Source organism: Spiribacter pallidus (assembly GCF_040838495.1).
GTDB classification, from domain to species: domain Bacteria; phylum Pseudomonadota; class Gammaproteobacteria; order Nitrococcales; family Nitrococcaceae; genus Spiribacter; species Spiribacter pallidus.
In genome coordinates this window covers 1-57,671 of sequence record NZ_JBAKFM010000001.1, presented here as the reverse complement: position 1 = coordinate 57,671, position 57,671 = coordinate 1, and the positions used below count along the sequence as shown (strand labels likewise).

The 57,671-nt window shown below is 60.7% G+C and carries 52 protein-coding genes, 3 tRNA genes and 1 pseudogene (1 of these 56 running past the window's edge); 38 read left to right on the top strand and 18 right to left on the bottom strand.

The features are described 5' to 3' along the window. The 4 genes from V6X73_RS00280 to V6X73_RS00265 all read right to left on the bottom strand — a co-directional run. Positions 1-358, bottom strand: partial view of a DUF2237 family protein gene (locus tag V6X73_RS00280; RefSeq protein ID WP_367958323.1) — the 5' portion only. The gene continues 26 nt to the left of window position 1, outside the view; 358 of the gene's 384 nt are visible here — the first part of the coding sequence; the start codon lies at positions 356-358; the stop codon falls past the left edge of the window. Positions 359-391: 33 nt separating this feature from the next. Beyond that, positions 392-1,117 carry a histidine phosphatase family protein gene (locus V6X73_RS00275; RefSeq protein WP_367958324.1) on the bottom strand — a complete coding sequence of 242 codons (726 nt, stop codon included), beginning with the start codon at positions 1,115-1,117 and terminating at the stop codon, positions 392-394. 43 nt (positions 1,118-1,160) lie between these two features. Next, positions 1,161-1,235 (bottom strand) — tRNA-Asn (locus V6X73_RS00270). Positions 1,236-1,310: 75 nt separating this feature from the next. Beyond that, positions 1,311-2,501, bottom strand: a complete 1,191-nt coding sequence (locus V6X73_RS00265; RefSeq protein WP_367958325.1) for a pyridoxal phosphate-dependent aminotransferase — start codon at positions 2,499-2,501, stop codon at positions 1,311-1,313. A 70-nt stretch (positions 2,502-2,571) separates the two neighbouring features. On the opposite strand from V6X73_RS00265, the gene uvrB reads away from it, so the two are divergent. Next, positions 2,572-4,605, top strand: a complete 2,034-nt coding sequence (gene uvrB / locus V6X73_RS00260; RefSeq protein WP_367958326.1) for an excinuclease ABC subunit UvrB — start codon at positions 2,572-2,574, stop codon at positions 4,603-4,605. On the opposite strand, the gene V6X73_RS00255 is transcribed toward uvrB, so the two are convergent. The 6 genes from V6X73_RS00255 to cuyA all read right to left on the bottom strand — a co-directional run bounded on the left by V6X73_RS00255 (position 4,602) and on the right by cuyA (position 11,654). Further along, positions 4,602-5,372 (bottom strand): SDR family NAD(P)-dependent oxidoreductase, encoded by a 771-nt coding sequence (locus V6X73_RS00255; RefSeq protein ID WP_367958327.1) that lies wholly within the window; start codon positions 5,370-5,372, stop codon positions 4,602-4,604. The genes uvrB and V6X73_RS00255 overlap by 4 nt on opposite strands. Before the next feature lie 31 nt (positions 5,373-5,403). Further along, on the bottom strand, positions 5,404-6,522 hold the full coding sequence (locus V6X73_RS00250) for an HlyD family secretion protein (RefSeq protein ID WP_367958328.1): 1,119 nt from the start codon (positions 6,520-6,522) through the stop codon (positions 5,404-5,406). Beyond that, a complete protein-coding gene (locus tag V6X73_RS00245) occupies positions 6,519-7,856 on the bottom strand; it encodes a TolC family protein (protein WP_367991033.1) in 1,338 nt (445 codons plus the stop codon). The genes V6X73_RS00250 and V6X73_RS00245 overlap by 4 nt, the downstream gene beginning before the upstream one ends. After that, positions 7,856-9,157, bottom strand: coding sequence for a glycosyltransferase family 2 protein (locus V6X73_RS00240; RefSeq protein WP_367958330.1), 1,302 nt, complete (start codon positions 9,155-9,157; stop codon positions 7,856-7,858). The genes V6X73_RS00245 and V6X73_RS00240 overlap by 1 nt, the downstream gene beginning before the upstream one ends. Continuing rightward, positions 9,150-10,511, bottom strand: a complete 1,362-nt coding sequence (locus V6X73_RS00235) for a TackOD1 domain-containing metal-binding protein (RefSeq protein WP_367958331.1) — start codon at positions 10,509-10,511, stop codon at positions 9,150-9,152. The genes V6X73_RS00240 and V6X73_RS00235 overlap by 8 nt, the downstream gene beginning before the upstream one ends. A 132-nt stretch (positions 10,512-10,643) precedes the next feature. Then, a complete protein-coding gene (cuyA, locus tag V6X73_RS00230; protein ID WP_367958332.1) occupies positions 10,644-11,654 on the bottom strand; it encodes a D-cysteate sulfo-lyase in 1,011 nt (336 codons plus the stop codon). 150 nt (positions 11,655-11,804) lie between these two features. Here cuyA and V6X73_RS00225 point away from each other — a divergent pair, with 150 nt between their 5' ends. The 6 genes from V6X73_RS00225 (at position 11,805) to V6X73_RS00200 (ending at position 18,276) form a co-directional block, all read left to right on the top strand. After that, positions 11,805-12,722, top strand: coding sequence for a LysR family transcriptional regulator (locus V6X73_RS00225; protein ID WP_367958333.1), 918 nt, complete (start codon positions 11,805-11,807; stop codon positions 12,720-12,722). Positions 12,723-12,940: 218 nt separating this feature from the next. Then, positions 12,941-13,948, top strand: coding sequence for a TRAP transporter substrate-binding protein (locus V6X73_RS00220; RefSeq protein ID WP_367958334.1), 1,008 nt, complete (start codon positions 12,941-12,943; stop codon positions 13,946-13,948). A gap of 77 nt (positions 13,949-14,025) precedes the next feature. Next, positions 14,026-14,532 carry a TRAP transporter small permease gene (locus V6X73_RS00215; protein ID WP_367958335.1) on the top strand — a complete coding sequence of 169 codons (507 nt, stop codon included), beginning with the start codon at positions 14,026-14,028 and terminating at the stop codon, positions 14,530-14,532. Next, positions 14,533-15,807, top strand: coding sequence for a TRAP transporter large permease (locus V6X73_RS00210; protein ID WP_367958336.1), 1,275 nt, complete (start codon positions 14,533-14,535; stop codon positions 15,805-15,807). 23 nt (positions 15,808-15,830) lie between these two features. Beyond that, positions 15,831-17,189 (top strand): amidase, encoded by a 1,359-nt coding sequence (locus V6X73_RS00205; protein WP_367958337.1) that lies wholly within the window; start codon positions 15,831-15,833, stop codon positions 17,187-17,189. 34 nt (positions 17,190-17,223) lie between these two features. Next, positions 17,224-18,276, top strand: coding sequence for a YeiH family protein (locus V6X73_RS00200; protein WP_367973361.1), 1,053 nt, complete (start codon positions 17,224-17,226; stop codon positions 18,274-18,276). Positions 18,277-18,365: 89 nt separating this feature from the next. Here the strand turns inward: V6X73_RS00200 and V6X73_RS00195 are convergent, their stop codons facing one another. Further along, the gene (locus V6X73_RS00195; RefSeq protein WP_367958339.1) at positions 18,366-19,535 is read right to left on the bottom strand and encodes a UxaA family hydrolase; all 1,170 of its coding nucleotides are present in this window, start codon (positions 19,533-19,535) and stop codon (positions 18,366-18,368) included. A 2-nt stretch (positions 19,536-19,537) separates the two neighbouring features. Continuing rightward, positions 19,538-19,828, bottom strand: a complete 291-nt coding sequence (locus tag V6X73_RS00190) for a UxaA family hydrolase (RefSeq protein WP_367958340.1) — start codon at positions 19,826-19,828, stop codon at positions 19,538-19,540. Positions 19,829-20,037: 209 nt separating this feature from the next. Here V6X73_RS00190 and V6X73_RS00185 point away from each other — a divergent pair, with 209 nt between their 5' ends. The 3 genes from V6X73_RS00185 (at position 20,038) to V6X73_RS00175 (ending at position 23,058) form a co-directional block, all read left to right on the top strand. Next, positions 20,038-20,994, top strand: a complete 957-nt coding sequence (locus tag V6X73_RS00185) for a tripartite tricarboxylate transporter substrate binding protein (protein WP_367958341.1) — start codon at positions 20,038-20,040, stop codon at positions 20,992-20,994. Positions 20,995-21,062: 68 nt separating this feature from the next. Continuing rightward, positions 21,063-22,577, top strand: coding sequence for a tripartite tricarboxylate transporter permease (locus V6X73_RS00180; RefSeq protein WP_367958342.1), 1,515 nt, complete (start codon positions 21,063-21,065; stop codon positions 22,575-22,577). After that, positions 22,570-23,058: a tripartite tricarboxylate transporter TctB family protein gene (locus V6X73_RS00175; protein WP_367958343.1), complete on the top strand. Its 489-nt coding sequence runs from the start codon at positions 22,570-22,572 to the stop codon at positions 23,056-23,058. The genes V6X73_RS00180 and V6X73_RS00175 overlap by 8 nt, the downstream gene beginning before the upstream one ends. 28 nt (positions 23,059-23,086) lie before the next feature. Here the strand turns inward: V6X73_RS00175 and V6X73_RS00170 are convergent, their stop codons facing one another. Continuing rightward, a complete protein-coding gene (locus V6X73_RS00170; RefSeq protein WP_367958344.1) occupies positions 23,087-23,815 on the bottom strand; it encodes a GntR family transcriptional regulator in 729 nt (242 codons plus the stop codon). 121 nt (positions 23,816-23,936) lie between these two features. On the opposite strand from V6X73_RS00170, the gene V6X73_RS00165 reads away from it, so the two are divergent. Both V6X73_RS00165 and V6X73_RS00160 read left to right on the top strand, forming a co-directional pair. Next, positions 23,937-24,884 (top strand): hydroxyacid dehydrogenase, encoded by a 948-nt coding sequence (locus tag V6X73_RS00165; RefSeq protein ID WP_367958345.1) that lies wholly within the window; start codon positions 23,937-23,939, stop codon positions 24,882-24,884. Beyond that, positions 24,868-25,875 (top strand): Ldh family oxidoreductase, encoded by a 1,008-nt coding sequence (locus V6X73_RS00160; RefSeq protein ID WP_367958346.1) that lies wholly within the window; start codon positions 24,868-24,870, stop codon positions 25,873-25,875. Before V6X73_RS00165 ends, V6X73_RS00160 begins: the two co-directional genes overlap by 17 nt. Positions 25,876-25,899: 24 nt before the next feature. Here the strand turns inward: V6X73_RS00160 and V6X73_RS00155 are convergent, their stop codons facing one another. Continuing rightward, a complete protein-coding gene (locus V6X73_RS00155; RefSeq protein WP_367958347.1) occupies positions 25,900-26,328 on the bottom strand; it encodes a SufE family protein in 429 nt (142 codons plus the stop codon). A gap of 182 nt (positions 26,329-26,510) precedes the next feature. On the opposite strand from V6X73_RS00155, the gene V6X73_RS00150 reads away from it, so the two are divergent. The 11 genes from V6X73_RS00150 to V6X73_RS00100 all read left to right on the top strand — a co-directional run bounded on the left by V6X73_RS00150 (position 26,511) and on the right by V6X73_RS00100 (position 35,561). Further along, a tRNA-Val gene (locus V6X73_RS00150) sits at positions 26,511-26,587 on the top strand. Positions 26,588-26,647: 60 nt separating this feature from the next. Then, entirely contained in the window at positions 26,648-28,573 is a 1,926-nt protein-coding gene (gene thrS, locus V6X73_RS00145; RefSeq protein ID WP_367958348.1) for a threonine--tRNA ligase, read from the top strand. A 3-nt stretch (positions 28,574-28,576) separates the two neighbouring features. Further along, the gene (infC, locus tag V6X73_RS00140; RefSeq protein WP_456154558.1) at positions 28,577-29,137 is read left to right on the top strand and encodes a translation initiation factor IF-3; all 561 of its coding nucleotides are present in this window, start codon (positions 28,577-28,579) and stop codon (positions 29,135-29,137) included. A gap of 74 nt (positions 29,138-29,211) precedes the next feature. Further along, complete coding sequence (gene rpmI / locus V6X73_RS00135; RefSeq protein WP_367958349.1) at positions 29,212-29,409, top strand: 50S ribosomal protein L35; 198 nt, start codon at positions 29,212-29,214, stop codon at positions 29,407-29,409. 29 nt (positions 29,410-29,438) lie between these two features. Next, positions 29,439-29,795 carry a 50S ribosomal protein L20 gene (gene rplT, locus V6X73_RS00130; RefSeq protein WP_367958350.1) on the top strand — a complete coding sequence of 119 codons (357 nt, stop codon included), beginning with the start codon at positions 29,439-29,441 and terminating at the stop codon, positions 29,793-29,795. A gap of 76 nt (positions 29,796-29,871) precedes the next feature. After that, on the top strand, positions 29,872-30,891 hold the full coding sequence (pheS, locus tag V6X73_RS00125; RefSeq protein WP_367958351.1) for a phenylalanine--tRNA ligase subunit alpha: 1,020 nt from the start codon (positions 29,872-29,874) through the stop codon (positions 30,889-30,891). Between the two features lie 9 nt (positions 30,892-30,900). Then, positions 30,901-33,279: a phenylalanine--tRNA ligase subunit beta gene (gene pheT / locus V6X73_RS00120; RefSeq protein ID WP_367958352.1), complete on the top strand. Its 2,379-nt coding sequence runs from the start codon at positions 30,901-30,903 to the stop codon at positions 33,277-33,279. Between the two features lie 7 nt (positions 33,280-33,286). Continuing rightward, positions 33,287-33,586, top strand: a complete 300-nt coding sequence (ihfA, locus tag V6X73_RS00115) for an integration host factor subunit alpha (RefSeq protein WP_367958353.1) — start codon at positions 33,287-33,289, stop codon at positions 33,584-33,586. Next, complete coding sequence (locus V6X73_RS00110; RefSeq protein WP_367958354.1) at positions 33,567-33,923, top strand: MerR family transcriptional regulator; 357 nt, start codon at positions 33,567-33,569, stop codon at positions 33,921-33,923. Before ihfA ends, V6X73_RS00110 begins: the two co-directional genes overlap by 20 nt. 73 nt (positions 33,924-33,996) lie before the next feature. Next, positions 33,997-34,073 (top strand) — tRNA-Pro (locus V6X73_RS00105). A 331-nt stretch (positions 34,074-34,404) separates the two neighbouring features. Then, positions 34,405-35,561, top strand: a protein-coding gene (locus V6X73_RS00100) for an IS3 family transposase (RefSeq protein WP_367958355.1) whose coding sequence is annotated in 2 segments (ribosomal slippage) — positions 34,405-34,648 and positions 34,648-35,561 — 1,158 coding nt in all. Because the reading frame shifts where the segments join, the coding sequence is not laid out codon by codon here. Positions 35,562-35,966: 405 nt separating this feature from the next. On the opposite strand, the gene V6X73_RS00095 is transcribed toward V6X73_RS00100, so the two are convergent. Then, positions 35,967-36,770, bottom strand: coding sequence for a hypothetical protein (locus V6X73_RS00095; protein ID WP_367958356.1), 804 nt, complete (start codon positions 36,768-36,770; stop codon positions 35,967-35,969). A 75-nt stretch (positions 36,771-36,845) separates the two neighbouring features. Between V6X73_RS00095 and V6X73_RS00090 the strand changes: the two genes are divergently transcribed. The 11 genes from V6X73_RS00090 to V6X73_RS00040 all read left to right on the top strand — a co-directional run bounded on the left by V6X73_RS00090 (position 36,846) and on the right by V6X73_RS00040 (position 51,064). Beyond that, positions 36,846-37,829 carry a 5'-nucleotidase gene (locus V6X73_RS00090; RefSeq protein WP_367958357.1) on the top strand — a complete coding sequence of 328 codons (984 nt, stop codon included), beginning with the start codon at positions 36,846-36,848 and terminating at the stop codon, positions 37,827-37,829. A gap of 43 nt (positions 37,830-37,872) precedes the next feature. Next, positions 37,873-39,921: a DUF2779 domain-containing protein gene (locus tag V6X73_RS00085; protein WP_367958358.1), complete on the top strand. Its 2,049-nt coding sequence runs from the start codon at positions 37,873-37,875 to the stop codon at positions 39,919-39,921. Positions 39,922-40,317: 396 nt separating this feature from the next. Further along, the gene (locus tag V6X73_RS00080) at positions 40,318-40,479 is read left to right on the top strand and encodes a hypothetical protein (protein ID WP_367958359.1); all 162 of its coding nucleotides are present in this window, start codon (positions 40,318-40,320) and stop codon (positions 40,477-40,479) included. Next, positions 40,479-40,850, top strand: coding sequence for a DUF2493 domain-containing protein (locus V6X73_RS00075; protein WP_367958360.1), 372 nt, complete (start codon positions 40,479-40,481; stop codon positions 40,848-40,850). The genes V6X73_RS00080 and V6X73_RS00075 overlap by 1 nt, the downstream gene beginning before the upstream one ends. Then, entirely contained in the window at positions 40,850-41,272 is a 423-nt protein-coding gene (locus V6X73_RS00070; protein ID WP_367958361.1) for a hypothetical protein, read from the top strand. The genes V6X73_RS00075 and V6X73_RS00070 overlap by 1 nt, the downstream gene beginning before the upstream one ends. A gap of 3 nt (positions 41,273-41,275) precedes the next feature. Further along, a complete protein-coding gene (locus V6X73_RS00065; RefSeq protein WP_367991031.1) occupies positions 41,276-41,785 on the top strand; it encodes a DUF1643 domain-containing protein in 510 nt (169 codons plus the stop codon). A gap of 701 nt (positions 41,786-42,486) precedes the next feature. Next, entirely contained in the window at positions 42,487-43,410 is a 924-nt protein-coding gene (locus tag V6X73_RS00060) for a metallophosphoesterase (RefSeq protein WP_367958362.1), read from the top strand. 175 nt (positions 43,411-43,585) lie between these two features. After that, the gene (locus tag V6X73_RS00055; protein ID WP_367958363.1) at positions 43,586-44,812 is read left to right on the top strand and encodes a DUF6361 family protein; all 1,227 of its coding nucleotides are present in this window, start codon (positions 43,586-43,588) and stop codon (positions 44,810-44,812) included. Next, positions 44,812-46,614: a phospholipase D family protein gene (locus tag V6X73_RS00050; RefSeq protein ID WP_367958364.1), complete on the top strand. Its 1,803-nt coding sequence runs from the start codon at positions 44,812-44,814 to the stop codon at positions 46,612-46,614. The genes V6X73_RS00055 and V6X73_RS00050 overlap by 1 nt, the downstream gene beginning before the upstream one ends. Continuing rightward, positions 46,611-49,757, top strand: a complete 3,147-nt coding sequence (locus tag V6X73_RS00045; protein WP_367958365.1) for a helicase-related protein — start codon at positions 46,611-46,613, stop codon at positions 49,755-49,757. Before V6X73_RS00050 ends, V6X73_RS00045 begins: the two co-directional genes overlap by 4 nt. 185 nt (positions 49,758-49,942) lie before the next feature. After that, on the top strand, positions 49,943-51,064 hold the full coding sequence (locus tag V6X73_RS00040) for an ion transporter (protein WP_367958366.1): 1,122 nt from the start codon (positions 49,943-49,945) through the stop codon (positions 51,062-51,064). Between the two features lie 162 nt (positions 51,065-51,226). Here the strand turns inward: V6X73_RS00040 and V6X73_RS00035 are convergent, their stop codons facing one another. From V6X73_RS00035 to V6X73_RS00025, 3 genes are all read right to left on the bottom strand, one after another. Further along, entirely contained in the window at positions 51,227-51,586 is a 360-nt protein-coding gene (locus V6X73_RS00035) for a hypothetical protein (protein WP_367958367.1), read from the bottom strand. A gap of 85 nt (positions 51,587-51,671) precedes the next feature. Then, complete coding sequence (locus V6X73_RS00030; RefSeq protein ID WP_367958368.1) at positions 51,672-51,971, bottom strand: hypothetical protein; 300 nt, start codon at positions 51,969-51,971, stop codon at positions 51,672-51,674. A gap of 141 nt (positions 51,972-52,112) precedes the next feature. Continuing rightward, entirely contained in the window at positions 52,113-52,604 is a 492-nt protein-coding gene (locus V6X73_RS00025) for a hypothetical protein (protein ID WP_367958369.1), read from the bottom strand. A gap of 266 nt (positions 52,605-52,870) precedes the next feature. On the opposite strand from V6X73_RS00025, the pseudogene V6X73_RS00020 reads away from it, so the two are divergent. The 4 genes and pseudogenes from V6X73_RS00020 to V6X73_RS00005 form a co-directional block, all read left to right on the top strand. After that, positions 52,871-53,823: pseudogene (locus tag V6X73_RS00020) on the top strand (IS481 family transposase). Positions 53,824-54,167: 344 nt separating this feature from the next. Further along, on the top strand, positions 54,168-54,791 hold the full coding sequence (locus V6X73_RS00015) for a DUF4402 domain-containing protein (protein WP_367958370.1): 624 nt from the start codon (positions 54,168-54,170) through the stop codon (positions 54,789-54,791). Between the two features lie 204 nt (positions 54,792-54,995). Then, positions 54,996-56,594: a ShlB/FhaC/HecB family hemolysin secretion/activation protein gene (locus V6X73_RS00010; protein ID WP_367958371.1), complete on the top strand. Its 1,599-nt coding sequence runs from the start codon at positions 54,996-54,998 to the stop codon at positions 56,592-56,594. After that, the coding region (locus V6X73_RS00005) for a two-partner secretion domain-containing protein (RefSeq protein ID WP_367958372.1) at positions 56,591-57,671 on the top strand (1,081 nt) is incomplete at its 3' end. The genes V6X73_RS00010 and V6X73_RS00005, both read left to right, overlap by 4 nt.

Below are 57,671 nucleotides of genomic sequence, written 5' to 3'. Positions count from 1 at the left end.
ACGCCCAGAGTGTCTCAAGATCGATCACGGCCAGCGTCTCTTCGTGAGTGGCGGCCAGATCGACGGGCGGTGCAACCCCCGCTCGATGGGCCTCCAGCCAGCGGCCGGCGCACAGGCACCAACGATCGCCGGGCTTGAGTCCGGGGAAGTCCGTAAACGGGATGGGAGCAGTCAGATCGTTGCCACGGCTGCGCGAGAAACTCAAAAAAGCCTCGGTGACAATGGCGCAGACGGTATGCATGCCGCCATCGGCATGGCCGGTGTTACAGCAACCATCCCGATAGAACCCCGTCATCGGATCCATCCCGCAGGCCGCGAGCGGTTGGCCTAATACATTCGTGCCGACGAATTGTTCCATAGTGGCACCGTAACCGGTCGCGGGGGTTCGCGGCTAGTCGATGCCGCGATGGGTGCCGTGTGCATCGGCGTTGAGATGCGTGGTGTCGTTAAAGCGCTGAATCCGGCAATGGTAGGAGTTGAGCGCACCGGCCGATGCCGTCTGGCGGTGATAGGCCTTGCGATTGATGTGGAATTCAAAGATCGCGGTATTCCCCGGTCGGATGCCCCAGACGCGCGGCGTGCCAAGCAGCGCGGCGATGAGATATTGCAGAAAGCCGCCATGGGTGATGCCCACGACGGTCTGTTGATCATCGTGGTTGTTGATGAGCTGATCGATTGCCGATCGTGCCCGGTTTGATCGTTGTTGCAGTGGTTCGGCGTCGGGCACGGCATCCCAGTCGCGGTGTTGGGCAAAGTGGCGGGCTACATCCGGGTGCCGGGCTTCGAGTTCTGCCCAGGTACGGCCCGAGAAAACACCGACATCGTATTCGCGCAGCGGCTCCAGCGTCTCAACGGGCTGTCCAACGGCCGCGGCGAGCGGTTGGGCGGTCGCCTGGGCCCGCCCAAGCGGTGAGCTGTAGACCACGACTGGTTTGGCCGATGGATGCGTCGAGTGCGGTGGTTGGCCGATCTCGGCGCCGAGGTATCCGGCGACCGCCTCGGCCAACCGCGCCGTCTGGGCATGGCCAAGCGCGCTGAGCGGGAAATCACTGTGCCCTTGCCAGCGTCCTTCGTGGTTGGCCGTGGTCTGGGCGTGGCGGATGAGTAGGAGTTTCATGGATGGTGCATGGGTCAGGCGCGATCGGGCACCAACGCCGGATTGGCTCCCCGGGACGGATTCGAACCGCCGACCCAGTGATTAACAGTCACTCGCTCTACCGCTGAGCTACCGGGGAAATGCCTGTCAAGAAGACCGTTAGTGTAGCGATTCGGGCCGCGTCGTCAACCGCCACGGCCCATGCGACAGCGGCCTACGCCTTGCCAAAAACCGCTTCAAGACGGTCCATGGCCTTTTCCAGATTGTCCATGCTGGTGGCATATGAAATCCGCACATGGCCGGGTAGACCGAAGGCGGTTCCGGGGACCAGAGCGACGTTGGCTTCGTCGATGAGGTACTCGGCCAGCGCGGTGTCATCCGCGACTGCCTCGAGGGCATCGATCGCGCCGGCGACGTTGGGGTAGGCATAGAAGGTGCCATCGCCATGGATGCAGCTGACGCCCTTCATGGCATTCAGCCGGCCGACCACGTAATCGTGTCGGTCCCGGAACGCTTTGATCATCGGCGGGATGACGCTTTGATCGCCGTCGAGGGCCGCCACCGAGGCGGCCTGCGAGATCGAGCTGGCGTTGGAGGTGCTCTGGGACTGGATCTTTTTCATCGCGCCGATGACCTTGGCCGGCCCGGCGGCGTACCCAATCCGCCAGCCGGTCATGGCATAGCCCTTTGAGACGCCGTTGACCACCACGGTGCGATCGAAAAGATCGGGACAGGCCATGACGATGTTGCAGAACGGCGCCTCGGTCCAGAGGATGTGCTCGTAGATATCGTCACTGGCAATCAACACATCGGGATGGCGCCGCAGGACCTCACCCAGGGCCTCGAACTCGGCGCGGCTGTAGGCGCTGCCGGTGGGGTTGGAGGGGCTATTGAGCACCACGATGCGGGTGTGGTCGGTAATGGCGGCTTCCAGCTGCTCGGGGGTGATCTTGAAACGCTGTTCCTGGCCTGCCTCGATCACGACCGGCGTGGCGTCGGCGAGCAGCGCCATGTCCGGGTAGGACACCCAGTAGGGCGCGGGGATCACCACCTCATCACCGGGGTTGAGCACCGCCGAGAAGAGGTTGTAGAGGCTTTGTTTGGCCCCGGACGAGACCAGGATCTGATTGGCCTCGTAGGCCAGGGCGTTGTCGCGCTGCAGCTTGCGAATGATCGCGCTTTTCAGCGCCGGCGTGCCATCCACCGCCGTGTAGCGGGTCTGGCCCTGACGGATCGCCTCGATGGCGGCCTCGCTGATATGCTCCGGGGTATCAAAATCGGGTTCGCCGGCCCCGAGGCCGATGATGTCATGGCCGGCGGCGCGCATCTCCGCCGCGCGGGCGGTCACTGCCATGGTGGGCGAGGGCTTGACCCGGTTGACGCGCTCAGCAAGTTGAATATCCAAGGATCGCCTCCGTCGTTTTGTTGTCCAGTCGACGCGATGATACGCCAAACCTGCACAGGGCTGCATTGACATGAGTGAACCAAGAAAGCCTTTTCGGCTCGAGAGCGAGTTCGCGCCCGCCGGCGACCAACCCTCGGCGATTGCCGCGCTCGCCGACAGCCTGCAGCGTGGGCATGATCATCAAACCCTGCTGGGCGTGACCGGCTCGGGCAAGACCTTCACCATGGCCAGCCTGATCGCACAGGAGCAGCGCCCGGCGGTGATCCTGGCCCCCAACAAGACCCTGGCCGCCCAACTTTATGGCGAGATGAAGGCGTTTTTTCCGGACAACGCCGTCGAATATTTCGTCTCCTATTACGATTACTATCAGCCCGAAGCCTACGTCCCCGCCTCTGATACCTTTATCGAGAAGGACGCTTCGGTGAACCAGCACATCGAGCAGATGCGGCTTTCGGCGACCAAAGCGATCATCGAGCGGCGCGATACGGTGATCGTCGCCTCGGTGTCATCGATCTACGGGTTGGGTGACCCCTCGGCCTACCTGGAGATGGTGCTCCATCTGCAGGTCGGCGATGAGGTCGATCAGCGCAAGATCCTGCGCCGGCTTGCCCAGCTTCAGTATGCGCGAAACGATCATGACTTCTCGCGGGGCACCTACCGCGCCCGGGGCGATGTCATTGATATCTTCCCGGCCGAATCCGAGGATCAAGCGGTGCGGGTCGAGCTATTCGATGACGAAATCGAAAGCCTTGCCTGGTTCGATCCGCTCACCGGTGAAGTGCTCGAGCGGGTGCCACGGCTGACCGTTTACCCCAAATCCCACTACGTCACCCCCCGCGATACCGTGCTCGGTGCCATCGACCGGATCAAAGAGGAGCTTCGCGAGCGGCTCGAGGTGCTGCAGAACGCCGGCCGACTGCTCGAGGCCCAACGGCTCGAGCAACGCACGCGTTTTGATCTGGAGATGATGCAGGAGCTTGGCTACTGCAACGGCATCGAGAATTACTCGCGCTATCTCTCCGGCCGGGGGCCGGGCGAGCCGCCGCCGTGCCTTTTTGACTACGTCCCCGACGACGCCATCCTGTTCATCGACGAATCCCATGTCACGGTCAGTCAGGTGGGCGGCATGTACCGGGGTGACCGGGCGCGCAAGGAGACCTTGGTGGAGTACGGCTTCCGGCTGCCCTCGGCACTGGACAACCGCCCGCTGAAGTTCGAAGAGTTCGACGCCATCGCCCCGCAGCGTGTCTATGTCTCGGCCACGCCCGGTCCCTACGAGGACAAACACTCAGCGGTGGTGGCCGAGCAGGTGGTGCGGCCCACCGGGCTGGTGGACCCGGCGGTGGATATCCGGCCGGCCAGTACCCAGGTCGACGATGTCCTCGGCGAGATTCGCAGTCGCAGCGAGGCCGGCGAACGGGTGCTGGTCACCACCCTGACCAAGCGGATGGCCGAGGATTTGACCGAATATCTCTCGGAAAACGGCGTGCGGGTGCGTTACCTGCACTCGGATATCGATACCGTCGAACGCACCGAGATCATTCGCGACCTGCGGCTCGGCGAGTTCGATGTACTGGTCGGCATCAACCTGTTGCGCGAGGGCCTGGATATTCCGGAAGTCTCGCTGGTCGCCATTCTGGATGCAGATAAGGAGGGGTTCTTGCGTGCCGAACGCTCGCTCATCCAGACCATCGGCAGGGCCGCGCGCAACGTCAACGGCCGGGCCATTCTCTATGCCGACGAAATGACCGACTCCATGCGGCGGGCGATCGATGAAACCGAACGGCGCCGGGCCAAGCAGATCGCCTATAACGAGGAACACGGCATCACGCCCCAGGGCATCCGCAAGGCCATTGCCGATGTCATGGAACGGGGCGAGACCGGTGCCCCGGATACACCGCAGCACTACGCCGAGGTCGCCGAGGAGGCGAGGGCGTATGCCGATCTCACCACCGCCCAGGCGGTCAAGCAGATCAAGGAGCTCGAGCAGGCCATGCACCAGCACGCCCGCAACCTCGAGTTCGAGGAAGCGGGCAAGCTGCGTGATGAGATCAAACGCCTACAGCGCCACGCCCTGGGTGAACCGGACAGGGACTCGGCTTAATCTCGGTCGATGGCAAAGGGCGACCACGCCTGCCGGGTGGCCATGAGCTCCATGCGGTTGATGTTGACATGGGCCGGCAGGTTGGCGACGTGGAAGATCTGATCGGCGATATCCTCGGGCTGCATGGGCTCGGTGCCGGCGTAGAGCCGATCCGATGCCGCCTGATCGCCTTTGGTGCGAACCAGCGTGAACTCGGTCTCGGATAGCCCCGGGGCCACATCGGTCACCCGCACACCGGTACCCAGCAGATCGCAGCGCAGGTTATAGCCGAACTGCTCGACAAACGCCTTGCTGGCGCCGTAGACATGCCCCCCGGGATAGGGCCACTGTCCGGCCACCGAACCCAGGTTGATGATGCTCGCACCCCGACCGGTCTCGATCAGCGTTGGCAGCAGGGCGTGGGTGACGTTCACCAGCCCCGTGACGTTGGTGTCGATCATGGTGTGCCAGTCGGCCAGGTCCACCTTCTGGGCCGGTTCCGGTGCCAGGGCGAGCCCGGCGTTATTCACCAGGCAGGTGATCGCCCGGAACCCCTCGGGGAGGTTCTGTACGGCCTTTTTCACCGCCTCGCTGTCGCGCACATCCAGGGTCATGACATGGGTTTCTCCCGCCTCGCCCTGCAACTCTTGCGCCAGTGCATCCAGTCGCTCGCGGCGCCGGCCGCTGGCGACAACCCGCCACCCCGCTTTGGCAAAGCGGCGGGCAGTGGCTCGTCCGAAACCCGATGTGGCACCGGTGACGAATACAGTCTTTGCCGGTTCGGTCACAGTCTCTCTCCTCGCGCTTTAGTTCAGGGCGTCAGTGTAACCCGGGCGCTTCGCTGGCAAAGGCCGGAATCAGATCCATGCGGGCGAGCATGACCGTGATGCCACGGTCAAACTCCACCTCAACCGGTAATCCATGGACGGCCATCGATGCCGGAACTGGCCGATCCAGCCGGATACGGACCATTAACGCGGTGTCGGATTCGCGGAATATCGACTGCATGGGGTCGGGTATGCGACCGGTCAGTGTCGGGCGATCGCTCACGCGGCCGGTCAGTTGCGAGCCATCCGGCAGGTGGACGGTCACCGGTCGGTTGCGCTGGACAAAGGCCCCGTCGGCGGGCGGTAAATAGGCGGTCAGCCGCGGTCGGGAAGGGCGGGCCAGTGTTAACAGCGTTGAGCCCGGGCCCACGGTGTCTCCGGGTTCGACGTTGAGTTCGATGACGCTGCCTGGGTCGGGGGCTTTGACGCTGAGATAGCTGCGGTCGGCGCGGGCCATATCCAGGGACAGGCGCAGCGCTTGTTCGCGTTCACGTAACTGCGGGTCGCCCTGGGCGATGCTGCGGGCGAGGGCTTGCCGCTGGCCGATCGCCCGAATCAGGTCACCACGGCTGCGCTGCAACTCGGCGTTGGCCCGCCGGCGCTCGGCCCGGGTGACCGCGCCGCTGCGGCTCAGCAGCTCGATCTGTGACAACCACTCATGTTGTTCATCGATCAAATTTTCCAGGGCGGTGATCTGCTCATCAAGGACCGCCAGCTCGGCCTCGGAGCGGCGGCGCGCCGCGAGCTGCTCGGCACTCAATCGATCGAGCTCATCCAGCAGATGCTCGACTCGGGCATTGATTGCTGGGTTTTCCAGCCGAAAAAGCGTTTGGCCGGGCGTGACGGTATCGTTTTCGCTCACCAGCACCTCACTGACCACGCCTCCGACCACCGAACCGATGCGGGTGGTTTCGTAGGTCAGCCGCCCGGTGGATTCGACCACCCAGCCGCCACGCAGTACCACCCAGCCCAGATAGAGGATGGGGCTTGTGACAATCAGTGCGACAAGGGCCCAGCGCAGCCTGGGGATGGCCCGCCGCGCCGGCGCATAACGAACCGGTAGCCCATTGGAGCGCTGCGGTGCGGGTTCACCGCGAAAGTCGATGTTCATGCGTCCTGCTCCGGCGGATCAATGGTCGGTGGCTGCAGCGCCCCGGACGGGATGCCGGACGGCGGTGCGCTGTGGCAATCGGGGGTGCTGAGGACCTCCAGCGGCGCGCGGGCTTCAAGCCAGCGGACTTCGGCGGCCAATCGTTGACGGGCGGTGTCGTACCAGTCGATGGCGCTCTCCATGCCAGCCCGCCCGGGGCCGGCGATACCGGTTTGGATGCGCCTTTGATCGGCCTGCCAGCGGCGTTTGGCAGTCTGCAGCGCCTCGGTGGCACGCTCGCGCTGCAGCCGTGCCTCTGTCAGGCGCTGCAACTCGGCGCCAAGATCGGCCAACAGAGTTTGTCGCAACGCTTCGAGCCGCCGCTGCACAAGCCGTTTTTCGGCGTTGTGGAGTGCGATCTGCTGCCGCCGCGCCGACGTGAGCGCCAACGGCATATCCGCGCTCACCGTCAGGTTGGTCTCGTCCCCCTGTTCGTCCCAGTCCTCTATGATCTGGCTGTGCTGCAGCCGAACCCGGGCACGGATGCTGTCGGTCGCACCCGATCGCGGCGTCCTGGCGAGCAGGGCAAGCTCGTTCTGGGCGGCCGCCACCGACGGGGTCTGGGTCCAGATTGCCCGACGCCAGGCGGTCAGTCGGGTGCAAAGCCCCTTGAGATCGGGCCAAGTCGCTGTAAACGGCGCAATCCGGGTCCCGGTGAGGGTCTCCAGCAGGCGACGATTGGTGTCGCGCGACTGACGGGCCGTCAACCGATCGGTTCGCGCGGCGTTGACGGCGGCGAGGAGGGTATCCACCTCGCTGTCGCGGATGGTCTTTCCGCGCTGCTGCTCCAGTCCGGGGATGTCAACGGTGACCACGGCCAACCACGCGTCGGCCAACCGGATCTGCATCTGCGCCAGCCAGTAGCGGGCATAGGCACGATGGATCCGGATGCGGTTGGTCTGTCGGGTTTGGCCAACCCGGGCGCTCGCCCTTAAGTACTCGCGCTTTAGATCGCGAATGCTGCGCTGCTGCGCCCGCCTTGCGCCGAGCAGCGGATGCTCCAGTCCGGCATCGGCCTGCAGACGCTCATAACGGCGGTTGGCGTTTTCGCCCGCGATGTCGTTGATCTGCCCAGTGGTGACACCGCCTAAGAGCCGCCAGCCCGACTCGGCCTCGACCAAACGCCGTTGTTCGGCAATTCGGCGAGCTTCGGCCCGGGCGCTTTCGACGGCAGGCGCGGCCATCGGTGTGGTTGAAAATTCGGCCCGCGCGCGAGCCTCTGCACCTTGTGCAGGCGCATGACTGAGCCCGACCCAAAGGACAATCGCGATCGCCACGGCGATTTTTGCAAGCATCAATACTGACTCCGTTTCAGGACCCACCACGGCGCCATGCTGGTGTCCTTGTGTTGGTGGAGGATGATCTCGGCGAGGAGGGCAACCACCGACCAAAGCCGCATCAGGCCCCGATAAACCGGATAGACAGGGGCGATGGCCAGCAATGGCAGGTCGCTGCGGCGGCGCTCGCTGAGCAACGCGACGGCCAGCCCGCCCAGCACCATGGTGATGGCGAGGTAGATGACATAGACCACCGCCAGGGCGGTGAGCACCGCGGCCGGTGGATGGAGCAACACCAGCCAAACCAGATAGCCGGCGATGACAAACGGCAGAGCCACCTGGTGGATGAGCCCGTACCAGACCGTGGCGATCATGTTCGGCCAGCCAAGCAGATCCGGTGAAAACGCACTGCGATGCTTGCGGACATACATGTAATAGAGATCGCCATCCCACCGAAGCCGTTGGCGCAGCAGATCGGTCAGCGTCTCGGGCACATCGGTGTGGGCAACTGCGGTTGGCTCAAACGCCAGGATCTGGCGCGGATTTCGCCCGTTATAACGTTTCAGCCGGAGGGTCAGGTCCAGATCCTCGGCGGTTCCGCATTCCCAGCCGCCGACCCGAAGCAGGGCGTCGCGGCGAAACACCCCGAATGCCCCGGAGATATTGTTGATCACATTGAATGCCGACAGTCCGGTTCGTGTGGCGAGCAGACCGATGAGGTATTCCAGGGCCTGCAGGCGGGTCCAGAGCCCGGCGTGGTGGTTGCGAGGCCGCAGCGTGCCGGTGAGGGCGATCACATCGGGGTTGGCCATCCGCTGGACGGCGTTGGCGACCATGTCGTTGTCGAAGCTGGTGTCGCCGTCGAGGGCCATGACGATTTGGCCACGGCTTAAGTACAGACCGGTGTTGAGGCTCGATACGCGACCGCCGCGCTGCCATTTCGGGATGACCATCATCCGGCGTCGGGATGAACGGGCATATCGGTGGGTCAGGCGTTTTAGTGCCACGAGTGTTTCGGTATTGCCGGCGGCGCCATCGACAATCGCCAGTATCTCGATCGATCCGCGGTAGGTCTGCTCCATCAGCGTCGTGACGGTCCGCTCGACGCATGCGCCTTCGTTGTAGCAGGTGATGATGCAGCTCACCGTCGGGGCCGGCAGGGTGGGGCGCGGATCCGCCGGGCGCGGGGGGGGGCGATCCCGGGTCAGGCCGAGAATGATCGTGAGGTAGACAGGCAGTTCGATGGTCAGCAGCACCGGGAAGAACACGCCGACGGCGCCCAGATGCATCAGCACGCCGACTGCAACCGACTCAAGCATGAGCGCGCTCCGTTGTCGTGCTGGCAAGTCGCTGCATGAGTGCCGCCCCATCCGCCCCGGATGCGCGTGGGTCGTTGGAGGCCATCATCCGCGCCTGCAGATCGACCCCGGCGATCGGTCTGCCGCTGTCGTCGGTGAGCCATGTCTCAAGCGTTTGCATGAGCTCGCGGACCCGCTCCTCGCCGGCCTGGGGCATCAGGATCCAGAACTCGCCTTCCTGGGTGCGCGTTGCCAGCTCCCCGGCCTCCAGGGCGTGGTGGATGCGTTGGCTGAGCTCGTGGAGTTTGCGCGCCAGCTGCGTATCCGCCGGCGCGTCACTGCTCGCATCGCGACGACGCATTCGCAGCATCAACAAGGTGAAAAAGCACTGCCGATGGTGGTCGGCGAGTGCCGATTGCCAGCTGAGGAGATACTCAAAGGCCGGCGGCGTGATCAGTCCATCCGGCAAGACTGGCGAGGGCATCTCGTCGGTCATCCCGGCGAGTACGCACACTCGGCCCTGCTCGGTCAGCGTATAGCGGCCAATCTCGCGGGTGATCAAACGTTCCGGGCGGGTCTGATGGTTACAGATGCTGCAGCGGGCGACGATCGTCGGGTCGATGAAGCGCTCGTTGCACTGCCGGCATCCGTAATGCTCCATTGGACGGTCATAGTCGGTGCCAATATGACGCAAACGTGTCCGGCAATTGGGACACTGCAGCGCAGCGCCGGCGAGAAAAGCTCGCTCGCCGGCGACATGCCCGCAGGTAAAACAGTGCAGAGACTGATCCTGCTCGATTTCCAGCCCTTCGCAGTTGGGACAGATGTCCACGAAAAGCGCATGGCCTCCATGGCAGGCAGGGCAGAGGCGCAGCCGTTCGACGATTGATTGCCGGCGAATGAGGCCTCTCGCAGCCAGGCGATTGAGCAGTTCGGCACAATCGGTGACACCGAATGCCTCGATCAATGGGTAGCGATAGATTTCCGGCGACGCCCAGTCCCGGATGGGCGCGAGGTCGATGTCGGGGCGCATGAGCAGATAACTCAGCAGCCGGGCATCGCTGTTGTGCACCGGTAGATCGGTTTTATCCGCGGCCGCGGCCCAGTACTGCTCGGCTCGCGTCAGGGCATCGTCTTCGCCGGTGACGTATCCATCCAGCAGGCAATCCAGGATCGGGCCCTGGGATGCCTCTTGCCCGGGCCATGCCTGCGTATCGGCAAAAATCGGGTAATGGCCGCGCGTTGAATCGCGCCGCAGGTGGAGGGCCGCCTGGACGAGCTCATCGCCGCTAAGCCCGACGATGACGAGTCCGAGAAGCCGCTCACGGCCAACGGCAACAGGGTTGTTGCCCTCGTTGAGGGTCTTGAAAGCCATGCACACTCCCGCGCAGCCGATTGAATGGTTAGCGCGGAAAAGACTAGGTCGGTGGCGGCGAGCGGCCTATTCGCCGTTCGACTGAATTGCGCTCAGTCTCTCGTGCCGATGTGCATGATTGTCTGGCGGACCCTAATGCCGGTTGCCGTCGAGGGTCTCCGGGTAACCGAAAAGGGCGGCACTGCCACCGGTATGCAGAAACACTACGTTTTCATCCTGGCTGAACTCGCCTTTCTGTATCAGGTCGCTGAGCCCCGCCATGCCCTTGCCCGAATAAACGGGGTCGAGCAGGATGCCCTCGAGCTTGGCGAGCCGGTCGATGGCATCCAATGTGTCCGGGGCCGGAACGCCATACCCCTCTCCCACGTAGTCTGTGTTCGCGACGACATCGCCCCTCGAGACGGCTTCTCCTATCCCGAGGAAGTCACAGGTGCTTGCCGCGAGGTTGTAGACGATGTCTTCCTGCTTTGGTTTGGGGTGACGAACCCCGATACCGAGCACGGGGATGGCAGCGCGTATGCCGCAAAGCCCTGTGACCAGTCCTGCCTGGGTGCCGGCGCTGCCTGTTGCATGAACAACGCGGTCAATGCGCAGGTTTCGCTCGTTGGCCTGGTAGACGAGCTCAAGCGCCGCTGCCACATAGCCCAGGGCGCCCACCTCGTTGGATCCACCCCCCGGCACGATATACGTTTTGGCGCCCTGTTCCTTGAAGCGCTCGGCGGCATCTTCCATCAATTGATTCATGTCCGCACCGCCGGGATGGTGCTCCACGGTGGCGCCGTGGAGCTTGTCCATCAGGACATTTCCGTTTTCGAGATAGGGAGTGTCGGTGCGTCCTGTGCGGTTCTCAAGGAGGACGTGACAGTCCATCCCGACCTTCGCAGCTGCGGCGGCGGTCTGGCGGGCATGATTCGACTGCGTCGCCCCCTGGGTGATGACCACGTCGGCTTTTTTCTCCAGTGCATCCGCAATGAGGAATTCAAGTTTTCGGGTCTTGTTGCCACCGGTGCTCAGGCCGGTGCAGTCATCCCGCTTGATCCAGAGGTTCGGGCCACCCAACCACTCGGTCAGCCGCGGCATGGGCTCGAGGGGGGTTGGCAGGTGGCCGAGTGAAATCCTTGGATAGCGGGAGAGATGCATCATGACCTCCAGTCAGATTGTGATATGCGTAAAGCAGAATGCTTGCGAAGTTAAGCTTTGTGGTTGGCTACGCGCCAATGCCGCTTTTCTGGGGTCGATAAACGGATGGCATAGAGCTGTGGTAGCGTCGTAAAAGATGCAAGGAGGTGATCCGTGAAGCTCACCTGGCTGGAAGATTTCCTCGAGCTGGTTGACAGTGAAACGTTCTCAGCGGCGGCACAACGGCGCAACATCACCCAGCCTGCGTTTTCCAGACGGATCAAGATGCTTGAGGAGTGGTTTGGCGCTGAGCTTGTCGATCGGCGCGCGAATCAGTTCCAGCTAACCGAGACCGCGCTTCGCTACGAGCCGGAGATCCGAGCCCTTGTCCAGCGCTGGCAGGATCTACGCGTTCGGGTCGGGGCGGATCCGGCCGAACAGCCGCAGCTGACGGTGACCACCCAGCACACACTCATGCTCACGCACTTGCCTGGATGGCTGCAGTTGTTCCAGCGCTGGCAGCCTGCTACCCGGTTCCAGGTTCGCACCGGCGATCTCGATGAATGTGTCTCGCAGATTGCCAGTGGTGCGTCGGATGTTCTGATCGCTTATCGCGCGGGCACGCGTGCGGGGTTGCCTGTCGATGACCTGGGTAACCTCGAATGTCTTGCGGTTGCCGAGGAGACACTGGTCCCGACCGTGTCGGCCCAGTCCAATCGTCAAATCGCTGGTTGGCCGGGCTCGCTCCAATTGATCAATTATGCGCCCGAGAGCTTTCTGGGTCGGGTTGTGCGAGATCTATGCCGTGACCAGATTGGTCCGGCGGTTGAAATCGAGACCGTGTGTGAAACCTCCTTCGCGGCCGGGATCAAGTCCATGTGTCTGGCAGGCCTCGGCGTAGCGTGGCTGCCGCATGCGCTGGTAAAAGAAGAGCTGGCAGAAGGGCGTCTTGTCTCACTGGCGGATCGTCTGCCCGCTCCCAATCTGGAGATCCACGTCTGTCGACTGACCGATTACGTCAACCCCGCGCTCGACGCGCTGTGGACCCGCATTCGAGAGACCACGCGCAAAAGCCATGGCCACTCGGACTAGGACGAGATGCGCGAGCCATGCGCTAAAAAGGCTCAACCGAGCGACGTTTTGGAGCGTTCTGACCAGCGTCGGTGCACCTATACTGTTTCTTTATGGCCTTAACTGAATGGGCATTGGCGTTGCATTTTAAAACTGCTTGATGATGAACCTCGTAGCGGATTCTTACGGGTTGTCCGCTACAGCAACTGGCTCGTACCAAAGTTACAGAGGGGGTCGTCATGGACACCAGCAAAGCAATCAAAAGCGCCTGGCTCGCCGGCACCGCCGCCATTGCCCTCGGCGTCGCCGGAGCGGTCAGTGCCGAGACGGTGATTCGTATTGCCCATCCCAATGTCCCGGAGCATCCCATGGGGCAGGGGTTTGAGTACTTCAAGGAGATGATCGAGACACGCAGCGATGGAGAGTTCCGTGTCCAGATCTTCGACAGCAGTAAATTCGGCGATTTCGACAGCGTCGTTCAGGGGCTGCAGACCAACACCCTGCAGATGGGATCGGCCTCGACACCCAATCTCTCGCCGTTCTCGGATAACTTCCTGATCTTTGATATGCCGTTTCTCATTCCTGACTATGAATCGGCGGATCTGATCACCGACGGGCCCATCGGCAAGGAGGCCGCGCAGTCTCTCGAATCAAGCGGGATTCTGGGGCTGGGGTATATCGAAATCGGCTTCCGCCACCTTTTCAACAACCAGCGGGCGATCGAGTCGCTGGATGATACGGATGGCCTTAAGATCCGCTCAACGCCAAGTCAGGCGCACATCGCAACCCTCGAGTCGTTTGGCGTAAACCCAACGCCGGTGGCGTGGAGCGAGGTGTACACGGCCATGCAGCAGGAAACGGTTGATGGGATCGACATTGACCTTAACCTTGCCTGGTACAACAACTTCCACGAGGTGACGGACAATCTGACGTTGGTCGGGTCGCTCTACAGCCCTCACCTGGTGATGCTCAGCAAGCCGTTCTACGACTCGCTCGATCCGGCGGATCAGTTGATGGTGCTGGAGGCATTCACCGAGATGAAGCTGTTCCAGCGCAATCTCATTCGCAGCAACGAAGAACGTATCCTCGAGCAGATGGCCGAAGAAGGCGTTGAGATCGTCGAGCTCTCTGAGCAGCAGCGCGAGGCCTGGATGGAGGCCGCCCAGCCGGTTTACGACGAATTCGGCGATGAGGTTGGCCGGGATCTGATCGAAGCCGCTCGCCAGACCATCGAGGCGAATCAGTAGGGCTGGTTCTTGCTGACGGTTGATGCCGTCGCGGTGCACTGCATCGCGGCGGCTCTTCAAACCGAAGGGGAGGGGGGATGCGAATAATCACGGCACTCGGTCGCCTCGAAGAAGTCGTTGCCTCGCTTTGTCTTGTCGGGATGGTGGTGACGATTTCACTTCAGGTGTTCAATCGCTATGTCCTGGGTAGCTCCCTTTATTGGTCTGAAGAGTTGGGCCGTTATCTTTTTATTTGGGCCGTCTACATCGGCTGCGCCTTTGTCAGCCAGCAGCAAAAGCATCTCGGTGTGGAGTTGGTGCAACGCTTTGCGCCCCCCATGGCCGCCCGGATCACCGGTGCGGCGGCGGATCTGGTGAGTTTGAGTTTCTGCCTGGTAGCCACCTGGTGGAGCGTGGGGATGCTCCAGTTTCTCGCAATGACCGGTCAGCGCGCGCCGGCTCTGGGGATCTCTGTGATCTGGGTCTATCTGTGTGTCCCCCTCGGTTTCGCTTTGACAAGCGTTCGCATCACCCTGGGACTGAGGCGGTGGCTGCAGCCCACTTATCCCGCCAGCGCCGGCGGGCAAGGCTCGGGGGGACGCTGAATGGAAGTCCCTATCCTTCTGATTTTCGGCGTATTATTTGCGCTCATTTTGATTGGTGTGCCGGTTGGTTTTGCTCTGGGCGCAACCGTGGTTGTGGCGATCATTATCGGGGATATGTCGACAACCTTTTTGATCCAGAAGCTTGTTACCTCGCTTGACAGCTTTCCCCTCCTGGCCGTGCCTTTTTTCATTATGGCTGGCGAGATCATGCAGAAGGGCAGTATGGCTACGCGATTGTTGTCGCTATCGCAGTGCCTCGTTGGACATCTGCGAGGTGGACTGGCGCAGGTCAGCATCCTGACCAGTCTGTTCTTTGGCGCATTGAGTGGCTCGTCGCCGGCAACGGTCGCTGCCGTTGGAGGCATCATGATCCCTTCGATGCAGCGTGAGGGGTACAGCAGCGGCTACGCGACCGCCGTCAGTACATCGGCGGGTTGCCTTGGCGTGATGATCCCGCCGAGCGTCCCGTTGATCATCTACGGCACCACGGCAGGCGTATCAGTCGGGGATCTGTTCATTGCCACCATCATCCCCGGCATTATCGTCGGGCTGGCGTTGATGTTGACCGCCTATATCCTCGCAAGGCGTGGAGGGCATGGCCCGGCAGGGGCTCGTGCCGGCAAAAAACAAACCCTCGCGGCGCTATGGGCCTCCGGACACGCCCTAATGGTTCCGCTGATCGTCCTCGGTGGTATCTACGGCGGCATCATGACACCCACCGAGGCTGGCGTCAGTGCGGTGGGTTACGCCCTGTTGGCTGAGGTCCTGTTTCTCCGGAGTCTGAGCTGGATCAAGCTCTGGGATGTCATGCGAAGCACCGCACTGACCACCGCTTCAATCTTCCTGGTAGTGGCAACAGCGACGGCATTCGGGCAAATCCTGCTGTTCAACGATGTGCCGAATCAGATCGTCGCGTACATGACCGGGCTGTCGGAAAGTCCATACGTCATTCTGTTTTTGATCATTCTCATACTCCTGGTGCTGGGCACCTTCATGGACGCGCTCGCCAACATATTGATTCTGGCTCCTCTGTTCGTGCCCGTGGTTAGCGAGTTGGGCATGGATCCGGTGCATTTTGGCGTTGTGATGCTGATTGGCGTGGCGTCGGGTTTTCTGACGCCACCCGTGGGCATCAACCTCTTTGTCGGTTGTGGGATCGGTAACATCAGCATTGAGCGATTGAGCTATGCGGTCCTGCCCTTCCTGCTGGCAATCATTGCCGCTTTGCTGGTTATTGCAATGGTGCCGGCGCTCAGCCTCTTTCTGATCCCGTGACAGAGGGAGCGATCGACGAACCGTTGCGGGCGGGTCTCAGACAGTTCAGCGATGGATTGCGTGCTGGCCGATATCGCGCCACCGAAGTGATCGCTGACCTGATTCGCCGCACTCGTCAAGCGGATGAGACCAGGCACGCGTTTGTCTACCTCGATGACGAAGCAGCGCTGGCCGCAGCCAGGGCGATCGATTCGCGTCTTGCCCGTGGTGAAGATCCGGGGCCGCTTGCCGGGATACCGGTCGCTGTCAAAGACCTGCTGGCGGTGGATGGTATGCCGCCCGCCCGGGCAGGCTCGCGGATCGACGTCGCCGATTTGATCGGCGAAGAGGGCGCATTTGTCCAAAGACTCAGGGGTGGGGGCTGCGTCGTGATGGGCAAGACGCGAACGACAGAATTCGCTGCCGGGGCACACAACATCACTCATCGGATGCCTCTGAATCCGGTGGACGGCAAGGTTGATCGAAGCCCTGCCGGGTCGAGCAGTGGCTCGGCGGTGGCGGTTGCGGGAGGAATGACCGGGTTTGCGATTGGATCGGATACCGGGGGGTCGATTCGAGTACCAGCGGCATTCTGCGGTGTGTGCGGGCTAAAGACATCTCGTGGGCTTTGGCCACTGGATGGGGTCTTTCCGCTGTCCCCCCATTTGGACACGCTCGGTCTTTTAACGGCACAGGCGGATGACGCTGCCTTTGTGTTCGCGGGGCTCCAGGGCGAGCCTGAGCTTCCGATACCTGAGTTAAAGCGCCTGACGATAGGCTATGAGCACTACGCCGATGATATCCTCTGTCGGGAAGTGGAACACGCCTATGATCACGCGCTTCGCGCGCTCGCCAACGGCGGCGTCAATCTGGTGCCGGTGTCGACATGGACCGAGGAGCGCGCCACGGTGGAGCGGCTGTTCGGTCGCCTGGTCGCCGGCGACCTGCGCAAGGCGTTGGGTGAAACGCGCCTTGCCCGGGATTGGGATCGGCTTGATCCCGTGGTCCAAGAACGTCTCGCAGGCGCTACAGGCATCGACCAGGCAGAAGTTGATGAGCTGATTGGAGAACTCGAGCGCCTGCGCATGAAAGCGCGGCAACGGATGAACGGATTGGACGCGATCGTTGGCCCGACCAGTGGCATTCAGAGTCCGCCGCTTGCCATGCTCGGTGAGGTTGGTTCTGCGGTGCAGTTCGTCGGTCGTTCGCTGGCGTTGAGTCGAGTGACGAATGTCCAGGATTACTGTGCAATCAGCCTGCCGATTGCCAGCGCGGATAACAGCCTGCCGGTCGGTTTCCAGATCGCTGCTGCGCCGTGGCATGACGCTCGGTTACTGGCCGTCGCCCGGTCCATCGAGGGGCAGTTCCAAGAACGGGGGCTTGAGTTTAGAGCGGGCATCTAGATACCCGTTCAGACATCCATAAGGGAGGAGCGGTTTGCGTTTACCATTCAACGGGCCAGCGGGTGGTCGTCTCAGCGGAGCGGCCGGTTCGCTGGTGGGGCGTTATCGAGCGATCCACCCGGGGCTTTTGATCTGTCTGCTCATCGCCTTCGCGACGACCTTTATCGCCGACCACTACGGCGGCCCGACGCTGCTTTATGCGCTTCTTTTTGGCATGTCGGTGCACTTTCTCAGCGAGAACGAGACCTGTCGCCCGGGGATCGAGTTTACGGCCCGCACGGTGCTTCGTGCCGGCGTTGCCCTTCTGGGGGTGCGCATTACTTACGAACAGGTCGAAGCACTGGGGCTCGGACCGGTGGTGCTGGTGTTCTTCTCGGTGCTTGTCGTGATCGTCGCCGGTGCCCTCATCGCCCGTTTGCTGGGGCTTCCACGTGATCTTGGCCTGCTGAGCGGCGGCGCCGTCGCGATCTGCGGCGCATCGGCGGCGCTGGCGCTATCGGCTGTGATGCCGCGCAATGAGACCCATGAGCGAAATACGATCCTCACTGTCGTGGGCGTGACGACCCTCTCAACGATGGCGATGGTGATCTATCCGCTGATTGTGGGAGCGCTCGGCTTGCCAGACGCTCAGGCGGGGGTCTTTCTCGGGGCGACAATCCACGATGTTGCCCAGGTGGTCGGGGCCGGGTACATGATCTCCGATGAAACCGGCGACGTCTCGACGTTAATCAAGCTTTTGCGTGTGGCCATGCTGGTGCCGGTCGTGCTCGGGTTCATGTGGTTTTTCCGCCATTCACGGGGCGAGGGCGAGCAGGGCAAGGCCGTGATTTTACCCGGGTTTCTGGTGGTGTTCATTCTGCTGGTCATCGTCAACAGTCTGGGGTGGATTCCGGAGGCAACCAGTGAGGGCCTGTCGGTCGTCTCGCGGTGGTGCCTTGTCGCGGCCATCGCGGCACTGGGTGTAAAAACGTCGTTCGAGAAGCTGGTGGTTGTTGGGTGGAGGCCGGTGGGGCTGATGCTCCTGGAGACCGGTTTGCTACTGGCACTGGTCCTTGGTGTCGTGATCTACGCGGGCATCGGCCTCTGAGCGGGGATCCGCGGGGGTGGGCGCTGGCACATTAAAAGGCCGCGTCCCTTCCGCAATCAAGCGCAGAGGGTGACGCGGCCGCAGTGGGTTCAGGCGCTTTCGAAAAGACGCGTCAACACGAACTCCCGATGGCCGAGTACTTCGGCCGCGGTATGCCGGCCGTTCGCGGTGCGCACGGTCATCTCCAGCAGTGAGTCACCGGCCTGATCCGGGTTGATCTCCCGCCGCAGCAATCCGGTCACATCCGTGTCGATGTGCTCGCCCATCGTCCGGACGGTTCGGGAATTGGCCGTGATCTTGATCACCGGGACGATCGGATTGCCGATGACGTTGCCCTGACCGGTGGGGAAGTAGTGAACGGCAAATCCTGCCGCGCCGCAGAGCGTGACCATCTCGGCCGCCGCGGATGAGGAGTCCATGAACCACAGACCCGAGCCGGTTGGCTGTTCGGCCTTGTCAAGAACCCCATCAACCAGGCATTCCTTGCCAATTTTCTGGATGTTGCCAAGTGCCTTTTCTTCGATGGTCGTGAGTCCGCCCTCGATATTGCCTTTGGTCGGTTGCGACTCGGAGAGATCGTTGGTTTTCCAGCGATTGATCATCTCGGTATACCGATCGAACATCGCCTGAAACTCCTTGCGAATCTCTGGGGTGCGGCAACGCTCGGCGACAAGATGCTCGCCGCCGGTCAGCTCAGAGGTCTCGCCGAACAGCAACGTATTGCCGTTGGCATAGAGCTTGTCGAAGGCATTACCGACGGTGGGGTTGGCGCCGCAGCCCGAGGTGGTGTCCGACTCGCCACACTTGGTCGATACCCACAGCTCTGAGAGCGCGCACGGTTCGCGTTGCAGCTCGGTGGCGTGATGGACGAATTCTTTCGCCCGCCGCGAGGCATTGGCGATGGTGTTGTGATCGCCGTTCTGTTCAATCCAGAAGCCCTCAACCGGCTTGCCGGTTGCCTCGATGCCCGAGACCACACGCTGCGTCCAGCCCGGCTCTATCCCGATGACGATGACAGCAGCGACATTGGGATTGCATCCGGTGCCAATGAGCGTGCGGAAATGCAGCTCCAGGTCTTCGCCGAACTGAAGCCGGCCATAGGGGTGGGGGAGCGCCAATGTGCCCTTGACGTTATTCGCGACTGCTTCTGCGGCGGCGTTGGAGATATCGTCAACCGGCAGGATGATCACGTGGTTGCGAACCCCGACACGACCGTTTTCCCGGCGATACCCCATGAATGTCTGGTCTTTAAGATCCATGCCTACCACCTCTTTGTCTTGGTGTTGTGGACGTGTAGGTGCTCGCCTTGGGCGATCGGCGAGATGGTGCGGCCAATATCAACGCTGTATTTGATCACCGTGCTGTCCGCTTCGATGTCCCGTATCGCCAGCTTGTGTCCGATCGGGATATCGTCTTTGACCGTGAAGTGAATCGTGCGGTCCTGATCCATGATCCAGCCCACCAGGTCCTGGCCGGCCTTGACGCCCTCAACGACGACAACACCAACCGAGTCACCTTCGTCGTGGACCACGAAATGGGGTGTCTCAGACATGCCCATCCTCCTTTGTGTAATTTTGAACGGCTTCCTGGTATGTCCGTCGGCCCGGCCGGCGGGGAAGCTATCTGATATCTTATATATGAATTACTACTTGCGCAATGTAGGCGGGATGGGGTACACCTGATGCAGAGCTGTTGGTCTCGATGACCCGCAGGTCGATAGAAGCGAATACGAATCGCCAATTAATATCAGGAGGAGAAATCATGAAATCCCCTTTCATGACAGTGCTGGCCGGGGCGGTGACGTCGCTGGCCATGGGCACCGCGGTTGCCCAGAGTGATTTCCCCAGCAAAGATCTCAGCTACATCATCCCGTTCGGGCCGGGTGGCGAGTCGGACATCTCGGCGCGTCTCCAGCAGGAGTATTTCACCGATATCACCGGGCAAGAGGCCGTGATCGAGTACAAGCCCGGCGGCGGCGGTGCGGTCGCATGGTCGCAGTTCAATGACATGCCGGCGGATGGGCACACCATCATTGGAACCAACCTGCCGCATATCATCCTCCAGCCGTTGGCCAAGGATGTCGGCTTCGAAACCGATGACCTCAACAATTTCTACTTCTTCCATTACTCCCCGGATGCCATCCTGGTCCCGGCGGATAGCCCTTACCAGACTCTGGAAGACCTTGTCGAAGCGGCAGAGGAAGCCCCGGGGTCGATCACCTTCTCGGGCAGCGGCACCTACTCGGCCAACCACGTGGCGCAGACCCGTTTCGATGAGTTGGCGGGTATCACCACGACCTACATCCCCTACAAGGGCACGGGTGCGGCCGTCACTGCATTGAAATCCGGCGAGGTCAGTGCCGAGTGGGGGTATAGCACGGTGGCTGCCAACCATCAGGATGACACCCGCATGCTGGCGATCGCCTCGAGCGAGCGTCATCCGCTGTTCCCGGATGTGCCGACTTTCCAGGAGCTCGGCTATGACCTCGAGGGCGGCGCGTATCGCGGGATGGCGGTCCCACAGGGTGCGCCCGAAGAGGCCAAGCAGCGGCTATCGGAAATCTTCGGCGAGATCAACCAGGACCCTGAGTTCGTCCAGCGCATGCAGGAACTGGGCTTTTTCCTGGTGGATGTCCCCGCCGACGAGGTTGACGACTTTCTGGCAGAGCGCCGTGCCGAGTACGAAGAAGTGGCTCGTGCGTTCGACCTGATTGATTGATCAAAACGTTTTAACCTGACGCCCCCCGGCCGGTCGGCCGGGGGCTTTCAGCAGCATGGTTGGTCATCATGTCCTGGAGTTTCCTGCTCGCCGCATTCACGCCGTTTAACCTCATGCTGGCTTTTGTCGGCGTTGCTGCCGGCATCATTATCGGCGGGCTGCCAGGGCTGTCGGCGACCATGGCGGTTGCGGTGCTCGTACCGGTGACCTTTGGCATGGAGCCCGCTTCGGGGCTGATCATGCTGGGCGCCATCTACACCGGTGCGATCTACGGTGGCGCCTACTCAGCCATTCTTGTGAACACCCCGGGCACGCCATCGGCCATTGCCACTACCTTCGATGGCTATCCCATGGCCAAGCGGGGGGACGGTGACCTGGCGGTCACCCTGGCCACCCTGTCATCGGTGGTCGGTGGGCTCACCGGTGCCCTAGCGTTGCTCACTCTCGCGCCCATGCTGGCAACCATTGCGCTGCAGTTCGGGTCGGTGGAGTATTTCTGGCTGGCCGTGCTGGGCCTGACACTGATCTCGGCGCTCTCGGAGGGCGCGACCATCAAAGGATTCATTGGCGCGAGTCTGGGGTTGCTGCTCTCGACAGTCGGCGTGGCGGTTGTCGGCGGCGACGTGCGGTATACCTTTGGCTCGAGCCTGTTACTGGGTGGGGTCGAGATCATCTCGGCGCTGATCGGGCTGTACTGCATACCGGTATTGATCGATCTGGTGGCCACCCCCGATCCGCATCTGCGGGTCAGCGAAAAAGCCAGCGGATTCCGTCTCCGCGAAGCGCTGGGTTATGCATTGCGCAGCAAATTCAACATGATCCGTAGCGCCATAATTGGCACTATCGTCGCGATTCTTCCCGGTGCCGGCGGATCCATTGCAAGCCTTGTCTCCTACAGCGAGGCGAGGCGCAGCTCGAAGAACCGCGAGCGTTTCGGCCAGGGCGAACCGGACGGGATTCTTGCGACGGAGTCCGCCAACAACGCCACCGTTGGCGGTGGTTTTATCCCCACGTTGGTGCTCGGGATACCGGGGACCCCGCCGGATGCCATCATCCTGGGGGCGCTTTTGGTCCAAGGGGTTCGCACCGGCCCGGAGCTTTTCACCGAAAACGCGGATATTTCCTATACCTTCATTTACGGGCTTTTGATCGCGACCTTTCTGCTTTTGCCAATGGGGCTTGTGATCGGGCGGTATGCGTTCAAATCGATCATCTCGATCCCCAAGGCGATTCTCGCGCCCACGGTGGCGTTCATGACGGTGATTGGTACCTACGCCATTCGTAACAACGTCTGGGATGTGCTGATCATGCTGGTCCTTGGCGTGGTCGGGTGGTTTCTCAACCGCGCCGGATTCAAGCCATCACCGATTGTCCTGGGTCTGATTCTCGGGCCCATCGCTGAGCAGGGCTTTGTCCAGGCCGTGCTCATGGGGCAGGCACAGGGGGCCGTTCTGCCAATATTCTTCCGCGGACCGATCTCCTGGACGATCGTTGCCATAATCGTCATTGCAACGCTCTATCCGCTTTTTGCCATGGTGCGCAAGCACCGCCAGACCGCAGCGAAGGCAGGCAGTGATGAGTAATACACCAGTCAACGCCAGGGCAGGCCGACGCGATGTGCTCGGGATGGGGTATGCGGCAGTGTTCGTGGTCATTGGCGGTCTGGCGCTCTACTTCACCGAGGGCATGTCCACCCTGGGGGCTGTCTTTCCGCAGACCATCGCCACGGCACTGGTGATCTTCTCGCTTGCCTATATTGTGCAGAACCTGATCTCGCCGGGCAGCGTCAATCCACCATCGGGCGATGGCTCCTGGGTCCGTCGCGGGCTGCTGGTTGTGGTGATGCTGGGCTGGGTCCTGTCGTTGACATGGATCGGGTTTATCGCCGCCGGTGTGCTTGGCTTTGTGGGGATGATCCTTGTCGGCAATTACGACAGCTGGACGCCGCGGCGTGTGCTTGCCTATGCGCTCGTCTCTGCGGCGATCATCGGTGGGTTCTACACGCTGTTCGCCGTGGTGCTGAATGTCCCGCTGCCGCCGGGGCGGTGGTTCCAGGGGATGTGACAGCGGCTCCCGGGGGGTGGGGCGCGCTTTAGTCGAGAATGTTTTTGTAGTGAATCTGGTTGGTCTCGCAGCGACTGACACGCAGCTCCACTGGTTCGTCTTCTAGATCCAGCGCCACACGCTCGATCTCGAGTAGGGGGGTCGTTGGCTCGATGCCAAGCGATTCGGCATCGTTTTGATCCGCCTTCACCGCCCGGAGCTTTTCGATCGCCGTCTGGATGGTGACGCGATACTGCTTTTGATAAAGCGCGTAGAGGGTGTTCGGCAGCGCCTTGCCGTGACTCTCGATGCCGGGGAAGCGCTCGGCCGGTAGCGTGATCCGCTCGACGATGCGGGCGCGACTGTCAATGTAGCGACACCGACGGATGCGCACCACGGGGGCGCCGCGCCGCAGGTTGAGTTGCCGCGCCTCGCCGGCGCGTGCGGTGGTGCGAACGCACTCAAGCACCTTTGATGAGGGTATACGGCGGCTGCCGTCCTCGTCATACAGGTGCCAGAACTGAAAAAGCGAGCGCTCGCTGTCGTGTTTGGCCACCTCGGTGCCACGCCCCTGGTGTCGGACAACCAACCGTTCCGCCGCCATCGTGTCGAGGGCTTTGCGGATGGTGCCCTGGCTGACGCCATAGAGCTGTGCCAGCGCGGTCTCGCTGGGCAGCAGCTCGCCAGGGCTCCAGTCGCCGGAGGCAAGCCGATCGAGCAGCATGCGATAGACCTGCTGGTAGAGCGGCTGGTGCGTGGGTGACGGTTGTTCGTGCATGTCGGTCTCTGACGCTTTTCAGTCACAGGATATTGGATAGGCAACCTTTCTGTCACCCTGATACAATACATATATAAGACATATCAATTATTAGACGAAAACAGGTTCCGGGAGTGCCAAGATGCCCACCGTTGTCATCAGCGAATTCATTGATCCAGCCGCGCTCGAGCACTTCGTCGAGGACTACCAGATCCATAACGACCCCAATCTGGTTGACGCGGCCGAACGGCTGGCCGAAGTCTGTGGCTCGGCGGATGCACTCATCGTCCGGAACCGAACCCAGGTGACCCGCGAGCTGCTTGAGTCGGCACCGCATTTGAAGGTCATCGGCCGGCTCGGTGTGGGGCTGGATAATATCGATATGACCGCCTGTCAGGATCGTGGTGTTACGGTTTGTCCGGCCACCGGCGCCAATGACGTGGCGGTGGCGGAATATGTGGTCGCCGGCGCGCTTATGCTGCTTCGGGGCGCCTATCAGTCGAGCCATCGCGTCCTTTCCGGAGAATGGCCGCGTCAGGCCCTAACAGGGGGCGAGGTATCCGGTCGGGTGCTGGGCCTGGTGGGGTTCGGTGGCATTGCCCGGCAGACAGCTGAGCGGGCGGCGGCATTGGGCATGGAGGTGCTCGCCCACGACCCGTTTGTCGCCGCTGACGACCCGGCCTGGAGCGGCCTGGCCGAGCGGTGTGAGGCTTTATCGGCGCTGTTGATGCGCAGTGACGTTGTCAGTCTTCATGTGCCTTACACCGAAACGACTCACCACCTGATCGATGCGCAAGCCATGGCTTCGATGAAGCCAGGCGCAATGCTCATCAATGCCGCCCGGGGCGGGGTCGTTGACGAAGCCGCTCTGGCCCGGTCGCTTTGTGACAGACATCTCGGCGGGGCGATGCTGGATGTGTTCGAGAACGAACCACTGCCGGCGGGCAGTCCGTTGAGTGATGCCCCCAACCTGATCGTGACCCCCCATATCGCCGGGGTCACTGGCGAGTCGAACCGGCGGGTCAGCGACTTGACGGTCCGCAATGTGATCTCGGTGCTTAAAGGAACAGATCGTGACCACGACGTGTAGTGTCGAGCATGCCACCTCGCTGGCCACACGGGCCCTCGAGAATTCGGGGGTCAGCTCAGCCAATGCGAAGGCGGTCACCAACGCCCTGATTGCTGCAGAAATCGACGGTATCCCGTCTCATGGGCTGTCGCGGGTTGCCTACTACGCCGCGCAGGCGGCGAGTGGCAAGGTTGATGGCCAGGCGGTGGCGTCGCTGACAAGCAAGGGCAGCGTCATTAACGTGGATGCCGGGACCGGATTCGCTTTTGCGGCAATCCAAAAGGGACTTGGCCCGCTTGTGGAGCAGGCTCGAGCGTCGGGGCTGGCGGCGCTGTCGGTGGGAAATTCGCATCACTTTGGTGTGGCCGGACATCATGTCGAGGCCATCGCCGATCACGGACTGGTTGGCCTTGGTTTTGGAAACAGCCCAGCCGCAATCGCCCCGTGGGGTGGCAATCGACCGCTTTTTGGCACCGATCCCATCGCCTTTGCCTCACCCCGTGCGAACGGCCCGTCACTGGTGGTGGACTTATCGGTGAGCAAGATCGCGCGGGGCAAAATCATGATGGCCCACAACCGGGGCGAGGCGATCCCGGATGACTGGGCATTGGATGCCGAAGGGCAGCCCACCCGCGACGCCGGCGAGGCAATGAAAGGCAGTCTGCGCCCGATCGGAGATGCGAAAGGCTCGTCGCTCGCGTTGATGGTAGAGCTTTTGACAGCCGGGCTCAGCCACTCCGCCTTCGGGTATGAGGCGTCATCCTTGTTCTCGCCCGAGGGTGATCCACCCCGTCTAGGGCAGCTGTTTCTGGCGATCGATCCAGCCTTCTTTGGTGCCGGATCGGCATTCGTTGAACGCGTCGAGGCCCTGCTCGGGAAGATGGGCGAGCAGCAAGGCGTGCGACTGCCGGGGCAGAGAAGGCGCCTTTGCCGGCAGCGCTACCGCGGTAATGTGGAACTTGATGAATCTGTGTACGAATCGCTGACACGGTTGGCCAGCGATCACGGGTAGTCAGAAGCGGCGCCGGCAGAGCGATTATTTGGCGTGACTCTCGGCCCGCAGGGCCTGAGCGCGGCTGCGCATCTCCTTGACCATTGCCACAAAGCCATCCCGACGGTTGGGCGTGAGCTGCTGGGCGAGGCCGAGGCGGTTGAACAGATCCTCAATGTCCACCGCCAGAATCTCTTCCGGGGTCCGCCCGGAATACGCTTTGAGCAGGATGGCAACCAGACCCTTGACGATAAATGCATCGCTGTCGGCCTTGAAATCGAGTCGCGGCGGCTCGCCCTCGTTCACATCGCTCAGCAGCCAGACGTTGCTGACGCAGCCTTCGACCCGGTTTTCCTCGGTTTTTTTCGATTCGGGGAATTCCGGCAGGTCCTTGCCCAGGTCGATGAGCAGCCGATACCGATCTTCCCAGTTATCGAGAAACTCAAAGGTGTCCACTAGTCGTTGTAGTTCCATCGTGACCCCTCCGGCCATGCGTTTGGTAGACGGTAACATGCGCCCCGGGGTTGTGGCCGCTCGTCAACGCTCGGGGGTAATGCTCGCGCCAAACGACACGGCAAACGGTGCGGTAGAGCAAAGGCTTGCAACTTTCCTTTGGCAACGCCCGCCAATCCCGCTATACTTCTTGTCTTAACGACAGGCGCGTAGCTCAGTTGGTTAGAGCACCACCTTGACATGGTGGGGGTCGGTGGTTCGAGTCCACTCGCGCCTACCACATCGCTTCTTAAATATTGCATGTGGCCTCTGGTATGGGTCACCACTGTGGAGTCCTCGAATGCCCCAGATCACCCTCCCGGACGGCAGTCGGCGCGACTACGCCCAGCCCGTCTCCGTGCTGGATGTTGCCGCAGACATCGGCGCGGGCCTTGCAAAGGCGACACTGGCAGGCCGTGTCAATGGCGAGCTCATCGATGCCTGTGACCTCATCGATACCGATGCTTCGCTGCAGATCATCACCCCCAGGGATGACGAGGGCGTCGATATCATCCGCCACTCGTGCTGCCATCTGCTCGGCCAGGCCGTCAAACAGCTCTATCCCGAGGCACAGATGGCCATTGGCCCGGTGGTCGAGGGCGGGTTTTACTACGACATCCGCTTCGACGCCGGATTCCATCCGGAAGACCTGGAGCGCATCGAGCAGCGCATGGCCGAGCTCATCGACCAGGAATACGATGTCGTCAAAAAGATCACACCCCGCTACGAGGTGCTGCAGCGCTTCCGCGAGCGAGGCGAGGACTATAAGGTGCAGTTGGTCGAGGCCATGCCCGAAGTCGAGTCCATGGCGCTCTACCACCACCAGGAATACGTGGACATGTGTCTCGGGCCGCATGTCCCGAATACGCGCTTTCTCCAGGCTTTCAAGCTGACCAAGCTGGCCGGTGCCTACTGGCGCGGTGATGCCAACAACGAGATGCTCCAGCGCATCTACGGCACGGCCTTCGCCGATCGCAAAGCACTCAAGGCCCATCTGGCCTTTCTCGAAGAGGCGCAGAAGCGCGATCACCGCCGCATTGCTCGCGGACAGGATCTGTTCCACCTCCAGGACGAGGCGCCCGGGATGGTGTTCTGGCATCCCAACGGCTGGACGATCTACACCGTGCTGCAGGACTACCTGCGCAACCGGCTCAAGGCCCATGGCTATCAAGAGATTCGTACCCCGGAGCTTGTTGACCGCAGCCTCTGGGAGCGGTCCGGGCATTGGGAGAAGTTCCGCGAGGACATGTTCACCACCCACTCCGAGCATCGCGACTATGCGGTCAAGCCCATGAATTGTCCCTGCCACGTGCAGGTCTACAACCAGGGGCTTAAAAGCTACCGGGATCTTCCCGTTCGGTTCTCCGAGTTCGGCAACTGCCATCGCAACGAGCCCTCCGGGACGCTGCATGGTCTGATGCGTGTGCGCAACTTTGTCCAGGACGATGCGCACATCTTCTGCAGCGAGGATCAGCTCCAGGTTGAGGTGGCGGCGTTTCTGGATCTGGCGTTCAGCGTCTATCGCGACTTCGGGTTCGACGATGTACAGGTGGCATTGTCGACCCGGCCCGAAAAGCGAGTGGGCGAGGACGCCTTGTGGGATCGATCCGAGGAGGCGTTGCGCATTGCGCTTGAGCACAAGGGCATGCAGTGGACGACCAATCCGGGCGAGGGCGCGTTCTACGGGCCCAAGATCGAGCTGTCCATGCGCGACTGCCTCAACCGGGTCTGGCAGTGCGGCACCATGCAGGTCGACTTCTCCATGCCGGGGCGGCTCGGTGCGGAATACGTCACCGAATCCGGTGAGCGGGCGGTGCCGGTGATGCTGCACCGCGCGATTTTCGGCTCGTTCGAGCGCTTCATCGGTGTGCTGACCGAGCATTACGGCGGCGATTGGCCGGTGTGGCTGGCACCGCTGCAGGTGCAGGTGATGAATATCACCGATCGGCAGGCGGTTTATGCCGAGGATGTCCGTAAACAACTGTCACAACGAGGGTTACGGGCCGAATGCGACTTGAGGAACGAGAAGATCGGCTTTAAGATTCGCGAACATACGATTCGGCGGGTGCCGTATTTGATTGTTGTTGGAGACAAAGAGCGCGAGGCCGGCGCCGTTGCGGTGAGAACCCGCACCGGCGAGGACCTGGGCTCGATGTCGATGGAGTCATTCGTGGAACGCCTGGAGGCCGAATCGGCCAGACTGGGCCGGACACATCTGGAGGACTGAAGGATCGCTATACGCAGAAAGCCGGGGGCGCGCCGCCAGCAGCCCGGCGCCGGCGAAAACCGGCGCATCAACGAAGATATTCAGGTCCAACGGGTTCGCCTGATTGATGAAAACGGCGAACAGGTGGGGATTGTTGAGACGCAAGAAGCGGTTCAACGAGCCGGGCAGGCCAGCCTGGATCTGGTAGAGCTCGACCCCAACGCCGATCCGCCCGTCTGTCGGGTGATGGACTTCGGTAAATGGAAGTTCGAACAGGCCAAAAAGCAGCAGGCGGCTAAGAAAAAGCAAAAACAGATCCAGGTCAAAGAGGTCAAGTTCCGGCCCGGCACGGATGTGGGCGATTACGAGGTCAAGCTGCGCAACCTGAAAAAATTTCTCGAAGAAGGCGACAAGGTCAAAGTCACCTTACGGTTTCGCGGTCGCGAGATGGCGCACCAGGAGCTGGGCGCCGAGCTGCTCGAGCGGGTCGAGCAGGATCTTGAAGATTATGCGACCGTCGACCAGCGCCCCCGGATGGAGGGCCGGTTGATGGTCATGACGATGTCTCCCCGCAAGGGGAAGTAGACAGGGGTTATCCCCTAAAGGTGGGCTCCCGGTTCGGCCGGGAGTTCTTGTTTGTGGCAACGGAGAAGCGGTTCATGCCCAAGATCAAGACGAACCGTGGCGCTGCAAAGCGCTTTCGCAAGACCGCCAGCGGGCGGTTCAAGCGGGCGCATGCCTTTCACAATCACATCCTGACCAAAAAGGATGCGAAGCGGAAGGTGAAGCTGCGTGCCACCACGTTGGTAGCAGAGCAGGACACGCCAGCCATTCGGCGGCTACTGCCCTACGTATAGTGTTTGACGAATAAAAGAGGATTCGGAAGATGGCCAGAGTCAAGCGTGGCGTCATCGCGCGCCGCCGCCACAAGAAGGTCCTCGGCAAGGCGAAAGGTTACTACGGCGCACGTCGCAAGACGTTCAAGGTAGCCAACCAGGCGGTCATCAAGGCCGGCCAGTACGCCTACCGGGATCGCCGGGTACGCAAGCGCGAGTTCCGCGCGTTGTGGATTCAGCGGATCAACGCCGCTGCGCGTCAGAACGGGCTGTCCTACAGCCGGTTGATGAACGGGCTGAAGAAAGCCGAGATCGAGGTCGACCGCAAGGTGCTGGCCGATATGGCTGTCCACGACAGCACCGGCTTTGCCGCCGTTGCCGAACGGGCCAAAGCGGCACTGAGCTGAACCACCCCACGGGTGGCGGCCAGACGGGGGAAGGCCGGGGTCTTCCCCTTTTTTATGTCCGGGGACGGAAGTCAACATGCGCGATGATCTGGATGGATTGACCGAACAGGCTTTGAGCGCGGTCGCCGAGGCAGCCTCGCTGGCAGCGCTCGACGAGGTGCGGGTGAACTACCTTGGCAAAAAAGGTTGGCTCACCGAACAGCTCAAAGCGCTTGGTAAGTTGCCGGCCGAGGACCGACCGGCTGCGGGCCAGGCGATCAATCAGGCCAAACAGCGGGTCAACGAGCGGCTTGAGGCCCGCCGGGCCGAGCTCGAAAGGGCCGAGCTGGAAGCCGCCCTCAAGGCCGATCGGGTCGATGTCACACTGCCCGGCCGGGGAGAGCGGCCCGGCGGGCTGCACCCGGTAACCCGGACGCTGCAACGGATCGAGGCCATGTTCCAGGGCGTCGGGTTTCGGGTCGCTGAGGGCCCCGAAATCGAAGACGATTACCACAACTTCGAGGCCCTCAATATCCCGGCGGATCACCCGGCCCGGGCCATGCATGACACCTTCTACTTTGACGCCCGTCATCTACTTCGCACTCACACCTCGCCGGTGCAAATTCGCGTGATGGAGCAGGATGGGGCACCGGTTCGGGTCATTGCCCCGGGGCGGGTCTACCGTTGCGATTCGGATGTCACCCACACCCCCATGTTCCACCAGGTCGAGGGGCTTTTGGTGGATGAGGATGTGACGTTCGGTGACTTGAAGGCGGTGCTTGATGATTTTGTCAAAGGATTTTTCGAGGCGGATCTGGCCGTCCGCTTTCGCCCCTCGTATTTCCCATTCACCGAGCCGTCCGCGGAAGTCGATGTGGAGTGCATGTTCTGCCACGGCGAGGGGTGTCGCGTTTGCAGCGGCAGTGGCTGGCTCGAGATCCTGGGCTGCGGGATGGTCCACCCGGCCGTGTTCGAGGCCGTGGGCATTGATGCCGAGCACTACACCGGGTATGCGTTTGGCATGGGCGTCGAGCGGCTTGCCATGTTGCGGTATGGCGTGGATGACCTGCGTATCTTTTTCGAAAACGATCTGCGCTTTCTGCGCCAGTTCCGGTAGGAGCGCTGCATGCGAATCAGTACACGCTGGTTGAACGAATGGGTGGCTTTGCCCGATGACACCGAGACGCTGGCCGAGCGTCTGACCATGGCGGGGCTCGAGGTGGATGGTGTCGAGCCGGCCGCCCCCGCGTTTGATGGGGTGGTTGTGGGGGAGATCATCGGCTGCGACCCCCATCCGGATGCGGAACGCCTCAAGGTCTGCCAGGTCGATGATGGCAGTGGCGAGCCAAAAACCGTGGTCTGCGGCGCGCCCAACGCCCGTCAGGGACTGAAAGCGCCCTTTGCCCAGGTCGGCGCCCGGCTGCCGGGGGATATGAAAATCAAGGCTGCTAAACTTCGCGGGGTGAAATCCTTTGGCATGCTTTGCGCCGCCCGGGAGCTGGGGCTCGCCGAAGACAGCGAGGGTTTGATGGCGCTCCCCGCGGATGCGCCGGTTGGCATTGGGCTGCGGGACTGGCTGGATCTTGACGATGTGGTGATCGAAGTCGAGCTCACGCCCAACCGCAGTGACTGCTTGAGCATGGCCGGTGTCGCGCGCGAGGTGGGTGTGCTTGAGAAGACACCGGTCAATCCACCGCAATGGCAGCCCACGCCGGCGGTCATCGAGGATGAGATCCCGGTCCAGCTCGCCGCACCGGCGGATTGTCCCCGCTATTGCGGCCGAGTCATCCGTGATGTCGATGTCACAGCCGCCACCCCGATGTGGCTGCAAGAGCGGCTGAGGCGCGCAGGCGTCCGACCACTGGGCGTGGTGGTTGATATCACCAACTATCTCATGCTCGAGCTGGGACAGCCCATGCATGCCTTTGATGCGGCAACGCTCAAGGGCGGGGTGACCGTCCGCAAAGCCCGCAACGGCGAGACGCTCGAGCTACTCAGCGGCGAGACCGTCAAACTGGACGCGCAAACACTGGTGATTGCCGATGACCAGATTCCGGTGGCCATGGCCGGTGTCATGGGGGGCGCACCGACGGCGGTATCCGATCAGACCGTGGATGTGTTTTTGGAGTCGGCGTTTTTTGCCCCGGGTGCGATCGCCGGACGGGCCCGTGCGTATGGCCTGCATACCGACTCGTCACACCGATTCGAACGGGGCGTGGACCCCCAGGGATGCCGAGACGCGCTCGAGCGGGCGACGGGGCTTTTAATCGAGTTGGCGGGTGGACGGCCCGGGCCGATCACCGAGGCGGTCGCCGAGGCCGACATGCCCCCAACCCGATCGGTGACGCTGCGGCCGGATCGGGTCAATCGACTGTTGGGCACCCGGATCGAGCAGCCCGAGATGGTCGAGACATTGTCCCGGCTGGGCATGGGCCTTGTGGAGGGTGCCCAGGGCTGGGACGTGCAGGTGCCGAGTTGGCGATTCGATATCACTCGTGAGGTCGATCTCATCGAGGAGGTCGCCCGGATTCATGGCTACGATCGGTTGCCGACCCGACGCAGTGCCGCCCCCGCCGCGCTGACCGGCGCGAGCGAATCGAAGCTGTCCCTGGATCGGGCCCGGGCGTTGCTGGTCGATCGGGGGTATCAAGAGGCGGTGACCTACAGCTTCGTCGACCCCGAGCTGCAGCGCCGGCTCGATCCGGATGAAGCGCCCGTGGCACTGGCCAATCCCCTCTCGGCGGATCTTGCGGTGATGCGCACGACATTGTGGACCGGATTGGTGCGCGCGCTCAGCCACAACCAGAACCGGCAGATGAACCGGGTGCGGCTCTTCGAGACCGGGCTTAGTTTTCGGGGCGAGCCGGGTGCGCTCGCTCAGACTCCCGTGGTGGCCGGTCTGATAGCCGGGCCGGCGTCGGCGATGCACTGGGGTGAGCGGCCACGCGACGCCGATTTCTTTGACATCAAAGGCGATGTCGAGGCGCTTTTCGAAATGGCGGGGATCGCTCATCAACTCGACATCGCAGCGGCCGAGCATCCGGCACTCCACCCGGGACAATCGGCGGCCATCCGCAAAGACGGTCAGACCGTGGGGTGGCTCGGCGCGTTGCACCCGGCGGTGATCCGCGACCTGGATCTGAACGGGCCGGTCCTGGTGTTCGAGTTCGCGCAGTCATTGCTCGGGCAAAAGGCCTTGCCCGACTACCAACCCATACCGCGGTATCCATCGATCCGTCGGGATCTGGCGGTGATCGTTGACGAGACGATCGCGGCGACGGCGGTGGAGCAATGCATCCGTGAGGCCGCCGGTGAGGTGTTGAAAACGGTCTCCGTGTTCGATGTCTACCAGGGCAAAGGTGTCAGTGAAGGCTGCAAAAGCCTCGCCATGGGATTGATATTGCAGGATTCTTCCCGCACCCTTACCGACGACGAGGTGGAGACCGTCCAACGTCGGGTGATCGAAAAACTGCGCCAGGACCTGGGCGCAGAGTTGAGGGAGTAGGGCACGAATGGCGCTGACCAAGGCGGATATGGCCGAGCGGCTCTTCGAAGAGGTCGGCCTCAACAAGCGTGAGGCCAAAGACCTTGTCGAGGGGTTTTTCGAGGAAATCCGGCATGCCCTTGAGTGCGGCACGGCGGTCAAGCTCTCCGGATTCGGAAACTTCGATCTGCGCGATAAAAACCAGCGCCCCGGTCGCAACCCCAAAACCGGTGAGGAAATCCCCATCTCGGCGCGACGGGTTGTCACCTTTCGGCCAGGGCAGAAGCTGAAAACCCGGGTAGAGAGCTATGCTGGACGCGAGCAGTAACGACGAGCTGCCGCCGATTCCGGCCAAACGCTACTTCACCATTGGTGAGGTCAGCGAGCTTTGCTCGGTCAAGCCCCATGTCCTACGGTACTGGGAACAGGAGTTCCCGCAGCTCAATCCGGTCAAACGCCGTGGCAATCGACGCTATTACCAGCGCCAGGACGTCATCCTGATCCGTCAGATCCGGGCGCTGCTCTACAACCAGGGCTTTACCATTGGCGGTGCGCGACAGCAGCTCTCGGGCGAGGTCGCGCGCGAAGACGCCAACCAACGCCAGCAGATCCTGCGTCAAATCCGCAGCGAGCTCGAGGAGATCCTGGCCGGCCTGCGCCGTTAGTCGGCGGGGTGTCCCGGAAGGGCGAGGGTGATTGGCGTCAAGGCGCTGCTGTTGTATCCTCACGTCCTTAGTTCGGGGTGTAGCGCAGCCTGGTAGCGCACCTGCATGGGGTGCAGGTGGTCGGAGGTTCGAATCCTCTCACCCCGACCAATTTCCCCTTACCTTCAGATGTTTACGTTGCTTCTGTCTCCGGCGAAAGGCGGCGTGGGAAAATTTTGGGAAAACGCCTTAGCGCGCAAAGCGTTCAGTGCGCTCGGTATGGCTCTCGTCGATATCCTTTCAAAGGCTTTTTAAGTGGTTCGTCGCAGGCGGCGTAATGTGCCAACGCTCTTGCTGATGATGATCGGATAGATACCCCTCAGTCGTCTTTTCATCCTCATGCCCAAGTAGATCTGCGATCTGTGCGGTTGTCCAATCGGGTTCTACCCCGTTGCTTCGGACACATCTGAAAAGCTTCATCATGGGAAGCAGGAGGTGTCCGATGGCACAGAAAAGACGACAGTTCAGTCGAGAGTTCAAAGAGGAAGCGGTCGAGCTCGCGAGCCGGCCTGACGTGACGATCAAAGACGTTGCGCATGACTTGGGTATTCATCGCTCGGTTCTGGAGCGTTGGTGCCGGGCATCCAACACCGGTGGCAAGGGGGCTTTCCCCGGCAAGGGCCAGCCACGAGACGAAGAGGTCGCCCGACTACGGCGAGAGCTTGCTCGGGTGAAAAAGGAACGGGATTTTTTGCGCGATGCGGCAGCGTTCTTCGCCAGGGAGTCACCCGGCGGTACCAGGTGATCCAGCGCTGTCGCGGTGAATATCCCATTCGACTGATGTGCCGCTGTCTGGGGGTCTCGCCAAGCGGTTTCTATGCTTGGCTTACACGACCGGTAAGCCAGCGCGCTGCTGAGAACCAGCGGCTGCGCCGGCGTATGCGGGATCTTCACGAAGACCATCACGGTGTTCTTGGAGCCCCCCGTATGCATGAGGAGCTCTTCTATGAGGGTGAGTCTGTCAGCCTCAATCGAGTGGCCCGGCTGATGGCCGCCGAGGGGTTGCAGGGCATCCCGCAACGTCGGGCGTGGCCGCGCAAACGCTCCGGCTGCCGGCCGATGGCAGTGAGTAATCATCTCGAGCGCGACTTCACCGCGGCAGCGCCCAACGAGCGGTGGGTGACCGACATCACCTACATCCGCACCGGCGAGGGTTGGCTGTTTCTGGCCGCGGTTATCGATCTTTACAACAACGTAGTCATCGGCTGGTCGATGGGTGCAAGGCAAGACCGACAACTGGTACTCAAAGCGGTCCTGATGGCGATCTGGCAAAGAGAGAAAAACAGCCCGGTGATCCTGCACTCTGACCGCGGGACGCAGTTCACCAGTGGTGAATACCAGGCTTTTCTGCGCGACCATAACGTCATCTGCAGCATGAGCGCGGTTGGCCATTGTGGCGATAACGCCGCGGCAGAGGGGTTCTTCGGTCTCCTCAAGCGTGACCGGGTCCGCCGTCGTCGCTATTTAACGCTGGCCGAAGCGCGAAGTGATGTCGTTGATTATATTGAGCGATTCCACAACCCGAGAATGCGTCGGCGGGTTGAGCAACCGATGGATCAGAAACGACGCTTAACGAAACCCTCCGCAGTGGTGGGGTAGAACCCGATGAGGTCGCAGCGAGGACATGGCTCTTGCGGGGAGGCCTTCTCAAGGAGAACGAGGAGTTGAGTAACGCCGACTGGCCTATTGTCATTTCACATCTAATTGGTGATTACGAAGGGTCATTTATCGGAGACGACATGGTCCAGTTCGAGACTTCGATCGCTATTGCTGATTAAGTGGTTGCTCCGGAAGAGTCGACTATGTGGCCGGCGGCAAGAGATTGAGGCGGCTTTCCGGCCCGCTCTTGATTGAACAGCCGGAGCGCGATGGGAGGTGGGCAGCGCAGGAATCATCGCTTGCAGATGACGGGGCCCGCTTTGACCAGTACCAAGCCTATGGCGTTAGCCTGCCAGCTCTGGAGGAAACTGACCGGCGATCAATCACGGACAGTACTTGATTGAATCAATTCCGTCGGGCGGCATAACGCTCAGTAACCCTGTTATCGGGCGCACCAGTCACTCGCAGAATTGGTGGGATATCGCTGCTGGGGCCCATGTTCGCGAGGCCGAGAATACTCTCAACTTTACCTACCTGCGAATCGACGATTGGATTAATCAGTGGTTCAAAGGGGTTCGGGGACTCTGGTAGTCCACGCCAAAGCTCGAGGGTGTCCCGCCAGTGGCTTCCAGGCTCGTCACCGTTTTTGAACGAGACAAATCCCTCAAAGAGGCGGATATCCCAGCCGTCTAATGCTGTTGCGAGCTCCTGTAAAAGTCTAATACTGCCAATCATCAGACCAGAGGCTGGTTGCGTGTACCAAAGCCGCCGCTGGACCTGAGCCCTACCATAAGCGTCGATGCCCTCGAGCTGATCCGGGATTCGTGCAATCGGGTTACCCTGGTGTGCTCCCCGGAGCCTGTCACCGGACGCACTGCGCTTTGCAAAGGCCATCGACAGTGGTGCTTCGATCATCAGGTTGATAGCGCCGGGCTTTTCCGGGCTGTAACGCGTGCTGAGCCACTCTACGATGGCCGGGCAGAGCATTCCGTAATGCTTGTCTCCGGGAGTTTTCGCTGTGCTGCTGCTGGACCGATACCCCTCTAGAGGATCCGGTATCCTGCTCCCATTGATCGTGATCCCACAGCTTCTGCTACTCCCTGAAAACCCCAGATCAATAATGACCCATGGCGGGCTATCGGGGTTCGTCGTGTCTCGGCCGGGTTTGATGAGCTCCTCAATGCCTCCTGCTCTGACATTGCTTGTCATGACTGCCTTCCTGGTTGGCATCAGGTGTGAAACAGACTGTACTCTCGGATCTGAAGAGATTGCTAGGGATTGGTTATGACAGAATCGGTGGTGGAAGGAGTGGCAGGGCTGGTGCCAAGCACGGTGGAGCCGATTGAGGAACGGCTCGTGGTGGCTATCGCCTCGAGCGCGTTGTTCGACCTGAGAGAATCCGATGAGGTGTTCCGCGAACGGGGCGGGCGGGCCTATCGAGAATTCCAGCAGGCCCATCTGCACACTCCGCTCGGCAAGGGGATCGCGTTCCCCTTCATTCGACGGTTTCTCGCTTTCAACCAGCGTTTCCCGGTAGAGCGGCCGGTCGAGGTAGTCCTGCTGTCGCGCAACTCGGTCGAGACCGGGCAGCGAGTCTTTGAATCCATCAACCACCATGGCCTCGACATTCGACGGGCTGCGTTTCTGGAGGGGAACTCGCCTTATCCCTACATCGGGGCGTTTCAGGCAGCGCTTTTCCTCACCGCGAACGAGTCGGATGTGCTTAGCGCTACCGATGAGGGGTATCCCGCGGGCCTTGTCATGCACTCTGAGGTTGCGGATGACCTAGACGATGGTGCGCTGCGCGTCGCTTTTGACTTTGATGGCGTGATCGCCGATGACGAGTCCGAGTCGATGTTTCCGCAGGGGTTGGAAGCATTCGAGCAGTACGAGGTTGAGCGAGTGCACGAACCCCATCAGCCGGGGCCGCTGGCAGCATTATTTCGCAAGCTTGCGATGCTGCAGCAACTTGAGGCCCGGGCTGAAGCGGAGGATCCTAACTACCAACCTATGCTGCGCACGGCGATCGTCACCGCCCGCGGCGCGCCAACGCATAATCGCCTAGTCACGACGATGAAGAGTTGGGGAGTGAGCGCCAACGAAACCTTCCTCCTGGGCGGTATCGAAAAACACCGCGTACTCGAGACGCTGCGGCCGCATATCTTCTTTGATGACAATAGGCGTCACCTGCACTCGCCGGCCGGAAATCTCCCGATGGTGCATGTCCCGTTCGGCGTGGCTAACGGATCAGCACGATCCTCTCAGTGAGGCTGTCAACGTCAACCGCGTCTTCTCGGCTGGGAGCGCATCAATGCCCAAGTACCTGACAAAAGCCCGGTTTGCGCTTGGCTTACAGTGCCCTCGCAAGCTGTTCTATGCGGTCCGACCGGGCGTATACGTCGATCAGCGACGAGACAACACGATGCTCGAGGGGCTTGCAGAAGGTGGTCATCAGATAGGCGCTATGGCCCAAAACCTTTTCATGCAGGCCGACGGTGACCTTGCACGCGAGATCACGGATCGCGATCTAGACGAGCAGATAGACCGGACCACCCGAGCACTCGCCCAAGACTCGGTGACCCTCTTTGAGCCAACGATTGCATACGGTGATTACCTGGTTCGTGTGGATATCCTGCGAAAGCAGGGAAATCGGATAGAGCTGGTTGAGGTCAAATCGAAATCTTTCGACTCTCGCTCTGACGAGCCGAGGGATAACCCGACGTCATGGACTCGGGCCGGCGGTATCCACGCTGGCTTCCTCAGCTACGTGCGTGACCTGGCGTTCCAGTATTGGGTTGTGCGCCAAGCTTATCCGGAATGGGAGATTCATTGTTATCTAATGATGCCGGATAAGGCAGTCCCAGCGCGGGAGGACGTTCTGCATCAGCGGTTTCCGGTTTACTTCGATGAGCTAGGGGGAGGTAGTGGTCACTTTCGTGCGCGGGTTGATCCTGTCGCGGGGCTGGCTGCTGAGCAGCTCGATGAGTCCTTTCTCAGCCGTATACTGATGGACCGTCAGGTGGACCACGTTTTGGATGCCTTGCTTGAAATCCCGGGGATCACGGATGACTTCTCAGGCGTTGCAGAGAGGCTTGCGCGTATCCAAGCGGCCGAGACGCCCATAACGCCAGCACCTGTTGGGTCTCACTGCTCGGATTGTGAGTTCTATGCCCCCGTGCCCTCAGCGACGGGTAAGAGCGGGTTCCATGAGTGCTGGGCTGAATGGTCCGGACAAAGCCATGGCTTCGATCGGGGGGACACCATTTTTGGACTCTACGGGCGTGCAGCCGCCGGCGTAACCAGCTCGCAAGGGTTGCTGGAGGCCGGGTACCAGTGGCTGACCGACATCGACCCTGATGAAATCAGCCTTCCTGATCGGTTGACAGGAGCGCTCGGCAGGGGCGATCGGCAGCGGATGCAGTTGACGGGTGATTGGCCTGGCGGCGGAGATCACTACTTCGACAGCGTGGGGTTTGCCAGTGCTTTAGAGAGCTGCGACTGGCCACTCTACTTCCTGGATTTCGAGGCGGCGCGTAGCGCCTTGCCGTTTCGCGCCGGACGGCGGCCCCAGGATATTCAGATTTTCCAATACTCGGTGCATGTCATGGAGCGCGATGGCAGTGTTCGGCATGCCGATGAGTTCCTAGACCTGTCTGTCGATGGGGATGTAAACAGTCGCATGCTGCGGCATCTGAAAGAGGCTCTCGGGTCAATCGGTACTGTCCTTCGTTGGACGAGCTACGAGAATACAGTCCTCAATAATGTCCGCGCCCAGTTGCTGGAGATGGATGCACCACCTGACGACCGCGATGAGCTGGTGGCCTTCATTGAATCTCTCACTCATGAGAGAAACGGCAATGAAATCGCACGGCGAGGCGAGCGGGATATGGTAGATCAGGCCCGCTGGGCGGCGGACTTCTACTTCCACCCTCAAACTCGCGGCAGCAGTAGCATCAAGCCGCTATTGCCCGCCGTCATGAAGAACTCGGAGCAGCTTCGCGCGCTCTATTCAGAGCCGGTGTATGGCACTGGACGAATGCCCAGCAGGAACTTCTCGAACAAACGCTGGTGGGTGGGCGTGCCAGATAGCGATGAGACGCCGGAGGATCCTTACAAGCTACTCGAGAGTACTTTTAGCCACGAGCTGCTCGGCGGTAGCCCGGAAGTCCGTTACTACCAACGCTTTGAGTCCATCAGTAATGGTGCCGGGGCGATGATGGCCTACACGCGCGCACAGTCCGGCACGATGAACACCTCGATAAGGGGTGCCATCGAGGCGAGTCTGAAGCAGTACTGCGAGCTCGATACTCTTGCCATGGTGATGATCATGCAAGCCTGGCGGGCTGAGGCCGGCATCTAGCTTCAATTCGCGCGCAAAGCGACCGACTGATCCCGCGATTGGTTTGCTCGCTCACCTCGCGCATCAACTGGAAGGCTGTCATATCAACATCGGTGTCATCGAGTAGCTCGATACCGGGCTCATAGTTCTCCAACTCCCCGAAGGGGTTGTGCTTGCGGTACAGCGTTGTAAGAGAACTATGGTTGGGGCGACGGCCGACGGTGATCGCCTGTAGCAACGCTCGTGTAATGCGCGAATGCGGCAAGGTTTGTCGGACAAAGGCGGGAGCATGCATTACGTTAAGCGTCCACGGCAGAGGTCGAAGTCGCTATGTCATCCATCCAATGGTCTGACACCCTGACAAATCAAACGCGCCAGGCGCTCGAGAGCCATGGACTGGATATGCCGGTCCCAGCGATGGAACACGTCAGTTTCAAAAATTCCGATGGCGGCTACGGACTGATGCCGATTAACGAGCTGCTCATGGGCCGGTTCGTGATCACCCGGCGCGAAACAGACACTGCGGAGTCCTTCGATACGGCGGATGCGGTCATCGAAGCAGGTTGGGTGCTCGACTGATGGCGGATCATGAGCTCAAACGCATTGCCGTGATCGGCTCCCGGGATTTTGATGACTATGCACGGCTTGAGTCCGTTCTGGCGCCCCATCTGCCCGCGGTGCTTGTCTCTGGCGGTGCAAAGGGCGCCGATGCACTCGCCGAGCGCCTGGCCCAGGAGCGCGGGCTGACCATCGACGTCATCCGCGCCGACTGGAATCGCTACGGCCGGGGAGCCGGCCCCATTCGCAATAAACAGATCGTCGAGTCGGCGGATCTCGTCATTGCTTTCTGGGATGGCAAGTCCCGCGGTACGCGTTCGGCGCTGGCGTATGCGGACAAGGTGGGTGTGCCGATGGAGGTTCACCACCCCGACGGAACGGTGACCTATTGATGCTGACCCCGGCCCACTGGATCGCACCGGATGGCGAGTGCCTTGACGTTCGCACCTCGCACATCGCGGCCGTCATTGCGGACTCGGATCGCTTTGGCGTCACCGAGTCGTGGTTACGAGCTGTCTATGCCGAGCACGGCGAGGCCGAGCGTTTCGGCTGCGAGGGCCGCGCGCGGGCCGCCGTTATTCGGCATCTGGTCACGACGGGCTGGATTCGGATCCGACGGTGCATTCGGCCGGCCACCTACTGGAGCGTGACGATCTACGATCTGGGTCCCGGGACACGCCAACGACTCCAGGACTGGGTGGACACCGGGCTGGCGGCCGACTGGCTGAAAGCCGCCAGCGAACTGCGCATTTATCTCGTCTCGGATAAAAAGACTTTAATCATGGAGGCCGCCGAACTGAAGGCATGGAGATAGCCGATGGAAAGAGCTGCGCGAATGAGCCCATGTGCGGCCTACCGCTACGACCTATGGCGCCGCTGGGAACTGAGGGGGCCAGTCTTGTTATGGATTCTCCTCAATCCGTCGACCGCGGATGCCGATCGGGACGATGCAACCACGGTCCGCTGCATTCGCTTTGCTGCGCGGTGGGGTTATGGGGCGATACGCGTGGTTAACCTGTTCGGAATGAGAGCAACCGATCCGCGCCATCTTTATAAGGTTCAGCACCCTACTGGACGGCAAAATGACGAAACCATTCGAGAGGCGCTCCAGACAGCGGATGGACTGGTTTGCGCGTGGGGGAACAACGGGCGGCTAAATGGCCGTGGTTTGACAGTGCGAGATATGTTGCGCCGAAATCGGTGCGAGCCACATATCTTCGGTCTGACCCGTCTCGGCGAACCGACGCATCCGCTCTATGTTGGATACTCAGCAGTGACACACTTGTGGCGCATAAATGCGTCTGCGGATACATCTGACACGAATTAAACGGGGCTTTAGGCTGGTGACGTTACCGACCTTCGGTGTCTTTATGCCGGGGATGTCGCCGGAATCGGATGGATTCGCCGGACACACCGACAAGGTGTAACCCCTCTTGCCGGAACGCGTCCAAGATCCAAGGGTTTTGAGTCATATGCCGGAATACCATACCGAGGGCGGGACTCTCAGGATCGAAGGAGACCTCGGGCAAACTCGCTGGCCTTCGCCGACGAAGAATCGCGAGCAGAACGCCGAGCAATCGGCCAAGCGCCATGACGCTAGCCCGAGTGCTGTAGCGACTGTCGATGTAATGACCCGCTTTCCTTGATTCGTCGCAGTGGGCGAGGAAAGACACTCGTCCATCCGATGCAATCGCGATGCACCATGGCACCCCGTCCAGGCGCGAATAGGTGACCCACCGCCCCACCTCCTCCTTTGCGCTCAGGTCGTCCATGGCGTGGTTCGTGCCGTACGCCTTCTGCCGTATGGGCTTCGCGTGCTCGCTGCGGCAAAAATCTCTAAACGACCAGATTTCACGGGTCTCAGTCACGATCAACATGCTCATAGCGACAGCCTAGACAGGACCTGCGACCCCTGCTGTCGGAGTGTCCGTTTAACGTCGGTAATTCAATAGAGCGGGTGCAGCTTGGGGTGGCGGTTGAGGTCAACCATTAGTACCGTGACAGTGGAGGAAGGCCAGGGAGCAGGTCATGTACGACATCATTGGCGACATTCATGGACATGCCAATCGCCTTGAACAGTTGCTCGAGCGCATGGGCTACGAGCGGGACGCTGACGGATGGCAGCATCCGGATCGCCAGGCTATCTTCGTTGGCGACTTCATCGACCGCGGCCCGGAGCAGATCGAGACGTACCGCCTGGTGCGCTCGATGATCGACCGTGGCACCTCACTTGCCGTAATGGGCAATCACGAATTCAACGCCGTCGCCTTTAAGACGCCGCACCCGGAACAACCCGGGAAGCGGCTGCGACCCCACACCGAAAAAAACCGCAACCAGCACGCGGCCTTCCTTGAGCAGGTTGGCGAGGACAGCGCCCTGCATGAAGAGATGGTTGCCTGGTTCAAGACGCTGCCGCTCTACCTCGACCTCGAGGGTCTGCGTGTGATCCATGCCTGCTGGCATGATGCGTCTCTCAAGACGCTGACCCCCATGCTGGATCACCGACAGTGCCTGCATGCGGACGCCTGGTCGGATGCCGCACGTAAGGGCAGCGATGCCTACAACGCCGCGGAGACCCTGTTGAAGGGCCTTGAAATTCCATTGCCGCCAGGTGAGCTTTTTCTGGATAAAGACGGCCACGAGCGCCGGCATATTCGAACCCGTTGGTGGAGTGAGGGCGCAGGCACCTATCGCTCGGTTGCCATGCTGGACGATGCGACACGCGAAACGCTCCCGAACGAGGCTGTTCCTAGTGACGTGCTACCCGGCTACACCGACGAAAAACCTGTCTTCGTCGGTCACTACTGGCTGGGCGGGACCCCCGAGCCCATGAGTGACCGTGTGGCCTGTCTGGATTACACCGTTACCGAGCCGGCGCCAGAAGGGAAGTTAACGGCGTACCGCTGGGACGGGGAGGCGTTGATCGATTGGGATGGGTTTGTGTGGGTGTAGCTGAGCCGTTTATTTAGCGTTAGGTGTTCCCTTCGATGGACTAAAATGCGAAGGGTTTGATTTGGCTTTGCGTGTCCGTTATTGCTCAAGCGGCTAGCTTGCGGCTGACCTCAAACCGTTCAGTGGGGTCATGCAGAGGATTCATGATGACGGATAACGGGCACTGTTAGTCGTGATGTCGAACTCGTCGGCTTTTCTCACATGGATAGACCTGACCGCCCCTGACCGTGACAAGGTAATGCAGGTCGTCGATAGTCTCCGCGGGCAGGGGACAGTTGACGAGCTAGGGCTCGGGACGTTGCGGGATTTCCTGTCCGACACCTTGTTCCCGGGCACATCCGTGTTGCATACGCGGATTCGCTATGTCCTGTTCATCCCCTGGATCTACCGGGCGATGGAGCGCGATTGTCAGCGAATCACAGATGTCTCCGCCGAGGCTCGGGCTCGAGAGATCGCTTTGATCGAAGCGCTCAAAGCTGGCGACGCCGGTACCGGTGTCATCGGGTCTGAGGCCGGACAAGCCCTCTCCAGGTTGCCGAGCTCTGTCTACTGGGCTGCGTTGGTGCGCTGGGGGGTGTTCGCGCCACGCCGAAGTCAGAGTTGGTATCACCGGCATTTCCAGAGTCTCACATGCTCGGAACCGGTGGTCCGTGCGGATGACCCGGGAGTGATGTGGGTGGGGGAGCCCACCTGGCATCCCCGTTTGCCTGATGCACCGATGGATCTCCTTGACTCGGTGGACTTTCAGTTATCCCGCGACGAAGCTCAATTCCTGCAAGGCCGTATCCGGGAAAACGTGAGCGGCAGTTTGCTCGCGTGGCTCGCAGGAGAGGGTAATGCGGGGCTGAACTCCGACGATGCGATTTGGGATGAAGCAAAGGTATGGCAAGCGCCGCCGGCTATCACTGAGGTTGTAGACCTCGCTCAGCGCTTTTCTCTTTATATGGAGGGAGCGCCGCTCCTCTATAATCTGTTGCTGGCAGAGATGCGGCGGGAATGGAAGTGGATGCCGTCGGGGACGGACCTTCACCAAACCGAGGATTATTACCGCGATTGTCTCGCCGAGTGGGCAAACCGCGTCAAGGACACTCAGTTCGAGCCGAACGCTCTCTGGGCTTTGGCGGCCCGGCGTGAGTTTGCGGTCAAACCGTGCCACAAGCGATTCGTTGAGGCGTGGTGCACGGGGATCGCTCAACATGGTGCGCTCAGCGTCGCCGACAATAACGAGCTTCGTGTGTTGATCGAAAAACGCGAACGCGCGTTAAAGGGAAGTCGCGCTCGGACGTGCAATTACAGCCGTCTGGAGGACTGGCGCGGCAACGTCGGGATCGGCCGGATGAACTTTCGCTGGCCCCAAGTACGACAGATGCTGATAGATCTCCATCAGGGACTCGCGAACTGATGCTTGCACCCGACACACGTCAGGTCGCCACCGATATCCTGCGGCCTCCTCCCGGCTACACACTGGATCGCGCGGTGATGACCACCTATAGCTTGGATCTCGAGGTGTTGCTGGCACTGCCGCTCGCGGTGCTGGCGCATTCAGACGAGGCTGTGGATACGCTGCTCGAGCAGCCGCTGTTGCTCCTGCAGGCGCTTCGCGAAGAAACGGATCGAGTCCATGTTTTCGTTGATGAGACAGGGATCTCGGTTCCGCGCTTGGCCAGGGAACTCTACTCGGCCTTGGAACCGAGTGTTCATCCCGTGCGTGCCCCGGGGGGCGGGGCATTCCATCCTAAGGTCTGGGTGGTGCGGTTCGCCTCGGATGCTGGAGGATCTGTGATCCGTGTATCGATCGCGTCACGAAATCTTACCTTTGACCGCTCCTGGGACGTCGCTCTGGTCAGCGAGGGGCGCCCGAGCGAGTCAGAGGCGGTGCCGAGCTCGGCACCCCTCGCGGATCTGGTCCGCCGCTTGCCGACGTTAGCAACAGAGTCGCTACAGCCCGAACTCGGCGCGGAGCTGCAACACCTGAGTGATGAGCTGGATCACACGCGCTTTCCGGCGCCAGAGGGATTCGACAGCGGGCTCACTTTTCACACGCTGGGGCTTGGGGATGGGCTTACCAACCGTGTGTGGCAACCGATGGATAGGGCGAGGCGGGTGCTTGCAATTGCACCATTCGTTGGTTCTGAGGGCCTCCAGGCGTTGAGTGCGAGCGGTGCGAAGGAACGGATGCTGGTTAGCCGCGCCGAGACACTCGATGCATTACCCGAGAGTGTGCATCGGCAGTGGCGTGACCTGCAGGTGATGCGGGAAGCTGAGCCGGAGGAGGCCGAGGACGAGACCGCCGGGCGGCCGGCAGGCCTGCATGCGAAGGCCGTTATTATGGAGCACGGACATCGTGCGTACTGGTTCGTTGGGTCCGCCAACCTGACTTGGTCCGCCCTTGCCGGGCGCAACGTCGAGGTCATGGCGGAGGTCAGTGGTAGCAAAGTCTACAGCGAGGGCAAGGGCGTCGGCATTGACCGGTTCCTGGAGGCGGGGTTTGCGGAGCTATGCGCGCCCTACGCAGCCCGAAAGGTCGAGCCGGCCGATGCAATCTGCGTCGAAGCCGAAAAGGCGTTGCAGCAGCTTCGTGACAAGCTTTTGGATAGCGACCTGGGCATCTTTTGCGCACCGGGCGAGGAAGATTGGCGCTGGGAACTGGTGGGATCCCTACCGGAGGCCAACGCCGTGCAATTGGATTACTGGCCTGTGACCCTCAATCGGGAGCAGGCCAGGAGCCCGGAGCAAGGGCTGTTATGGCAGTTGCCATTGGAGCGATTGACCACATTTGTTGCGTTTCGGCTTCGCGCAACGACAGCAGACGTGGCTGATCTGACCTTGGTCTTGAAACTGCCCACCGAGGGCATGCCGGATGGACGCTCTGATCGCGTTCTGCGCATGGTTATTAGCACCCCTGAGCGGTTCCTTCAGTTCCTACGCGCCCTGTTGGGTGGCCTTGAAGGGTTAGTTGAGTGGTCAGGTGTCGGGGGCGATTCGGGCGGGCAGAACCAGGATCGGGGTGGCGGATTCGATGCGGATACCCTGCTGGAGGACATTCTGCGTGCAGCATCTCGTGACCCCGAGCGGGTTGAGGTTGTGCGCAGCGTGATCGAGGATCTCGCCGATGCCCCCGGTGATGCGCAGGTGGTTCCAGAGGATCTGGAAGACATCTTGCAGGCGGTGACTCAGGCGCTGGAAGGGAGGGCGCAGCGGTGAAGCGTCCGGACGTCGAGGCGATTCTACGTCCACTGAAGCCCTTTCAGCGGCGCACTGTGGATCATGCATTCCGGCGTTTGTTCACCGCGCGTGATAGCACCTGCCGTTTTCTGGTCGCCGACGAGGTTGGGCTCGGCAAGACCCTGGTTGCTCGGGGGGTGATCGCGCGCGCGATTGATTACTTGTGGGATCGAAGTGATCGCATCGATGTAGTTTACGTCTGCAGCAATCAGAGCATTGCCCGGTCCAACCTGCCCAAACTACGGGTACAGGCCGACGCCGATCAGTCCGTTGCGCTGGCGACTCGCCTGACCTTGCTCGTAACCGAGCTGGCACAACGAGAGGGCGGGGGAGGACTCGGCGAGGGGCGTGTGAACTTCATCAGTTTCACCCCGAACACCTCGTTCAACATGGGACACTCCGGCGGAATGGAGAAAGAGCGGCGTGTGCTTTACTGGCTCCTTGCTGATGTAGTCTCGCGCCAGGATGGGCTGGCGAACCTGCTTCAGGGGCAAGTCGGACGCGAACGCTGGAACGAGCTGTTAGATACGCCTCTCCCTCTGGAGCCCGGAATTCGGCGGCGGTTTCAGGCGGCGATAGTTAATGATTGTGCGCTCTTCGAACGACTCGAAACGGTGATCGACCGTTGGTTTCTCACGCCGTTGGAGAAATATGGCGCCGAGGCCCGTCAAGCCAGAAATCAGCTTATCAAGGAGCTTCGGCAACGCCTCGCAAAAATCTGCGTCGAAGCCCTGCAGCCAGATCTGGTCATTCTGGATGAGTTCCAGCGATTCAAGGCATTGATCAATCAAGACACTGACTACGACGATCCAGCCACGGAACTCGCAAGCCATCTGTTCACGGCCACTAACCAGCAGAACGAGCCGGTGCGCACGCTGCTTCTCTCCGCGACCCCCTATAAGCTCTATACGACAGATGCAGAGCTGGATTCAGATGATCACTACGAGGATTTCCGTGCGACGACGGATTTTTTGCTTCGCTTCGATGAGGAGCGGATGGGGACACTGGACAGTCAGCTCGCGCGATTTAATCAGCAGTTAAAGCTTGCGTTCGCCGGGGGCCATGCGGAGGTGCGGGCTGCGAAAGACGCCGTGGAGAATAGCCTGCGTACCGTCATGGCCCGTACTGAGCGGGTAGCCGCCAGCGAGGATCAAGACGGCATGATGCGAGAGATCTCTGCCTCACTTCGTCTCCATCCGGCGGACGTGCGGCAGTATCTTGCCAACGACGCCTGGTTTCGGGCGGTGGGTGCCAGAGATCCGATGGTCTATTGGAAAGCGGGCCCGTATCTGGCGCATTTCATGCGCGGGTACCGCGTCAACGAGTATGTAGAGACGACAGCACTCAACGAGCCCGAGAAACTGACCACGGTCCAGCGCAGCTACCCGGAAGCATTTCTTGAACGCGCTGAACTATACCGGTGGCGGGAAATGGAGCCGGGTAATCCGAAATTGCGTGCCCTTATCTCAGAGCTTCTGGATACGGGGCTGTGGCGATTGCTTTGGATGCCGCCGTCGTTTCCGTACTGGGAGCTGGGTGGCCCGTTCGAGGGGCAGGAGGACCGCACGAAGAGTCTGCTCTTCTCGGCCTGGAACTTCGTCCCCGATGTGGTTAGTGGCGTGCTCAGCTACGAGGCGGAGCGGCGCATGGTGGGGGGTGCGCTTGCGAAATATTCGGAGCTGGGCGAGCGCCGGCGCTTGCGCCTCACCGATCAAGAGGGTGCTGCGCGGTCCCGGCACCGGCTGCTTCTGCTACTGACACCGTCCCTACGATTTGCCGATGAAGTTCATCCGCTGGCTAGCCCCGAGGGTGTCGATGTCCGGTCGTGGGCGCGTGGACGTATTGAGGCCATGCTGGCGGAGGCGGCGGAATCCGCGAGCGAAGAGCCGGAGGATTCGCGCTGGGAGTATATGGCACTTGTCGTTCTGGAACCGGAGCTCAGAGACTTTTTCCAATACTGGGCACAAGCGTCCGCTCAGGACACCGGGAAACCAGAGCCCGAGGTCCTTCCGCATTACCTGGAAGACTTGGCTAACTTGGATCCCGGTGAGTTGGGCCGTCCGCCGGCAGGGCTTGTGGATTTTTTGGTCGACGTGGCGCTAGGGGCGCCAGGTGTGCTGGCGGTGAGAACGCTTGCCACTGTGGGGCTTGGAGAACGACACCGACGGGCCCGTGCGACTCAGATCGCGCACGCGTTTTGGAAGCTCTTCAATCGGCCGGCGGTGACCTGCCTGCTGGACCAACTCTATGGAGACTACCGACAGTCCACGAAAAACGCGTACTGGCGGCGCGTCTTACGCTATACCGTCGACGGCAATCTACAAGCTGTTTTGGATGAAGCGTGGCACCTCTACTGGGAGCAATTCGGCTGGTCCGAAAGTGAGCCGCCTGAGGAGGTGACGAGGCGCTGTGTCGAGGAGCTGGTGGCGACCATAGAGCCGCAGCGATCGCACGTGGACGCGCGGTTCTATGAGGCGGACCATCAGGGACGCCTGGCAGGCGAGACGCTGCAAATCCGTACGACCTTCGCGCAACGCTTCGCTGATATCCGAACCGAACAGGGCGTGATCAAGCAGGATGCGGTGCGTAGCGCCTTCAACAGTCCATTTCGGCCATTTGTTCTCACAAGCACCTCAGTGGGCCAGGAAGGGCTGGATTTCCATCCTTGGTGTCACCGCGTGATCCACTGGAATCTACCCGGTAACCCAGTTGATCTCGAACAACGCGAGGGACGCGTTCATCGGTACAAGGGACATGCGGTTCGGCGGAACGTCGCTCGCGGCTACGCAGACGCAGCCCGCACTCTATGGAAACCGGGTACAGATCTATGGGGACTGGTGTTCACGACGGCAGACCGTGCGGCTCGCGAAGCGGGCCATGATGACCTGGTCCCATACTGGGTTGCGCCTGGCCAGAGCAAAGTCGAGCGCCATGTTCCAACACTTCCTTACACTACAGAGGTCGAGGCCTTCCGTCAGTTACGGCGTCAACTTGCAGCCTATCGTGTGGTTTTCGGGCAGCCCCGGCAGGAAGAACTGCTGAAGATGCTCAACAAGGCCGAAATTCCAGATGGGCAGCTCAGCGAGTGGATGATCCGGCTTGCACCAGAAGAAGGGCCCTGACCCATAGCTTCAGGCACATCTGGAAAGGTTCGCCATAGGATGCAGGAGGTATTCGTTGCGGTGCCAGTTACCGGCCCTCTATCCGTTGATTAAAGTCTTGGCCAAGGGGCCATATTTATTTACAGCGTGTGGTAAGCCGGATACGGTTGATGCGGCATCAAACGGGACGGGAAAGGAGGGCTAGGATGGCGCGCCGGTGGTTGGATCATGCTTTGTTTGAGCCGAGGACCCGCGGGCAGTGGATCGTCTATTGGCTCATCATCGCCGCGATCCTGTCGACCACCGTTGAACTGGCTGTGTTGTCCCAATACTCCGACACGTATGCGGACAACCAGTGGTTTTTCCGGGCAAGTAACGTTTTCCTGATTACGTTTTTCACCCTAGAGCTACTTTTGCGCCTTATCTGCCGCCCGCGCCCGAGGGAGTATCTATTTACATGGCAAGGCATCATCGACCTGGTCGTTCTAATCCCCGCATGGGCAAGCCTGATATTCCCTATATCTTTGGTGAGTCTTCTATGGGTGCGAGTTCTCAGGCTTCTGCGGCTGGTGAAGGCCGCAGCGCTGCTAAAGCATGCGAAGCGCGGGAATCGAGAGCATCTGGCAGTCCTCAGCCGTCTAGCGCCCCTATTCGCGAGCGCAATCGCGCTCAAGACGGGAATGCTGTTCCTTGAGGGGATAGGATATTGGCCGCGCATCACTGGCTTAGAGACGATTATAACTGTTGTAGGCTTCGCAATCGGCATCCTCCTTTCTAGTCGTCTAGCGACAGTCCATAGCCGGATTTACGGGTTTGACCAAGCAATCCAGTCACTGACGGGTTCCGTAGAGGCGGCCCGCGCCTACGCCGATTCCCGTCTTCTGCTTAAATGGCTAAAGGAAATCCATGAGATCATTGTTAGCGGAGGCGAGGACCAGGGCTTCAGCCACTGGAATAAGGAACTCCGTGAAGAGGCGGGTGGGGTGATCCCCGCACCGATTTACAATGCGATGCAGAGAGATGCCTTGTATGTCTTGCATCGAGTGCGAACACGCACACCAAGGGTATACACAACCCTTTTAGTACGCTTGTCGGGAATTTACATTTTTGTCCTTATGGCAACGATGCCTGGTGTCACAGGCCTCATCGCAACGATCCTCGCCATTTACGCCATCGGGGGCATGTCTATTATCGTCAACGCAATGGATAAGCCCTATGAGGTCTCGGAAGACAGTTTTGTGAATGCCGATCTCTCTGGCTTAGAGCGCTATCTACGGGAAGAAGGCGGCTATAGTTTGCAGGAGTTATCCCATCATCATGCCGGATGAGGTGAAACGCCTTCTCTTTTAGGCCCCCGAGCCAATGATGGGGTATCTTCTTGTTGGCGTTTCGATGTCCCAGGCTACATGGCTTAACTCTGACCGGAGGTGGTTAGGTGGATGTGGAAGCGCTAGCTATTGACGCTGCCACCCTGTGGATTTGAGCCGCGGCTAGATCTGTCTTACTACAACTCTGAGCTCGGTATCCTCTTGCTCCGGGCCAGTAATCCAGTCCGTTGAAATATTGATCTCTTGCCACTCGTCCTCTTCGGTGTCGATGCACTCGCCCCAGACACGATCGGCAACTTGGTGGCATAGGGCCGTTGCGGCATCGACTACAGCCTGGTGTTCGTCGCTAGGAGACCCGCTTCGATAGGCCGCGATTGCCCGCGAGAGCAGGAGCACGGTAACCGCACTATCCAATTCGTCCGAGGCGAAAGCGCTCAAGTCTTCGCCATCGATAATTATCTTGTTTCGAGGATCTTTGCGGTTCTCAGCAACCAGCTTGTCCACAATATCGTCTTGGTCCATTCGGTGTTTCCCCGCTAATCATGATCCGATAGGTGGCTCCTGTTAGCTATCAATGCACTCGGATCTAGCTGAATAAAATATACTGCTAGTTGTACTCCTGGTCCTCCCACTCCGCTATGAGCTCGGAAAAACCGACAACCAATACACTGTATGGGTTGAGTCGGTTCTCGGAGAAGTCCCTTATTTCTTCAATTTGTTCGCTTGTTAAATCAGCTACGACGTCCTTGCCGTAATAGGATAATACCTGCTCTTTAACAATGTCCCTGATTTCGTTTTCGAAGTTCTCTTCGTACTTGTGTATCTTGGGCCATTCGAATGCCATCTTGTCATGCTCCTTGATGAGATAATCTATCAGGGTTTTCGTAAGACCAACCGCAGGCTCCATCGGTTCTCGGGGCTGTATAGGACTGGACTTCGGTACCCTTGGATTCGGTTGACGCTGCTTGGATCAAGGATGTCTTAGTTTGTCGCAATATGTGCAATTACAGCGATCCGATAGGTCACGCCATGTATAAAGTGCCGCTACCTAGTCGTATACCCCCACTGCCTCGCGCACAAGGAAAAAGCCGTTGTCATCAATAAACTTATCCGTCGCTAATATCCTCGCTATATCTTTTGCGACTTGATCCTCGCGATCTCGAACTACCCAGCCAGCGACTACTCGGTCTTGCCAGTCCGATGATTCAGCCAGCTCCCTCAGCTTTGCTTCGGATAGCGGTTGGGTTTGGAGAGCGGTAGCAAGAAACTCGGCGGCACGCACAATGACTTCATACGGGGTGGCACCGGCGAGGTTGTCACACTTGAGCCAGTGGTCGTTCACCCTTTCGAGGAGGTCGCTTGATTCAGACAGATGCCGTTCGGCCGTTTCTAGGGCTGATTCGATGAGGTAGTCTGCTTCAATAGAATGGCGGGAGGCGGCCGCCTCAATTTCTGTCACGTTCGCATACAAAAGTGTCTTGGCCGCGTCTGCTACGTCTTTATCTTCTCTGATCTGCTGTATTGCGTCGTCTAGCGACATCGCGAGCTCTCCCTTTCTCTGCGCCCTTCGCCAACGGTTGTAAGGTGATCCCTGCTCGCGCTGCAGTCAAGTCTCAGGGTCTGGGGTGACGGGTTGCATCTGGCGCGGGGCGGTTCTGCGATGATTGGCTATTCCCACGCAGCCGCTGGAGTTAAAGAAGGTGAGTGTCGAGGTTACCTAGGCGTGATCTCTCAATAGTTTGTCCACCGGCGAGCTCTTAGGGATGCTGAGTTTGCGGACTTGGCAACCCAATGAAGGAGACTCCCATGGATAGTCACCACATTGCCGCGCTGACGCCTAGAGGTCGAGCCCGGAGATGGTTCGTGCCGTCATCGACCAAGGGCTGAGCTATCGCAAGGCAGCAGCGCTCTTCCATGTTGACGCAAAGACGGTTCAGCGCTGGACGCAACGCTACCGCCGGTACGGTCACAATGGGCTATACCAAAGATCTTCACGCCCGAAGTGTCAGCCACGCCGGGCATCGAAGCGGATTGTTCGACAGGTCATTGCGAGGCGCCGGCGGCGCTGGACCATGGATCGCATCGCCATGAATATGGGCATCTCCCGGGCAACCGTGTGCAGGATCCTTCAGCGCAATGGACTCAATCGCCTGAATGCACTGGAGGTCAAACCACCGCCGCAGCGCTGTCAACATGAGAACCCCGGCGACCTGCTCCATCTGGACATCAAAAAGCTCGGCCGCTTTGAGCATGTAGGCCACCGCATCACTGGACGCCGCGTCGGCACATCCCGCGGCGCTGGCTGGGAGTATGTGCACGTGGCGATCGATGACTGCTCGCGCATTGCCCACAGCAAGATCCAGGACTCAGAGACCGCCGATGCCGCAGTCGACCACCTATTGGCGGCCGTGCGCTATTACCGATCGCTCGGCGTCACGATCCGGCGCATGCTGACCGACAACGGCTCTTGCTACCGCTCGAAGAAGTTTGCCGCGATGTGCCGCTGCCTGGGCATCCGGCACCGGTCTACTCGGCCTTACACGCCGCGCACCAACGGAAAAGCCGAACGCTTCATCCAGACGGCGCTGCGCGAATGGACCTATGCCTTCGCCTGTACAAACTTTACCGAGCGAGGGCAGCACCTGCCGCGTTAGATACATGACTACAACTGGTATCGCCAGCACGGTAGTCTCAACCTCAAGATACCGATCAGCACCCTCGGACTATCCGGGGACAACCTCGTGAGACTGGACATCTAGTCACCGGTCATCTGTGGCAACAGCCCGATCGCTAGAGCAGGGCGTGATCTGTGGGAAAACCCATGTGTAAGTGATTGATTTTTAATGCACCCGTTTGTAACGAAGATACGTACGGAAATTTTTAATAAAGTAATAAAATCAGGAACATATGATTTTTTCGTGGGGAAATGGGGTGCAGGTGGTCGGAGGTTCGAATCCTCTCACCCCGACCAAATTCCCTCTCCGATCAATTCCCTCTTTCATCATGGCTTATAGCCGCCTCAAAAGCTGTAAGGGGTTTTAAGGATCAGGCGTCCAAGTCCGTCATACTAAAAAGCTCAAGGGCGATTGGCCGGTGGTTGTACGTGACAAGCAAGACGCAACGTCTCCTGCTGGGTTGCTGTTTATCGGTTGCGGGCGGCGTTAGTGGGAGTGCGAACGCCGGAACGGCCAGCAGTGATCTTGCTGTAGTGGCTGGCCTCAAGCAGGCGCTCACGCTGACGTGCGATACCGCATTGTTTTTTGGCGTGGTGGCCGTGGACGTACAAAGCTTTGATGGCGGTTCGGTTGTGGTGGGGCCAGACGGCAGTGTGGCCACGGATTCAGGCGCGCTGGTCGCGAATGGTTCCGCCCCTGGCCAGTGCACGGTATCCGGGACCCATGTGTTTGATGGAAACAGGTCTGTCATCCTTGATTTCGCCGCGGACAGCGTGACCCTCGAAGGTGCAGCTGTAGACGGCTTATCAACACCCCTTTATGGCGGAGCGGCCCTGACGGTCAATGATCTTGAGGGGGAGGCAGAACTAACAGAAACGGTGGTAGAGACCACCATAGTAGGGACTGATGATGGAGGAAAAAAATTCACCATTCAGATCGGTGGGAGGCTGGATATTCCAGGAGACATTAATGCGAAGTCAATGGGTGGCTATTCAGGCACCATCGAGGTCCAAGTCATGGATACGGCTAATTACAACGATCCGGACACCTAATCATCTAATCAGTCCGGCATCATTCCACCGGGGTATCGGCGCTCTAGAGAAGATATCCGGGGTGCGCCCACCGACGTAATGTTTTGACAGGTTCCGCGGTCGGGCCATGCCATGCTGTGCATGGATATGTCTTATGTCAGTCTTGCGATGCCCCGATTTCGTCCAGCTATCAGTGGCGTGTGTCTCTGGCTCGCGTGCTTTGCGATGGCCGCTTCGGCCGTCGCGCAACAGGATGGTGGCAGCATCCTGCGCGAGCTCGACCGACCCCGCCCGCTGGATGAGCGTCTGCCGGCACCCGAGCAACGGCAAAAGCGCGAGGACGACCGGCGGATCGCCCGCCAGCCCGTGCGTGTCAGGGCCATCGAGATTGCCGGCAACACGCTTTTCAGTGACGGCGTACTCACCGAGCTTCTGGACCCCCAGCTCGATGACCCACTGACGCTCGCCGATATTCAGGGCATGGTGGCCCGGATACGGGATTTTTATCGCCGCAATGGCTATCTCGTCCGGGTCTTTCTGCCGGAGCAGACCGTGGATGATGGGGCGCTTCTCATCCGTGTCATTGAAGGCCAACCGGGTGAGCGCACCATTGAGATCCTCCCAGCGCCGGGTTCAAGCCGTATAACACCTGATCTGCCGAGGGAGTTCATCGATCGCGCATTCGCCCGGGAGCGGTTTTTCCGCATCGACCGGTTGGAGCGTAGTGAACGGCTTTTGAACGATCTGCCGGGCATTGAAGCGGATGTCCGCCTATCCCCGGGGGACGATACCGGCCTCACCGATGTCACCGTGTCCGTTGCATCAACGCCCGTGTTCAGTGGTCGGCTCACGACCGACAATGCGGGCAGCGACAGTACCGGTGAGGCGCGAGCGGTTGTCAGAACCGGCCTTGATTCGCCGCTCGGGCGCGGCGATCAATGGTCATTGACGGGATTGGGAAGCGAAGGTACCGGCTACCTCCGACTCCAGGGGGCGATCCCCGTGGGTTATAACGGTATGCGCCTGCAGTTGGCCGGTTCCCGGCTTGATTATGAGCTCGTCGATGCATTCTCCGCCCTCGGTGTCGAGGGGGATGTAAGCCGCGCCGAGGCCGGCCTGCGTTATCCGGTGTTGCGCGGTGCGAGTGGCAGTCTCTACCTGGACGCCTCGATCGCACGGTCGCGTTATGAAGACCGGGCGCAGGCAGCGATCCAGGAACGCCGCGACATTGACAGCTTCAGCATCGCTGTCGAGGCGGATCGACGTGACACACTGCTGGGAGGTGGCATCACCTATGGCCGACTTGCGCTGCGTGGCGGTCGTGTCGATTTTGACATCGGCTCGCCCGAGCGTCGCGCATTGACCGGTGGCGGGTTCGAGTTGGCGCGTTGGTCGCTGCTGAGGGTCCAGCGTCGGGCCGGTATGCTGGGGCAGGGTGCGAGCCTGCGGATTTCGCTCGATGGCCAGTTCAGCCCCTCTAATCTGCCTTCAGCCGAGAACTACAGCCTCGGTGGGGTTGGTTCCGTGCGGGCCTTTCCGGTCTCCGAGGTAAGCGGTGACGACGGCCTGACGCTGTCACTGGAGTGGCGCGAACGGCTCAATGCACTCGTCAACCTTTATGGGTTCTATGACCACGGCTGGGTGCGCGCTCCAGCCGATGCGGAGCCGGCGGAGCAAACCACCGATCTTGCCGGCGTCGGGCTTGGCGGTATTGTTCGCATCAGTCAGCGGGTAACGCTCGATGGCAGCATTGCCCGTCGCGTCACCGGTGGCCAGGACCGGGACGCATGGCAGGGCTGGGTCTCGGCGGAGGCCAGGTTTTGAAATATCAACGAGCCAATCGTGGCCTGGCGGCGCGGGTATCTCCCTTACTCGGCGCGCTTGCCATTGCCGCAGCGCTGGATGCCCGTGCCTTGCCTGAGGGCATGAGTGTGAGGGCCGGCGAAGTCACGGCGAACCGGACCGCGAGCGAGCTTCGGATTCGTCAGGGTTCAGACCGGGCGATTATTGATTGGCAGTCCTTTTCCATCGATGCCAATGGGCGGGTCCGGTTTGATCAGTCGAGTGTTGACGCCGTTGCGCTCAACCGGGTGACAGGCTCCAGCCTCAGCGAGATTCATGGCTCGCTACGGGCCAATGGCAAGGTGTTTCTGGTCAATCCGTCGGGGATCTATTTTGGCGCCGGAAGCCGGGTGGACGTGGGTGGACTGGTGGCCTCAACGCTATCGATCAGTGACACCGATTTCCTCGCCGGCGAGTACCGCTTCGTCGGCGACGGGGGTCCGGTAGTCAACCACGGCCGGATCGAGGCATCCAACGTCGCATTACTGGGGCGCCGGGTTGCTAACCATGGGCGTATCAAGGCGCGTGCCGGCACGGTGGCATTGGCCGCGGGCGATCAGATGACGCTGTCCTTCGACGATGGTCTATCGGTGATGATCGATGACGAGACGCTGGAGGCAATGGAGGCGGATAATCAGGCGATTCGCGCGGGCAACGGCGAAGTCGTTATGACCGCCGCTACAGCTCGGGCGCTTGAGAGTCGTATGGTTGCTGGGGGCGAAGCCGGGGCGGATGAACTGGAGGTCTCCGCGGATGGCGCATTCCGTTTGCTGGCAGGCGGCGAGATGGAGGCCCGCGAGATCGCCCTCGATGCCGGCCCGCACGGTAAAGCCTCGGTAACCGGGCGACTGGATGTCTCCTCGGCCCATGGGGCTGGAGGACGTGTCACCGTTCAAGGCCGCCATATCGCGCTCGCCCATACCGCAAGGATCGATGCCACCGGCGCCACCGGTGGTGGTGATGTGCTCATTGGCGGTGACTGGCAGGGGGGTGATCACGCGGAGTACCGGGTGTTCAACGACCCGGAGGCGCTGCGCGAGGCGGTGAGTGTGGACATGG

Bases quoted from the DNA above. Each gene is read 5' to 3' on its own strand.
- V6X73_RS00275 (WP_367958324.1), bottom strand. From the start codon at position 1,117: ATGAAACTCCTACTCATCCGCCACGCCCAGACCACGGCCAACCACGAA.
- uvrB (WP_367958326.1), top strand. From the start codon at position 2,572: ATGAGTGAACCAAGAAAGCCTTTTCGGCTCGAGAGCGAGTTCGCGCCC.
- V6X73_RS00250 (WP_367958328.1), bottom strand. From the start codon at position 6,522: ATGAACATCGACTTTCGCGGTGAACCCGCACCGCAGCGCTCCAATGGG.
- V6X73_RS00245 (WP_367991033.1), bottom strand. From the start codon at position 7,856: ATGCTTGCAAAAATCGCCGTGGCGATCGCGATTGTCCTTTGGGTCGGG.
- V6X73_RS00240 (WP_367958330.1), bottom strand. From the start codon at position 9,157: ATGCTTGAGTCGGTTGCAGTCGGCGTGCTGATGCATCTGGGCGCCGTC.
- V6X73_RS00235 (WP_367958331.1), bottom strand. From the start codon at position 10,511: ATGGCTTTCAAGACCCTCAACGAGGGCAACAACCCTGTTGCCGTTGGC.
- cuyA (WP_367958332.1), bottom strand. From the start codon at position 11,654: ATGATGCATCTCTCCCGCTATCCAAGGATTTCACTCGGCCACCTGCCA.
- V6X73_RS00220 (WP_367958334.1), top strand. From the start codon at position 12,941: ATGGACACCAGCAAAGCAATCAAAAGCGCCTGGCTCGCCGGCACCGCC.
- V6X73_RS00215 (WP_367958335.1), top strand. From the start codon at position 14,026: ATGCGAATAATCACGGCACTCGGTCGCCTCGAAGAAGTCGTTGCCTCG.
- V6X73_RS00210 (WP_367958336.1), top strand. From the start codon at position 14,533: ATGGAAGTCCCTATCCTTCTGATTTTCGGCGTATTATTTGCGCTCATT.
- V6X73_RS00195 (WP_367958339.1), bottom strand. From the start codon at position 19,535: ATGGATCTTAAAGACCAGACATTCATGGGGTATCGCCGGGAAAACGGT.
- V6X73_RS00190 (WP_367958340.1), bottom strand. From the start codon at position 19,828: ATGTCTGAGACACCCCATTTCGTGGTCCACGACGAAGGTGACTCGGTT.
- V6X73_RS00185 (WP_367958341.1), top strand. From the start codon at position 20,038: ATGAAATCCCCTTTCATGACAGTGCTGGCCGGGGCGGTGACGTCGCTG.
- V6X73_RS00180 (WP_367958342.1), top strand. From the start codon at position 21,063: ATGTCCTGGAGTTTCCTGCTCGCCGCATTCACGCCGTTTAACCTCATG.
- V6X73_RS00175 (WP_367958343.1), top strand. From the start codon at position 22,570: ATGAGTAATACACCAGTCAACGCCAGGGCAGGCCGACGCGATGTGCTC.
- V6X73_RS00170 (WP_367958344.1), bottom strand. From the start codon at position 23,815: ATGCACGAACAACCGTCACCCACGCACCAGCCGCTCTACCAGCAGGTC.
- V6X73_RS00165 (WP_367958345.1), top strand. From the start codon at position 23,937: ATGCCCACCGTTGTCATCAGCGAATTCATTGATCCAGCCGCGCTCGAG.
- V6X73_RS00155 (WP_367958347.1), bottom strand. From the start codon at position 26,328: ATGGAACTACAACGACTAGTGGACACCTTTGAGTTTCTCGATAACTGG.
- thrS (WP_367958348.1), top strand. From the start codon at position 26,648: ATGCCCCAGATCACCCTCCCGGACGGCAGTCGGCGCGACTACGCCCAG.
- rpmI (WP_367958349.1), top strand. From the start codon at position 29,212: ATGCCCAAGATCAAGACGAACCGTGGCGCTGCAAAGCGCTTTCGCAAG.
- rplT (WP_367958350.1), top strand. From the start codon at position 29,439: ATGGCCAGAGTCAAGCGTGGCGTCATCGCGCGCCGCCGCCACAAGAAG.
- pheS (WP_367958351.1), top strand. From the start codon at position 29,872: ATGCGCGATGATCTGGATGGATTGACCGAACAGGCTTTGAGCGCGGTC.
- pheT (WP_367958352.1), top strand. From the start codon at position 30,901: ATGCGAATCAGTACACGCTGGTTGAACGAATGGGTGGCTTTGCCCGAT.
- ihfA (WP_367958353.1), top strand. From the start codon at position 33,287: ATGGCGCTGACCAAGGCGGATATGGCCGAGCGGCTCTTCGAAGAGGTC.
- V6X73_RS00110 (WP_367958354.1), top strand. From the start codon at position 33,567: ATGCTGGACGCGAGCAGTAACGACGAGCTGCCGCCGATTCCGGCCAAA.
- V6X73_RS00095 (WP_367958356.1), bottom strand. From the start codon at position 36,770: ATGACAAGCAATGTCAGAGCAGGAGGCATTGAGGAGCTCATCAAACCC.
- V6X73_RS00090 (WP_367958357.1), top strand. From the start codon at position 36,846: ATGACAGAATCGGTGGTGGAAGGAGTGGCAGGGCTGGTGCCAAGCACG.
- V6X73_RS00085 (WP_367958358.1), top strand. From the start codon at position 37,873: ATGCCCAAGTACCTGACAAAAGCCCGGTTTGCGCTTGGCTTACAGTGC.
- V6X73_RS00080 (WP_367958359.1), top strand. From the start codon at position 40,318: ATGGAACACGTCAGTTTCAAAAATTCCGATGGCGGCTACGGACTGATG.
- V6X73_RS00075 (WP_367958360.1), top strand. From the start codon at position 40,479: ATGGCGGATCATGAGCTCAAACGCATTGCCGTGATCGGCTCCCGGGAT.
- V6X73_RS00070 (WP_367958361.1), top strand. From the start codon at position 40,850: ATGCTGACCCCGGCCCACTGGATCGCACCGGATGGCGAGTGCCTTGAC.
- V6X73_RS00065 (WP_367991031.1), top strand. From the start codon at position 41,276: ATGGAAAGAGCTGCGCGAATGAGCCCATGTGCGGCCTACCGCTACGAC.
- V6X73_RS00060 (WP_367958362.1), top strand. From the start codon at position 42,487: ATGTACGACATCATTGGCGACATTCATGGACATGCCAATCGCCTTGAA.
- V6X73_RS00055 (WP_367958363.1), top strand. From the start codon at position 43,586: ATGTCGAACTCGTCGGCTTTTCTCACATGGATAGACCTGACCGCCCCT.
- V6X73_RS00050 (WP_367958364.1), top strand. From the start codon at position 44,812: ATGCTTGCACCCGACACACGTCAGGTCGCCACCGATATCCTGCGGCCT.
- V6X73_RS00040 (WP_367958366.1), top strand. From the start codon at position 49,943: ATGGCGCGCCGGTGGTTGGATCATGCTTTGTTTGAGCCGAGGACCCGC.
- V6X73_RS00035 (WP_367958367.1), bottom strand. From the start codon at position 51,586: ATGGACCAAGACGATATTGTGGACAAGCTGGTTGCTGAGAACCGCAAA.
- V6X73_RS00030 (WP_367958368.1), bottom strand. From the start codon at position 51,971: ATGGAGCCTGCGGTTGGTCTTACGAAAACCCTGATAGATTATCTCATC.
- V6X73_RS00025 (WP_367958369.1), bottom strand. From the start codon at position 52,604: ATGTCGCTAGACGACGCAATACAGCAGATCAGAGAAGATAAAGACGTA.
- V6X73_RS00010 (WP_367958371.1), top strand. From the start codon at position 54,996: ATGGCCGCTTCGGCCGTCGCGCAACAGGATGGTGGCAGCATCCTGCGC.